The 57671-nt window shown below is 66.9% G+C and carries 46 protein-coding genes, 1 tRNA gene and 2 pseudogenes (2 of these 49 running past the window's edge); 27 read left to right on the top strand and 22 right to left on the bottom strand.

Going from position 1 to position 57671, the window contains the following annotated elements; genetic code table 11:
• Positions 1 to 859: the 5' portion of a hypothetical protein gene (locus AB0N02_RS18155; RefSeq protein WP_363947462.1), read on the bottom strand. 563 nt of this gene lie to the left of the window's left edge; only the first 859 of its 1422 coding nucleotides appear in the window; it begins with the start codon at positions 857 to 859; its stop codon lies beyond the left edge, outside the window.
• Between the two features lie 607 nt (positions 860 to 1466).
• Here AB0N02_RS18155 and AB0N02_RS18150 point away from each other — a divergent pair.
• From AB0N02_RS18150 to AB0N02_RS18115, 8 genes are all read left to right on the top strand, one after another.
• Positions 1467 to 2420, top strand: coding sequence for an NAD(P)-dependent oxidoreductase (locus AB0N02_RS18150; RefSeq protein ID WP_363947459.1), 954 nt, complete (start codon positions 1467 to 1469; stop codon positions 2418 to 2420).
• A 614-nt stretch (positions 2421 to 3034) separates the two neighbouring features.
• Positions 3035 to 4207 carry a 5-aminolevulinate synthase gene (gene hemA / locus AB0N02_RS18145; RefSeq protein WP_363947456.1) on the top strand — a complete coding sequence of 391 codons (1173 nt, stop codon included), beginning with the start codon at positions 3035 to 3037 and terminating at the stop codon, positions 4205 to 4207.
• A gap of 70 nt (positions 4208 to 4277) precedes the next feature.
• The gene (locus AB0N02_RS18140; RefSeq protein WP_363947454.1) at positions 4278 to 5120 is read left to right on the top strand and encodes a TauD/TfdA family dioxygenase; all 843 of its coding nucleotides are present in this window, start codon (positions 4278 to 4280) and stop codon (positions 5118 to 5120) included.
• Positions 5120 to 6082, top strand: a complete 963-nt coding sequence (locus tag AB0N02_RS18135; protein ID WP_363947451.1) for a 3-oxoacyl-[acyl-carrier-protein] synthase III C-terminal domain-containing protein — start codon at positions 5120 to 5122, stop codon at positions 6080 to 6082. Before AB0N02_RS18140 ends, AB0N02_RS18135 begins: the two co-directional genes overlap by 1 nt.
• The gene (locus AB0N02_RS18130; RefSeq protein WP_363947448.1) at positions 6079 to 7380 is read left to right on the top strand and encodes an ATP-grasp domain-containing protein; all 1302 of its coding nucleotides are present in this window, start codon (positions 6079 to 6081) and stop codon (positions 7378 to 7380) included. The genes AB0N02_RS18135 and AB0N02_RS18130 overlap by 4 nt, the downstream gene beginning before the upstream one ends.
• Entirely contained in the window at positions 7377 to 9224 is a 1848-nt protein-coding gene (locus tag AB0N02_RS18125; protein WP_363947446.1) for a hypothetical protein, read from the top strand. The genes AB0N02_RS18130 and AB0N02_RS18125 overlap by 4 nt, the downstream gene beginning before the upstream one ends.
• 72 nt (positions 9225 to 9296) lie before the next feature.
• A complete protein-coding gene (locus AB0N02_RS18120; RefSeq protein ID WP_363947443.1) occupies positions 9297 to 10904 on the top strand; it encodes a hypothetical protein in 1608 nt (535 codons plus the stop codon).
• Positions 10898 to 12316 carry an MFS transporter gene (locus tag AB0N02_RS18115; RefSeq protein ID WP_363947441.1) on the top strand — a complete coding sequence of 473 codons (1419 nt, stop codon included), beginning with the start codon at positions 10898 to 10900 and terminating at the stop codon, positions 12314 to 12316. Before AB0N02_RS18120 ends, AB0N02_RS18115 begins: the two co-directional genes overlap by 7 nt.
• Positions 12317 to 12543: 227 nt before the next feature.
• Here the strand turns inward: AB0N02_RS18115 and AB0N02_RS18110 are convergent, their stop codons facing one another.
• Entirely contained in the window at positions 12544 to 13152 is a 609-nt protein-coding gene (locus tag AB0N02_RS18110) for an anthrone oxygenase family protein (protein ID WP_363947438.1), read from the bottom strand.
• A gap of 283 nt (positions 13153 to 13435) precedes the next feature.
• Here AB0N02_RS18110 and AB0N02_RS18105 point away from each other — a divergent pair, with 283 nt between their 5' ends.
• Complete coding sequence (locus AB0N02_RS18105; protein ID WP_363947435.1) at positions 13436 to 14425, top strand: LysR substrate-binding domain-containing protein; 990 nt, start codon at positions 13436 to 13438, stop codon at positions 14423 to 14425.
• A 68-nt stretch (positions 14426 to 14493) separates the two neighbouring features.
• Here the strand turns inward: AB0N02_RS18105 and AB0N02_RS18100 are convergent, their stop codons facing one another.
• On the bottom strand, positions 14494 to 14754 hold the full coding sequence (locus AB0N02_RS18100; protein ID WP_363947432.1) for a hypothetical protein: 261 nt from the start codon (positions 14752 to 14754) through the stop codon (positions 14494 to 14496).
• A 672-nt stretch (positions 14755 to 15426) separates the two neighbouring features.
• On the opposite strand from AB0N02_RS18100, the gene AB0N02_RS18095 reads away from it, so the two are divergent.
• Together AB0N02_RS18095 and AB0N02_RS18090 are read left to right on the top strand one after the other, a co-directional pair.
• Positions 15427 to 17034, top strand: coding sequence for an RICIN domain-containing protein (locus AB0N02_RS18095; protein WP_363947429.1), 1608 nt, complete (start codon positions 15427 to 15429; stop codon positions 17032 to 17034).
• 658 nt (positions 17035 to 17692) lie between these two features.
• Positions 17693 to 19900 carry a protein kinase gene (locus AB0N02_RS18090; protein ID WP_363947426.1) on the top strand — a complete coding sequence of 736 codons (2208 nt, stop codon included), beginning with the start codon at positions 17693 to 17695 and terminating at the stop codon, positions 19898 to 19900.
• Positions 19901 to 19992: 92 nt separating this feature from the next.
• On the opposite strand, the gene AB0N02_RS18085 is transcribed toward AB0N02_RS18090, so the two are convergent.
• A complete protein-coding gene (locus AB0N02_RS18085; RefSeq protein WP_363947424.1) occupies positions 19993 to 20808 on the bottom strand; it encodes an SAM-dependent methyltransferase in 816 nt (271 codons plus the stop codon).
• A gap of 847 nt (positions 20809 to 21655) precedes the next feature.
• On the opposite strand from AB0N02_RS18085, the gene AB0N02_RS18080 reads away from it, so the two are divergent.
• The 8 genes from AB0N02_RS18080 (at position 21656) to AB0N02_RS18045 (ending at position 29435) form a co-directional block, all read left to right on the top strand.
• Positions 21656 to 22828: a hypothetical protein gene (locus tag AB0N02_RS18080; RefSeq protein ID WP_363947421.1), complete on the top strand. Its 1173-nt coding sequence runs from the start codon at positions 21656 to 21658 to the stop codon at positions 22826 to 22828.
• Positions 22825 to 23748, top strand: a complete 924-nt coding sequence (locus AB0N02_RS18075) for a hypothetical protein (protein ID WP_363947418.1) — start codon at positions 22825 to 22827, stop codon at positions 23746 to 23748. The genes AB0N02_RS18080 and AB0N02_RS18075 overlap by 4 nt, the downstream gene beginning before the upstream one ends.
• A complete protein-coding gene (locus AB0N02_RS18070) occupies positions 23745 to 24563 on the top strand; it encodes a class I SAM-dependent methyltransferase (protein ID WP_363947415.1) in 819 nt (272 codons plus the stop codon). The genes AB0N02_RS18075 and AB0N02_RS18070 overlap by 4 nt, the downstream gene beginning before the upstream one ends.
• 63 nt (positions 24564 to 24626) lie before the next feature.
• Entirely contained in the window at positions 24627 to 25535 is a 909-nt protein-coding gene (locus tag AB0N02_RS18065) for a hypothetical protein (protein ID WP_363947412.1), read from the top strand.
• Between the two features lie 72 nt (positions 25536 to 25607).
• Complete coding sequence (locus AB0N02_RS18060; protein WP_363947410.1) at positions 25608 to 26615, top strand: DMT family transporter; 1008 nt, start codon at positions 25608 to 25610, stop codon at positions 26613 to 26615.
• Positions 26612 to 27391, top strand: a complete 780-nt coding sequence (locus AB0N02_RS18055) for a YggS family pyridoxal phosphate-dependent enzyme (RefSeq protein ID WP_363947407.1) — start codon at positions 26612 to 26614, stop codon at positions 27389 to 27391. The genes AB0N02_RS18060 and AB0N02_RS18055 overlap by 4 nt, the downstream gene beginning before the upstream one ends.
• A 362-nt stretch (positions 27392 to 27753) precedes the next feature.
• Positions 27754 to 28665 (top strand): DNA-processing protein DprA, encoded by a 912-nt coding sequence (locus tag AB0N02_RS18050; RefSeq protein ID WP_363947404.1) that lies wholly within the window; start codon positions 27754 to 27756, stop codon positions 28663 to 28665.
• Positions 28666 to 28811: 146 nt separating this feature from the next.
• Positions 28812 to 29435, top strand: coding sequence for a hypothetical protein (locus AB0N02_RS18045; RefSeq protein WP_363947401.1), 624 nt, complete (start codon positions 28812 to 28814; stop codon positions 29433 to 29435).
• Positions 29436 to 29551: 116 nt separating this feature from the next.
• Here the strand turns inward: AB0N02_RS18045 and mgtA are convergent, their stop codons facing one another.
• Positions 29552 to 32263: a magnesium-translocating P-type ATPase gene (gene mgtA / locus AB0N02_RS18040; protein ID WP_363947399.1), complete on the bottom strand. Its 2712-nt coding sequence runs from the start codon at positions 32261 to 32263 to the stop codon at positions 29552 to 29554.
• A gap of 30 nt (positions 32264 to 32293) precedes the next feature.
• A complete protein-coding gene (locus tag AB0N02_RS18035) occupies positions 32294 to 32443 on the bottom strand; it encodes a hypothetical protein (protein WP_363947396.1) in 150 nt (49 codons plus the stop codon).
• 353 nt (positions 32444 to 32796) lie between these two features.
• Between AB0N02_RS18035 and AB0N02_RS18030 the strand changes: the two genes are divergently transcribed.
• The 4 genes from AB0N02_RS18030 to AB0N02_RS18015 are packed head-to-tail and all read left to right on the top strand — an operon-like array spanning position 32797 to position 36502.
• Positions 32797 to 34554, top strand: a complete 1758-nt coding sequence (locus AB0N02_RS18030) for an ABC transporter permease subunit (protein WP_363947393.1) — start codon at positions 32797 to 32799, stop codon at positions 34552 to 34554.
• 12 nt (positions 34555 to 34566) lie between these two features.
• Complete coding sequence (locus tag AB0N02_RS18025; protein WP_363947390.1) at positions 34567 to 35865, top strand: nitrate/sulfonate/bicarbonate ABC transporter ATP-binding protein; 1299 nt, start codon at positions 34567 to 34569, stop codon at positions 35863 to 35865.
• A gap of 10 nt (positions 35866 to 35875) precedes the next feature.
• Positions 35876 to 36079 (top strand): hypothetical protein, encoded by a 204-nt coding sequence (locus AB0N02_RS18020; protein ID WP_363947387.1) that lies wholly within the window; start codon positions 35876 to 35878, stop codon positions 36077 to 36079.
• Positions 36080 to 36088: 9 nt separating this feature from the next.
• Positions 36089 to 36502: a metalloregulator ArsR/SmtB family transcription factor gene (locus AB0N02_RS18015; protein ID WP_363947384.1), complete on the top strand. Its 414-nt coding sequence runs from the start codon at positions 36089 to 36091 to the stop codon at positions 36500 to 36502.
• A gap of 214 nt (positions 36503 to 36716) precedes the next feature.
• On the opposite strand, the pseudogene AB0N02_RS18010 reads toward AB0N02_RS18015, so the two are convergent.
• From AB0N02_RS18010 to AB0N02_RS17940, 15 genes and pseudogenes are all read right to left on the bottom strand, one after another.
• A pseudogene (locus AB0N02_RS18010) lies at positions 36717 to 36854 on the bottom strand (transposase); the annotation flags it as partial.
• Positions 36855 to 37167: 313 nt separating this feature from the next.
• A pseudogene (locus tag AB0N02_RS18005) lies at positions 37168 to 37305 on the bottom strand (IS5/IS1182 family transposase); the annotation flags it as partial.
• An 84-nt stretch (positions 37306 to 37389) separates the two neighbouring features.
• Positions 37390 to 38502, bottom strand: coding sequence for a DMT family transporter (locus AB0N02_RS18000; RefSeq protein ID WP_363947381.1), 1113 nt, complete (start codon positions 38500 to 38502; stop codon positions 37390 to 37392).
• A 616-nt stretch (positions 38503 to 39118) separates the two neighbouring features.
• Positions 39119 to 39877 (bottom strand): TSUP family transporter, encoded by a 759-nt coding sequence (locus AB0N02_RS17995; protein ID WP_363947378.1) that lies wholly within the window; start codon positions 39875 to 39877, stop codon positions 39119 to 39121.
• 137 nt (positions 39878 to 40014) lie between these two features.
• Entirely contained in the window at positions 40015 to 40716 is a 702-nt protein-coding gene (locus AB0N02_RS17990; RefSeq protein WP_363947375.1) for an amino acid racemase, read from the bottom strand.
• The gene (locus AB0N02_RS17985) at positions 40713 to 41441 is read right to left on the bottom strand and encodes a TauD/TfdA family dioxygenase (RefSeq protein ID WP_363947372.1); all 729 of its coding nucleotides are present in this window, start codon (positions 41439 to 41441) and stop codon (positions 40713 to 40715) included. Before AB0N02_RS17985 ends, AB0N02_RS17990 begins: the two co-directional genes overlap by 4 nt.
• Before the next feature lie 1946 nt (positions 41442 to 43387).
• Positions 43388 to 44287 carry a hypothetical protein gene (locus AB0N02_RS17980; RefSeq protein ID WP_363947369.1) on the bottom strand — a complete coding sequence of 300 codons (900 nt, stop codon included), beginning with the start codon at positions 44285 to 44287 and terminating at the stop codon, positions 43388 to 43390.
• Between the two features lie 167 nt (positions 44288 to 44454).
• Entirely contained in the window at positions 44455 to 45195 is a 741-nt protein-coding gene (locus AB0N02_RS17975) for an SDR family oxidoreductase (RefSeq protein ID WP_363947366.1), read from the bottom strand.
• A 56-nt stretch (positions 45196 to 45251) separates the two neighbouring features.
• Complete coding sequence (locus AB0N02_RS17970; RefSeq protein ID WP_363947364.1) at positions 45252 to 46370, bottom strand: homoserine O-acetyltransferase; 1119 nt, start codon at positions 46368 to 46370, stop codon at positions 45252 to 45254.
• A gap of 91 nt (positions 46371 to 46461) precedes the next feature.
• Positions 46462 to 47439 (bottom strand): cysteine synthase A, encoded by a 978-nt coding sequence (gene cysK, locus AB0N02_RS17965; RefSeq protein ID WP_363947361.1) that lies wholly within the window; start codon positions 47437 to 47439, stop codon positions 46462 to 46464.
• A complete protein-coding gene (gene dapF / locus AB0N02_RS17960; RefSeq protein WP_363947358.1) occupies positions 47423 to 48247 on the bottom strand; it encodes a diaminopimelate epimerase in 825 nt (274 codons plus the stop codon). Before dapF ends, cysK begins: the two co-directional genes overlap by 17 nt.
• Positions 48248 to 48333: 86 nt before the next feature.
• Positions 48334 to 49152, bottom strand: coding sequence for an arginase family protein (locus AB0N02_RS17955; protein ID WP_363947355.1), 819 nt, complete (start codon positions 49150 to 49152; stop codon positions 48334 to 48336).
• Positions 49153 to 49239: 87 nt separating this feature from the next.
• Positions 49240 to 49998 (bottom strand): YqcI/YcgG family protein, encoded by a 759-nt coding sequence (locus AB0N02_RS17950; protein WP_363947352.1) that lies wholly within the window; start codon positions 49996 to 49998, stop codon positions 49240 to 49242.
• A gap of 1498 nt (positions 49999 to 51496) precedes the next feature.
• Entirely contained in the window at positions 51497 to 51856 is a 360-nt protein-coding gene (locus AB0N02_RS17945) for a hypothetical protein (protein ID WP_363947349.1), read from the bottom strand.
• A gap of 326 nt (positions 51857 to 52182) precedes the next feature.
• Positions 52183 to 52890: an oxidoreductase gene (locus AB0N02_RS17940; protein WP_363947346.1), complete on the bottom strand. Its 708-nt coding sequence runs from the start codon at positions 52888 to 52890 to the stop codon at positions 52183 to 52185.
• A gap of 317 nt (positions 52891 to 53207) precedes the next feature.
• On the opposite strand from AB0N02_RS17940, the gene AB0N02_RS17935 reads away from it, so the two are divergent.
• Positions 53208 to 53780 carry a zinc ribbon domain-containing protein gene (locus AB0N02_RS17935; RefSeq protein ID WP_363947343.1) on the top strand — a complete coding sequence of 191 codons (573 nt, stop codon included), beginning with the start codon at positions 53208 to 53210 and terminating at the stop codon, positions 53778 to 53780.
• A 604-nt stretch (positions 53781 to 54384) separates the two neighbouring features.
• A complete protein-coding gene (locus tag AB0N02_RS17930; protein WP_363947340.1) occupies positions 54385 to 54696 on the top strand; it encodes a hypothetical protein in 312 nt (103 codons plus the stop codon).
• 751 nt (positions 54697 to 55447) lie between these two features.
• Here the strand turns inward: AB0N02_RS17930 and AB0N02_RS17925 are convergent.
• A tRNA-Leu gene (locus tag AB0N02_RS17925) sits at positions 55448 to 55533 on the bottom strand.
• Positions 55534 to 55697: 164 nt separating this feature from the next.
• Here AB0N02_RS17925 and AB0N02_RS17920 point away from each other — a divergent pair.
• Together AB0N02_RS17920 and AB0N02_RS17915 are read left to right on the top strand one after the other, a co-directional pair.
• Positions 55698 to 57005: a M20/M25/M40 family metallo-hydrolase gene (locus tag AB0N02_RS17920; RefSeq protein ID WP_363947337.1), complete on the top strand. Its 1308-nt coding sequence runs from the start codon at positions 55698 to 55700 to the stop codon at positions 57003 to 57005.
• A 113-nt stretch (positions 57006 to 57118) separates the two neighbouring features.
• Positions 57119 to 57671 carry the 5' portion of a hypothetical protein gene (locus AB0N02_RS17915; protein ID WP_363947334.1) on the top strand. Its footprint extends 86 nt past the window's final position, so the window shows 553 of its 639 coding nt (coding positions 1-553); its start codon is at positions 57119 to 57121; its stop codon lies off the right edge, out of view.

Raw genomic sequence — 57671 nt, 5'->3', positions numbered from 1 at the left:
CGGGGGTCGAGCTCATCAGGTCCATGACCCGGGCGATCCCCGGCTCGTAGGAGACCGCCACGAACCAGTCGGGGGTGCCCTCGACGTGCCGGGGCACCCACACCTGCGGGTTGGGCCAGATGCCCGACGACACCTGCTCGCCCTCCATCCGGGCGGTCTTGAAGCTCGCCCGCGTCATCTCCACCGCCAGCCCGCCCTCCAGCTTGCCCATCGCGGCCTGGTCCAGCGCCGCCTGGGCCGCCGACAGGCTTCTCTGGTAGTGGCCGTGGATGCGGTACGCCTGCCGGATGGTGAGCTGGGACGCACCGGGCGCCGAGGGATCGGCGGACGGCTGGGAGGTGGTCTCGACACGCGTCTTCTGCGTGGGGACCGGCTCGGGAGGGGGCGGGGGCGCGGTCTTCCCCTTGTCGTCCGACGCGCGGCCCGGGGCCTTCGAGACCGAGGGGATCGGGGCCTCCGAGACCGGGGCCTTCGAGACCGGGGGGACCGGGGCCTTCGAGACCGGGGCCTCCGAGATCGCCGGGGACGGCTTCTCGTCGTCAGGGACGGCGGAGGCGGAGTTCGCGGTGGCGAAGGGGAACGGCGGCGCGCCCGTGCTCCAGGTCGGCCCGGACAGCTGGGGAGACGGGTCGGCGACCAAGGTCTGCGATTCGAGACCGTTCTCCCTGATCAGCCAGATCGCCGCCGCGCCGATGATCGTCGAGAACGCCCCGAACAGAATGACCTTTCGCCAGTTGAATGTGGGGAGTCGTTCGGGATGCCAGTCGGAGTCGTGATCAGATTCGTCCCCCGAGGAGGCGCCGCCACGGCCGGGAGGCCAGGCTTGCTCGTCTGGGAAATCTGATGCACGCCGTGACATAGGTCCAAATATTAGACTGACGGTGATCTATTGGGAAGGTAAAGCGGTCCCGTAATCGGCACTTATGGTTATTAGGTTATAAATAACACATAATTGCCAATACGGTCTGTCCGAAACCTGCCCCCCGGTGACCTGCGGCGGGACCCGCGGAGGGGTGCGCCAGGCCTTCTTCGGGAGTCGTGTCTCCGATGGTTTGGGCTGGTCTGTGCTGTTTACTGTTGATCTGCTATTTCCCTGGGGCGGGGTTCCCGTTCGCTTCGCGTTGTATTTCGGGTTCGCGTGGGATGTCGCACTCCGTGATCGGCGGACTGGAAATCGTTTCCAGGATGGATTGCCGTGATCCCTCGCTGGGGGGCTCGATACGAATGGTCTTCATGTATTCCGGACGGTCCGCTCGGGCGTCCTCCCGGCAATAAGGTCCGATCTTTCCGGGGTACGGTCCCGGCCGCCGGGCGCCTTCGCGTGGCCTCAGCCCAGGCTCTCCCGGCGGGCCCGCCGCCCGGGTTCGCGCGAGGCGGGGCTCCATGGGAAGTGCTCATGATTTAACCCCTAAAAAGGGTCATCGACTCATAGTGAGTCACTTATCACTATTTGTGCTTCCGGCTCCGTGGATCCGGGAAGTTTCGGGGAAGGGGAAAAGGGGGGGCGAGAGCGAAGAGGCCGGCGGAAGGGGGGACGGCACATGCGGGTGGCGGTGCTCGGGATGGGCAGGATGGGCGGCGCGCTGGCCCGGCGGCTGCTCGCGCGCGGTCACACGGTGCGGGTCTGGAACCGTACGCCGGGAAAGGCGGGGGAGCTGGTCGAGGCGGGCGCCGTCGAGGCCGCTTCGCCGCTGGAGGCCGCGCGTGACGCCGACGGCGTGCTGATGTCGCTCGCCGACGACCGGGCGAGCCGTGAGGTCATGGCGCAGCTGGCCGGTCTTGGGGAGGTGGGGGCGGCGGCGCCGGTCGTCGCCGACGCCAGCACCGTCTCCCCGGCCACCTCCCGAGGGCTGCGGGAGACGGCCCCCGGGCACAGGTTCGTCGCCGCGCCGATCCTCGGGGGGCCGGAGGCCGTCGTCGGGGGACATGCCATGGGGCTCCTGGGCGGCGAACGCGAATACGTGCGCAGGCTGGACCCCGTCTGGCGGGACTTGTTCGGGGTCCAGCGGTACTGCGGGGATGACCCGGGCGCCGCGCTGACGTACAAGCTCCTGAACAACTACCTGCTTATGTCCGGCCTCGCCGTCGTCGCCGAGGCGGTGGCCACCGGGCAGGCGGCGGGACTCGACGATTCGATGCTGCACGACTTCCTGTTCCGGTGGCCGACCGTGGCGCCCGCGCTGCACAACCGGCTCGAGGACGTCCTCCACGGCGACCATCGGGGCTGGTTCACCACGCGGCTCGGCGCCAAGGACGTACGGCTCGTCGCCGAGCTCGCGGAGTCGGCCGGCCTCGACCTGCCGATCGCCCGGCTGGTCCAGCGGCTCTACGAGAAGGCGGCCGAGCACGGCTGGGGCGACGCCGACATAGCCGCGATCGTGGAGCTGCTCCGCGAGCGGCCGGGCGACGGGGCGTCCTGAGGGATCCGGTCCACGCGGCGGGGCGGGGAAACGCCCGGGAACGGGACGGTGAAAAGGGCCTCGTGGCCTCGGCGGGAGTTCCGGCAGAGGGGCCGGAGGCGGCGCCGATCGGGCGAGATGGCATGAAATCTCGTTCTTGACAGGATTTCTCTACTTACCTACTGTTCGTGTAGGTAATAGGGGTAATGGTGTGCATGTACGCCGCACTTCGGCATCGCACACGGAACGGCACTCCCCGTGGCCAGACTCTCGATACTCGATAGGGGCGACGAGATTGATGGCAAGAACGAGGGCTGACCGGTCCCGCGCCGGGAACGGCCCCATGACGACATAGCCGGGGTTCGGCGGGGAATCCGGAACTCGCCGGATCCGCACCGCCGGAAATCGGCGAGGCGGCCACGCGCCGTGCCCGGAATTCACCACGAACGCCGGAAACACCGGTCACCGCATCTGATTTCCATTCCGTTTTTCTTGCTGCGCGCCCCAGGGGCCGGGGCCGCTGGATCTTCGCGTTCGTTCTCCGAACGCCGTCACCGCCGGCCGCCGGCTGCGCGGAATTTTCCAGGAACCGGGGTCGATTCATCATGCGAACGCTGACGGAACAATCGAACACGTTGTTGGGGATATTCCCGAAGAAGGTCGAGGAGCTCAAGCGGAACGGGCTGTACCGCAGCTTCCTGCCCTGCTCCCATCTGGCCGCGGACCACGGGTGCGCGACGCACGAGGGAGAGCACATCCAGGTCTGGTGCAGCAACGACTATCTCGGGCTCAGCCTGCACCCCGAGGTCGTGCGGGCGCAGATCGACTCGGCCGTCGAACACGGGACCGGGAGCGGCGGGTCGCGCAACATCGCCGGAACGAGCGAGGCGCACGTCGAACTGGAGGCCAGGCTCGCGGCCTGGCACGGCAAGGAACGCGCGCTGGTCTTCTCAAGCGGTTACGTCGCGAACTTCGAGACGCTGAGCACCCTCATCTCCGCGGTCCCCGACATCGTGGTCTTCTCCGACGCGAGCAATCACAGATCACTTATCGAGGGAATCCTCCGCACCGGGTGCAGGAAACACGTCTTTCCGCACAACGATCTCGAAGAACTGGAGAAGGCGCTCTCCCTGTACGGGGAGGACCACCCGAAACTGATCGTCTTCGAGTCGGTGTACTCGATGGGCGGGGACGTGTCACCGGTGCGTGAGATCTGCGACCTCGCGGAGCGGTACAACGCGCTGACGTTCATCGACGAGACACACGCCGTCGGCACGAGGGGGCCGACGGGCGCGGGCCTCTGCGAGGAACTCGGCGAACACCGTCTCACCTTCGTGCAGGGCGTTTTCAGCAAGGCGGTCGGCACGGTCGGCGGATATGTGACCGGCCCGGACAGCGTGCTCGACTATGTCCGTTCCCACGCGCCGGGATTCATTTTCACCACCTCCCTTCCGCAGTCCAGCATGGACGCGACGCTCAAATCCCTGGACCTCGTCCAGCGCGGCGACGCCCTGCGGCGGGGGCTGATGGAGAACGTGCGCCACCTGAAAGGCGCGCTGCGCGGCGCGGGGGTCGACTTCATCGACGCGGAGAGCCACCTGGTGCCGGTGCTGGTCCCCGGCGCCGAGCGCGTACGACACGTGTCGCGGCGCCTGCTGGAGGAGCACGGAATCTACGTGACCCCGATCAACTTTCCCTCCGTTCCCAGGGGGACGGAACGCTTCCGGATCACGGTCAGCCCCCTCAGGACGCACGAGCAGATCGACGGCTTCGTGGCCGCGCTGCGCAAGAGCCTCGCCTCCGAGTAGGCGCCCCCGTCCGGCCGCCGACAGGCCGGAGCGGGCGGGACCGCCGTCCGCGAACAGACGAGAGGACATCATGAAGATCAGCGAGATAACCCCGTTCATCGGCGCGGAGATCTCCGGCGTCACCTACGACGACCTCGAGCGGCAGGAGGTCTTCGACCGGCTCGCCGAGAGCCTGCGGCAGCGTGAGCTGGTGGTCGTGCGAGGCCTGGAGCTGACGCCGCGGCAGCAGATCACCCTGGCGGCGCGCATCGGCAGGCCGGTGCCCTTCCTGCTCCAGCAGTACCGCCACCCGGAGTTCGAGGAGATCATGATCTCCTCCAACGAGGTCAGGAACAACAGGCCCATCGGCGTGGCGAGGGTCGGCAACTTCTGGCACCAGGACTCGTCCTACATCACCGACCCGGCGCCCTACACCATGCTGCACGGCGTGAACGTGCCCTCCACCAGCGGGCACACCCTGTACGCGAACGCCGTCGACGTCTACGAGCGCCTGCCGGAGGAGTGGAAGCGGAGGATCGCGGGCAGGAACGCCCTGGCCACCGTCAACAAGCGCCTGCGGATCGGCCCCGAGCACGTCGGCCTGTCGGTCGCGGAGTTCCGTGCGCTGATCGACATCGAGCATCCGAAGGTCGAGCACCCCCTGGTGCGGGAGGACCCCTTCACCGGGCGCCCCTACCTGTACGGCGCGCCCGAGTACCTCGACTCGGTGGTCGGCTTCGACGCCAACGAGAACGCGGCGTTCTTCGCGATCGTCGACGAGCTCATCCAGGACCCCGACCACGTCTACACCCACCGCTGGACGCCCAACGACCTGGTCATCTGGAAGACCGCGACGACCTACCACTGCGCCACCGAGGTCGAGCCGGGCGTCGGGCGGACGGTGCACCGCATCAGCATCAAGTCCGGTGACTGATGGGCGGCATCGTCGACTTCGAGATCCGTCTTCCCCGGTCCCGGGTCGGCGTGCACCGGATGCACCGGGCGTCCGGGCTGCCGGTCGAGGCCATCAGGGAGATCACGCACAGCGAGGAGATCCCCGTCCTCGGTGCGGAGGAGCGGTCGTGGGAGCTCGCCCTGGAGGCGGCCGGGGCACTGCTCGGCCGTACGGCGGTGCGGCCCGGGGACGTCCAGCAGGTGATCTTCGCGGGCTCCGGCGAGTGGGACGTCCCGTTCTGGTCGCCGGCGGCGAAGGTGGCCGCCGAACTCGGCATCGACCAGGCGCACTGCTTCGAGGTGACGAACTTCTGCAACGCGGGCACCACGGCGATCCAGATCGCCCTCGACAGGCTGACGATCTCGGGAGGGAAGGGGTACGCGCTGGTGCTCGTCGCCGACCGGCTGAGCCGGATGGTCGACTACGACGACCCCTCGGCCAAGGAGCTGTTCAACTTCGGCGACGCGGCGGCGGCCGTACTGCTGGCCCGTGACGACGTCTCCTACGAGGTGCTCCACTCGGCGATGCGCACCGACCCGAGCTGGTCGGACTACTACTTCGGCGAACACCGGGGGGAACGCCTGACCATCCGCCGGGGCGCGCACCGCCCCGGGCTCGCCGACGCCTACGTGGACAACTTCACCCGGCTGGTCGACGAGACCCTGGCCGCGGTCGGCGGCAAGAAGGACGACGTCTCGTACTTCCTGATCAACCAGGGTGACCGGAGGATGCACGAGCGGCTGCTGGGGGCCCTGGGGATACCGGAGTCCAGGAGCGTCTTCAACTACCGGAGGCTCGGCCACATGGGGGGCGCTGACACCCTGATCGCGCTGCGCGATCTCCGGGCGCGAGAGGCACTGCGCCCCGGCGACCTGCTCCTTCTCGCCACGAGCGCCATGGGTTTCAGCTGGGGCGTCACCGCATTGGAGTACGCGAGATGAAGATTCTGGTCATCCATCAGGTCCCGTACCGAAAGATCGACTATCACCTCGGCATCGACCACGAGGCGCACGACGTCACCTACGTCGGCCGCGCGGAGCGGATCGCCGAGCTACCGGCGGGACTGCGCTGCCGGCGCCTCGAGGTCGGCCCGCACGACGACCTGGCCGGATGGATCATCGAGAACGTCTCCCCCTCGGACGGCTTCGAGCAGGTCCTGTCGCTGTCGGAGGACGGCATCCTGCTGGCCTGGCGGGTGCGGCGGCACCTCGGGATCGAGGGGCCCTCCCTCGAACGGCTGCAGCGGGTGCGTGACAAGGTCAGCATGAAGAGGGCGCTCGCCGGTTCCGGGGTGCGTTATCCGCGCTTCGTGTCGGGCGCGCCCGCGGCGGGCGACGTGGCGGGCGACGCGGTGGGCGGTGTGCCAGGCGACGCGTCAGGCGACGGGAACGCCTCGGGGGACGCCTCGGAGGGCGCCTCGGAGGGCGGGGACTCGCCGTGGGACGGCACGCTGCCCTGGACCGGCAGGACCGTCCTCAAGCCCCGGCAGGGCGCCTCCAGCAAGGAGGTCGTCATCCACGAGACGGCCGAGGAGGCGCTCGCCGCCTATCGGCTGCTCGACGCCCCCGGGGAGTTCGAGCTGGAGGAGTACGTCGACGGCGACGTCCTGCACGCCGACGGGCTGGTCCACGACGGCGAGCTGGTGAACGTCGTGTTCAGCAGATGCGTGCGGACGCCGCTGGACTTCGCGCAGGGCACGCCGATCGCCTCCCACCAGATCCAGCACGACGAGCGCCACCGCGTCTTCGTCGAACAGGTGCTCAGGGCCCTGGAGATCGACACCGGATGCGTCCACCTTGAGTTCTTCGAGACCAAGGAGCAGGAGCTCGTCTTCCTGGAGGTCGCCAACCGGCTCGGCGGCGCGGGCATCGTGACCTCCCACCTGCGGCACACGGGAGTGCACCTGCCCTCGCACGAGATCGCCATCCGCCTCGGCTGGCCCAGGCCGGAGCCGCTGCCCGTCAGCGGGCGCTACCACGGCTTCGCCCTGTTCCCCGGGCACCACCTGAAGGCGGAGGACGGCTACGAGATCGACGTGCCGGACCACATCCGCGACCACCCCTGGGTCGACAGGGTGCACGCCCTGGACGGGATCCAGCCGCTGCCCGACCACATCACCTACCAGGAGTGGGAGATCCCGGTCTTCATCGAGGCCTCGCACCCCGACCCCGGCGTGCTCCGGCAGTTCCTCGGGGAGTTCGTCCTGGCCCCGCTCGTCAGGACCGGGGGCGCGCGATGAGGCACTGCCCGACCGACCTGCTGCTGGCGGTCGAGCACGTCGAACGGCTGGTCGCGGCGGAGCCCGGTTCCGCCGCCGCGCGGCTGCTGGCGACGCACGACCTGACCGGACTGCTCGACGGCACGACGCTCACCGAGGGGCTGGAGGAGCTCTTCGGCGGCCTCGGCCAGTATCCGTGGCGGTCGCTGACGGGGGGTGACGACGTCGAGGAGTTCTCCCCGGCCGGCACGGTCGTGCTGGACGACGACGCGCCGGAACGGACCCTGCGCGGCCTGCTGTTCGGCTGGGCGACCGGCAACGAGGTCGTCATCCGTACCGGACGCGGGGAGTTCTGGCGGGCGGTGACCGGTCTCTTCCAGGAGGCCGCCCTCCCCCTGCCGGGCGTCGTGGTGACGGGAGCGGACGACGCGACGGCGGACGGCCTGGTCGTCGAGGTTCCCGAACCGCGCGTCCGGTCCGGCTCGCCCCTGGCGGGACCCGCGCGGCAGGCGGCCGTCCTGGCCGCCGACAGCAGGGCGGAGTGGGTCCGGCGGCTGTTCCACCGCGACTACCTGGTGGGCACCCGCCTCGCGGTCGTCCGCGGCCGCGACGCCGAGGGGGAGGAGGAACGCGTCGGCGCCAAGCTGCGCTACCTGGTCGGGCGGGCCCGCCGTACCCCCTACTACCGGGACCTGCCCGCCGTCACCGGCCGGGCGGACCTGACCCGCCTGCCCGTCCTGGACAAGGCCGCCCTCGACGCCCACACGCCGCCCGTCAGCGGGGACATGTCCAGCGGCGCGCCGCCCAGCGGCGAGGTACTGCGCAGCGGGGCGACGACCGGGGGCCCGCGCTACATCGTCTACTCCCTCACCGACTGGTCGAACATGGTGCGGGAGGCCATCCCGGTCCTGTACGGCGTCGGCCTGGAGAAGGGCGACCGGCTGATCAACGCCCTGTTCGGCGGCAGCCTCTACGGCGGCCTGATCACCAGCAGCTGCGAGTTCTCCCAGATGCCGGTCGAGTGCTACACCACCGGCCAGCACATCACGGTCGACGACCTGCTGACGCTGGTGCGGAGCTTCTCCGCCAACGCCGTCGTCGGCCAGCCCGCCCTCCTGCTGCCCCTGCTGCGCGAGGCCAGGGCGCGCGACGCGGGCCTGCGCCTGGAGAAGGTCGTCTACGGCGGCACCGCGATGACCGAGACCGACAAGGCCTGGCTGCGCGAGCACCTGGGGGTCCGGGTGATCTCCAGCATCGTCGCGGCCAACGACGGCGCCCAGCTCGGCTACCAGTGCCGTGAGCTGGACGGGACGCTGCACCACCTCTGCGACGAGTACAACCTGATCGAGGTGGTCGACGAGGAGGGCCGGCCGCTGCCGGACGGCGAGCCCGGCCACCTGCTCGTCACCGGCCTGCAGAAGTTCGAGGGCCCGCTGATCCGCTACCGGATCGGCGACGTCGGCAGGATCCTCCCCCGCCGCGACTGCGGCTGCGGGGTCTCGGGCAGGGTCCTGGAGTATCTCGGCCGCTCCGACGGCCTGATCAAGGTCAAGGCCCGCACGGTGCTGTACAACGAGATCCTCGCCGCGCTCTCGGTCTTCCAGGTCTCGCAGCTGCAGGTCGAGATCACCTCGAGCGACGGCACGGACACCGTGATCGTCCGCACAGAGTCGCCGCTCGACCTCGATCCGGAGAAGGTCCGTCACCTGCTGAACGACGAGTTCGAGGCGCTGAGCGACCGCCACGCGTTCGGTCAGGGCCTCGATGTGTTCCGGCTGGTCGTCGAGTGTTCCGGCGAGGGCGCGCTGCCGAGGAACGCGGTGAGCGGCAAGATCAAACCGGTGGTCGACCGGCGTCTGGAGTAGCGCCCCGGCCCGCGGGGGCGCCCCGCGGGACCTGATCATTCCGACGGACCGGTGGAGAACGGGAACGGACCCATGACCAATCGCATCACGGAGCTGTACAACAAGGAGCTGCTCAGCGGGGTCAGCCCCCTGGCGGAGATCGACCTGCACGACGAGCGGCGGTTCCCGTACCTGGCGACCCTCGCCCGCAGATATCTGACACGCCCGATCTTCATCGGGGAGAGCGAGCTGAGGCGGTTCGCCGACGACACGGTCCGTACCGTCGACATCCTCACCTCGCTTCCCGACCGGCTCTTCGACGGCGACCTCGGCCGCTTCTGCGACGCCCTGGGGATCAGCCCGGAGCGGGCCGGGATCATGCGCCGCCTCGGCGGAGTCAGGCCGCCCCGCTTCGGCCGCATCGACGCCTACCACGACGGCGAGACGTTCAAGATCCTGGAGTTCAACGCCACCAGCGAGACCGGTGGCCTGGAATGGGTCGGCCCCGCGACGAAGGCCATGCTCGACCACGACGCGCTCCGCTCCTTCGCCGAGCAGCACGGGCTCCGCCACACCGACGCCCCGCAGATGGTCGCCGAGGCCCTGCGGCAGGCGGGCTCGGCCGTCACCGGGGGCCGGGACCCGGTGGTCGCGGTGATCGAGGGGGAGGGCGGCCTGGCCCGGTACGGCGAGGCCTGGCGGCCCCTGCAGAAGCTCCTGCGGGGCTTCGGCCTCGAATGCCATCTCGGCGAGATCACCGACCTGCGCGTCAGGAACGGCAGGGTGCTGTTCGGCGACACCCCGGTCGACCTGGTCTACCGCGTCTTCGAGGTCGACCAGATCATCGGCCACCCGGAGGGTCTCCGGCTCACCGAGCAGCTCTTCACCGCGCACGAGGAGGGACGCGTGGTGATCTGGACCCCGCTCGAAACGGAGATCTACCGCCACAAGGGGTGCATGACGTTCCTGTCCGACCCCCGGCTGCGGGCCCGGCTCTCCGAGGACGAACGGCTGCTCATCGACCGCGTGCTGCCCTGGACGCGCTCCCTGAACGGCGAGTCGGCGCTGAGGGACAAGGACCTGGTCGAGTACTGCGTGGAGCACAGGGAGCGCCTCATCCTCAAACCGAACGCGCTCTACAGCGGGCAGGGGATCACCCCCGGCTGGGAGGCGGACGAGGACGAATGGTCGCGGGCCCTGCGGTACGTGGCCGAGATCGGCGGTGTCGTGCAGGAGAGGGTGGTGCCGCGCACGGAACCGGTGGTCGACCCGGCGACCGGCCGTACCGAGGAGTGGGAGGCCTGCTGGGGGCTGTACTACACGCCCGCGGGCGGTTACGGGGGCGGTGGCTGCAGGCTCCAGCGGGTCGGCCAGGTCGATGTCAGGGCGCTGGGGCCGGGCTCGAAGACCCGGGTGGCGGGCATCTTCCTCTACCCCGACACGGTGGACCACCCCGACACGGTGGACCACCCCGACACGGTGGACCACCCCGAGGCGGGGGAGTCGGGCACGGGCCGTTCCGGCGTCGCCGTCGGCGCGGCCGTACCGGGTGACGGCTCCGTCCGGGACGGCGGCGGGTTTCGGGAGAACGACGTGATCCGGGAGGGCGGTGCGATCCGGGAAGGCGGTCCGGTTCGGGAGGACGGTGCGATCCGGGAGGGCGGTCTGGCCTGGGAGGGCGACGGTGCCCGCCGATGGTGACCGAAGGCGCCACCGTACCCCGCAGCCGTTCCAGGGGCCCCGGCCTCGGCCGCAACTACCGCTACCTCCTGTCGGCCTACTCGATCCAGACGCTCGGCGAGGGCGTCGTGATCGCCGCACTGCCGCTGCTGGCGAGCAAGCTGACCAGTGATCCGAGGCTGATCTCCTGGGTGCCGCTGGCCACCGAGCTGCCCTGGCTGCTGCTCGCCCTGGTCGGCGGGGTGATCGTCGACCGCTACGACCGGCGCCGGCTGATGATCGGGGCCCAGGCCGCGCAGACGTTCCTGCTCGTCACCGTCGCGCTGGTCGTGACCCTGGGCGGTACCCAGATCTGGATGATCTACGTCCTGGCGTTCGGGCTCTGCGTGGGCGACATCATCTTCATGGGGTCGAGCAGGGCGCTGATCCCCACGATCGTCCGGAGCGCCGACCTGGAGGCCGCGAACGGGCGGAACGTGACGGCCGAGACGCTGGGCCGGATGTTCATCGGCCCCGCCCTGGGCTCGGCGCTGTTCGTGCTCCTGGTCCCGCTGCCACTGTGGGTGAACGCCGCGACCTACCTCGTCTCACTCCTGCTGCTCTCCCGGATCCGCAACAGCGCGGGCCACTTCAGGGCGGTTCCCACCGGTACCGATCGGAGGGCGCGGGCAGGTGAGGAGCCGTCGTCGGACGCCGCTACGGACGCCGCCACGGACACTGTCACGGACACTGTCACGGGTGCTGTCACGGACGGGTCGCGGACGCGGGAGCGGCGCGGGGTGCCGGCCGAGATGATGGAGGGCGTGCGCTGGCTGGCCGGGCACCGGGTGCTCCGCGTCACCGTCATCCTGGCCGCGACCAGCAACTTCAGCGTCTTCATGGCACAGTCGGTCACCGTGCTCTTCGCCAAGGACGTCCTGGGCGTCGGGGACGCGGGGTACGGGATCCTGGTGGCCGCGATGGCGATAGGCGGGGTCGTCGGCGGCCTGGTCAGCCGCCGCGTCGTCGGCCACTTCGGCACCCGCTCCGTCGTCATCGGGGTCTCGGTGGCGAGCGCGCTCAGCCTGGTGGCCATCGGCCTGTTCGGCAGGCAGCCCGTCGTCGTGGTCGCGCTGTTCGGCATCTGGTCGGCCGGCCTTTCCATCTGGAACGTGATGGCCCAGTCGCTCAGTCAGCGGCTGATCCCCAACGAGCTGATGGGCAGGGTCGGCAGCGCCACCAGGATGATCGCCTTCGGCGCGCTCCCGCTGGGCGCCCTCGCCGGCGGTCTCGTGGCCGCCGCGTACGGCCTGACGGCGCCGTGGGTGGCCGGTGGCGTGGTCCACCTGGTCGTGACCCTGCTCACGCTGCCCGCCCTGCTGCGCTGGCCCGCCGTGATCGAGGCCCCGGCGACCTCCGTTCCCATGATGGAGGACGCGCGGGAAACGAACTGAGCGGGGCCCGGCCATCGGTGCCGAGAAGCCGTTTTCCCCCAACCGGGGTTCCGGCCTCTCGGCGCCGTCACGGTCTCCCCCGAGTTTTCGGCGGGGTCCGCGCTCTCGGGGAGACCGCCTGTCCCCGAGATCGGCGGTGCGGGTGACGGCGCCGGCCGGGGGTCACGGCGCGGGTTGCGTGCTTTGCGCACACCCGGGCCGGTGAAGAAGACGATCCGGTCGCCCCGCTAGCGGCCGGGCCTCTCGCCGTACGGGGAGGTGGCCGGGAGGAAGTGCGGGGCGGCGGCGGCTGACGCGCCCCGGCCGGGGACGGCGCCGGGGTCTGCCGTGGCCGCGCTCGCGGTGGTACGGCCGTGCAGGACGAGTGCCCAGGTGAGGACGGCGAAGGCGGTGACGTTCGCGACCGCCCTGACGACGTTCCAGGTGACCCAGCGCGACTCGAAGAGCTGACGGACCGCGGCCAGGTCAGCGATGTCGCCGGGAGCGCCCGCCTTGGCGAGCTGGTCGTTGAGGGGCACGTTGACGGCGGCGGTGACGACGAACATCACCCCGTACAGAACGAGCGCGGCGATGATCCACGGCAGGACACCCCCGTCCGACCGCAGGTGCAGCACCAGCGCCGCGATGGTGAACACCAGTCCTCCCAGGAAGCAGAACATGAACCAGCCGTTGAGGATGGCCACGTTGATCCTCTGCATGGCCTCGACGAAGGTGCGGTCGTGCGAACGTCCGAGGCCGGGCATCACCGCGTAGGCGAAGGAGGCGAACAGCCCGGCCATGAGACCGGTGGTGACGGTCGCGGCGAGCAGGGAGACCGTCTGAAGGATCTTGATCATGGTGTGCCGTTCCTGGTCACGGACGCCGGGGCGTCGCGCGGGCGTGATCGGTGAGCGCGCTGGTGTTGGTCGGTGAGGCCGTGGGGCCCGTGGGGCCCGTGTCCCCGGTGCGGGCCGGGTCGTCCATGTTCGTCTCCCCGTCCCGTCCCCGCGAGGGGTTTTCCGCCCCCCTGTCGGTCTTTTCGGACCTCCGTCAGCCTTTCGGCCCTCCGGAATCCCCTGTCGGGCGGGTGCCTCACCCGACCGGGTTTCTCAATGGTCGTCCGGGCTGGACTCGGGAACAATGATCGATTACGTAACGTTCGTTAACCCAGAGGTTCACGAACGGGGGTCCGCGGTGGAGCGGCGCGATATCGAGATCTTCTTGGAGCTCGGCAGAGAATTGCATTTCGGGCGCACCGCCGAAAACCTGCATGTGTCCACGGCCAGGGTCAGTCAGACGATCAAGAAAATGGAGCGTCGCATCGGTGTCCCGCTGTTCGAGCGGACCAGTCGCAGGGTGGCGCTGACCCCGGTCGGCCGCCGCCTCCACGACGACCTCGATCCCGCCTACCGGCGGATCCTCGAAGGTATCGACAGGGCGATCGCCGCGGGCCGCGGCGTCGACGGTGTGCTGCGGGTCGGTTTCATCGGCACGGCGGTCGGCCGTTTCGTCGTCGAGGTCGCCGACGCCTTCCACACCCGCCATTCCACCTGCCGGGTCCGGATCCGGGAGAGCCCCTACAGCGACGGCACCGCGTTGCTCGGCGACGACGAGATCGACGTCCTGCTCGCCGTGCTCTCGCCGCCCGAGGGCTCGGAGTTCACCGCCGGCCCGGTCCTGTTCCGTGAGGCCCCCATGCTCGCGGTCCCGGCCCGGCACCCCTTCGCCCGCCGGGCCTCGGTCTCGCTCGACGACCTCGCCCGAGACAAGGTCCTGCGCCCCCGCCTGATCCCCGACTTCGTGGACGAGGCCGTGGTCCCGCGCCGGACGCCGAGCGGCGCCCTCATCGAGCGCGGACCGGCCTTCGACACCATCCAGGAGATGCTCGCACTCGTCGGCGTTGGCAAGGGCGTCTTCCCCGTCCCCACCCACGCGAGCCGATACGACGCGCGACCGGACGTCGCCTACGTCCCCCTCCTCGACGGCCCGCCCTTCGAGTGGAGGCTCGTCTGGCGGACCACGGCCGAGACCGCCCGGATCCAGGCCTTCGCCCAGACCGCCCACGACTACGCCGCCCTCAGACCGAACCCCCTGCTCGACACCGACACCGACCCCGACCCCGGTCGTTAGGGGCCGTCCCCGCGTGCGCGGGCTCACCGCGTCCACCGGGTTCACCGCGTCCACTGTGTCCACCGTGTTCACCGCGTCCACCGCCCGGCGATCTCGCGCCACGGAGCGGCCGTACCGGGTTCGCGGGTCTCGATCCGGTCAGCAGGCAACTCCGTCCAGCGGCCGGTCGTGACGGCGATGCCGGCGTCGTCTCCCGTCACTACGAGCCCGCCGCCCTCCCTGCCGCCCGGCGACGCGGCCTCCGCGGCCTGTTCGACGGGTGTCCGGAGAGGGAAACGGTCGGTCAGGACATTCGCGCGTCTGCCGGGAACGCCGGGCGCCGTGTTCACCGAATCCATAGATGATCACACCGCCTCCGTTGTCGAGGCCGAACTTCGCCCGTGAACAAGTCAGCGCCTTCCGGCAATGTGATTCCGGTGTGATTCCTGGTGTCACGGAGATGAAATGCAATTCGATGCTCGGATGCGGTCTTCGGTCGGCGGTCGGACTTTGTGGATGACACATATTCCGGGGGCCGTGCCGGCCTTCCCGGACATCTCGCCGGTGCGTCGCCGTCGTGGCGCCGCCGTACGGATCGACGGGTGAACGAGATCTCCCGGGGCGTCACCTCGATTCCAGCGGGGCGGTCGCACCGGAGACGCTCCGGGACGTCGGCGTCGGTGTGGCCGGCGGGTGTCCGGCCCGCTCGTCCGAAATCACTTGTATTGACAGTCCTGGAAAAACGTGAATCGGGATTGTTTTAACAGGCGTCACATCTTTCTCATCTATAAAGTTTCTTTTCTGTTACCGTTGGACGGTTTTCGAACGATCCGACGGCGGTTATCGTATGGAGTCGATCACGCCAACGGGGCGAAATCCACCATGAATCGCGACCGGTAACTCCGGCACGGCTGCCACGTCGACCGGGCATCGACTCATTTCATCATGGGTTTGCACGGGTTTATTCGGCATGCGCGAAAACCACCGGGCGTCGCGGGAGAGGTTAATGTCAGATGACGTCGATGGGTGTGAAACGAGGTTTCTGGGCGCGGGCGCTCGCCGTCCTGCTGCCCGCACTCGTCCTGGTCGGCGTGGCGCCCGCCACGCCTGCCGCCGCCACCGCTTCGCCGATCGTTCCGAAGGTGCACTGCGTCGGTAACGGCACCAGCGGCTACCGCGTCAAACTGATCTACGCGTACGAGTCGGGCTCCAATCGGTTCACCGAGAAGGCGCCGCTGATCCAGCAGTCCGCGTGGATCACGCAGGAGAACGTGAACGACAGCGCGCGCCGGGACGGCGCCGAGCGCTGGGTCCGCTTCGAGACCACCTCCACCGGCTGTGACCTGGCCATCGACTCCGTCCAGGTCCCCGCCGGCACGGCGAACGGCGACTGGACGGGGGCGTTGAAGACCCTCGGGTACACCGACACCCACCACATCTACATCGCCTACTTCGAGAACGGCACCGGCTGCGGCGGTACGATCGGCGACAGCCCCATCGCCGACCACGACGCCGCCGGGACCGGCAACCGGCACAACTCGTACGCGACCTGGATCTCCCTCTCACCGAACTGCGCGACCGGGCACGAGATGACCCATGAGCTCGCGCACGCGCTGGGCGGGATCCTGCCGGGCGCGCCCAACTACGTCTCCGGCGCCCACTGCAGCGACTCCAACGAGACGCTCTGCCAGGGTGGCGCCACCGTCGTCTGCTCCGACCCGCTGGCGGTCCGGCTGATGGACTGCGGCAAGAACGACTACTTCGGCGTCACCCCGGTCGGCACCTACCTGTCCACCCACTGGAACGCCGCCAACGACAGCCTCTACCTGGAGCCAGGCTCCTCGGTCCCCGCCATGACCACGATTCCGGTGCTGACACCCCAGCTGCTCTACGGCGTGGACGTGGAGGCTAACGAGATCGTCTTCACGTACGAACCGAGCACCAAGGTCGAGGGCTCCGGCGTCACCCATGAGGTGCAGCTGTTGCGCAACGGCACGGTCATCGCCACCGTCCCGACCTGGCAGCACTCGATCCGGGTGACGGGCCTGATGTCCAACACCAGCGCGAGCTACACGATCCGGGAGCGGGTCACCTCCGGCGGGGTCACCCGTACCTCGGCGGCGTCCGACTCGCTGATCGTCCTGACCGGGTCGGTCAGCAACACCGCCGGTACCGTGGCGGACGGGACCACCACGGTCTTCACCAACGACATCGTGGACTCCTCCGGGCCGAACATGGCCATCGACGTGTTCGACTTCAGCACCGCCGACAACGCCTCCGTCGTGCAGTGGCCGCAGAACAGCAAGAGGAACCAGCAGTGGCGGCTGGACGCGGCCGGCGGCGGCACCTACACGATCACCAGCGTGAACAGCGGGAAGTGCCTGAGCCCGCTGGGCGGCAGCGGTACCGCGGGGACGACCGTGGTCCAGGTCCCCTGCACCGGAGCCACCGCGCAGAAGTGGACGTTCCCCTCGATCTCCGGGGTCACCTACCAGATCAAGGCGGGCGTCGGCACCAACCAGTGCATCCGGGCGGACGGCGGCGGCACCGGTGCCGGCACCGCCCTGGTGCTCGGCACCTGCAACTCCTCGGACTCCACCCAGCGCTGGACCAACAACCAGATCGGCTGAACCGGGCGGTCTGATCGCGACCGATCCGGGTGACCCGGCCGCGACGGATCCGGGCGGTCTGACCGCGACGGATCCGGGCGGCCACCGGTCGTGACCGCGTCGCGGTGGGTCATCCGCGAGACGCCCGATCACCACCCGGGACCCCGGCGGACTCCGGGACCCGCTCCGACCGAGCGGGACCGGTCCGCCGGGGTCCTTCGCCGTCGGGGCCCGATCGCGTACACGGACGACTCCGGGTCGCGTACCACGAAATCGGATCCTGGGGCACGAACGAGCACTTCCCCGTACTCCTGCACTCCACAAGCCTGTGCACAACGGTTTCGAATCTGTGTACGAGTCTGTGGAAACTGTGGATAACTCCGTCCACCCCGGGCGGGACGTCCCCTGGACGGGATGCCCCTGACGGTCCGTCCGGGCCGACGTCCGGGCCGATGCCCGCGACCGCGGGGTGACACATGTGTCACCCGATCCGCCGAGGATGCCGGTGGGCGGTGAGACCCTGTCCGGCCCGGTGAACGGGAACCGCAACGGCGGGTGACCGGGTCACGAAGATTCGACAACGTGCCCGTGACGGACCGGGTCCGGTCGGTGAGCGCGGCGTACCATCAAGACGCTCCACACCACCACGCCCTGGCCCGGGCTGTCGAAGAGGTGACCAGTGCCGAGTCCCCACCCCCTTGGACCGGCGGATCCCGGGCAGATCGGCGAGTATCGGCTGACCGCCGTCCTCGGCCAGGGCGGACAGGGAACGGTGTACCTCGGGCGGACGGCCTCGGGGGACGAGGTGGCCGTCAAGGTGCTGCACGCGCACCTCGTCGAGGACCCGGAGGCGCGCAGGCGTTTCCTGCGGGAGACCGATCTCGCCCGCCGGGTCGCGCCGTTCTGCACCGCCAGGGTGCTGGACGCGGGAATGCACCAGGACAGGCCGTACATCGCCAGTGAGTACGTCCCCGGCCACTCACTTCAGCAGGTCATGCGCAACGACGGTCCCCGGACCGGCAGCGCCCTGGACCGGCTCGCGGTTACGACGGCGACCGCGCTGGCCGCGATCCACCGTGCCGGGATCGTGCACCGGGACTTCAAGCCGAGCAACGTCATCCTCGGTCCCGAGGGCCCCGTGGTGATCGACTTCGGTGTCGCGCGTACCCTTGACCACACCGCCACGCGATCGGGGTCGGTCGGAACCCCCGCCTACATCGCGCCCGAGCAGCTCACCCAGGACACGGTCGGTCAGGCCGCCGACATATTCAGCTGGGCCGGCACGATGGTCTACGCGGCCACCGGCCACCTCGCCTTCCCCGGCGACTCCGTCCCCGCGCTGCTGCACGCCATCCTCCACCGCGATCCCGACCTGTCCGGCGTCCCCGAAGGGCTTCGCCCGCTGCTGGCGAGATGCCTCGCCAAGGATCCGGCCGCCCGCCCGACGGCCGCCGACCTGGTCCGCATCCTCACGGGCGACGGCCCGGCCGCCACCCCCTCTCCGGCACCCACGGCACCCACGGCACCCACGGCGTCTGCGGCGTCTGCGGTGTCTGCGGCGGGACCTGCGTACCCAACGGCCCCGGCGTTCCCGGTATCCCCGGCGTCCCCGGCGGGACCGGCGGCCATGACTCCCCTGCCGGAGTCGACCGCCGTGGCTCCGGCGGGCCCGGTGCGGGCCCGGCTGATCCCCCGCCGCGCGCTGGTGACCGTCACGGTGGCGGTCGCCGCGGTGGCGGTCGTCCTGCTCGTGTGGGTCTGGCCCCAGAGCAAGGCCGGAGGGGGCGCCTCATCCCGGTCCAGCGCGGAGATCTCCCCGCCGGACCGTACCCCGTCACATCTTCGGACCTCGCCCCTCCTGACTTCGCCCCTTCCGGCTTCGCCCCTTCCGACCCCGTCTCTCCGGACCCCGGCGGAGAGTAGGACACCGCTCCCCTTCGGGGCCGTCGTAGGCGCCCCCATAACCGATCACGACAACGACGTCCGTTCCGTGGCGACCGGCCGGATCGACGGGGTACCCGTCATCGTCACCGGATCCGACGACGAGACCGTACGCGTGGTGGACCTGCGGACCCGGCGGCAGCGCGGTGAGGCCCTGCGGGGACACACCGAATGGGTCCGTTCGGTGGCGTTCGGGCAGCTCGACGGCACGCCCATCGCGGTCAGCGCCGCCGACGACGACACGCTGCGGGTGTGGGACCTGAACACCGGGACGCAACGCGGTACTCCCATGACCGGGCACGACGGCGACGTCAAGGCGGTGGCGTTCGGGCGGCTCGACGGCGCGCCCATCGCGGTCAGCGCCGGAACCGACGCGACGGTGCGCGTGTGGGATCTGCGAACGGGCGAACAGCGGGGCACACCCATCACCGGGCACACGGGCGGGGTGTGGGCGGTGGCGCTCGGGCAGCTCGACGGTGCGCCCGTGGTGGTCAGCACCGGCGACGACGGCACGATCCGGGTGTGGAACCTCCGCACCGGAGAGCGGATCGGCCCCGCCCTGCGCGGGCACAGGGGCTGGGTCCGCTCGGTCGCGCTCGGGCAACTCGACGGCGTCCCGATCGCGGTCACCGGCGGCGAGGACGGCACCGCACGGGTGTGGGACCTACGGGGGCGCAGGCAGCTCACCGTCCTGCGGGGACACACCGGGGAGATCTGGTCGGTGGCGCTGGGACGGATCGGCGACGTACCGATCGCGATCACCGGCGGCGAGGACCGCACCGCACGGGTGTGGAACCTACGGACCGGTAAGCAGATCGGCTCCCCCCTGACCGGGCACGGCGACCGCCTCTGGGCGGTGGCCTTCGACGATCTCGACGGACGGCCCGTCGCGATCACGGCGAGCAGGGACGAGACCGTGCGCGTGTGGAGTCTCGGCTCGCCTTGAGCCGGCGCGCCCGCCAGGACCGGACCTAACCACGTGACGGGTTCGCGCCGAGGTTCCTTCCGGCCGTCGTTCCGGTGCCGTCGTCGGCCTCCCTACGGTTTACGGCCCACCGCGGCGTACATGTTGGTGGCGGTGTCCGGGAGGGGCTCGTCGAAGTCGGGGGCGGGGTCGGGGCGCCAGCGGGGCATCGGGACGATCCCCGGGTCGAGCAGTTCCAGGCCGGTGAACAGGCGTTCCACCTCGGCGTGGCCGCGCAGGTACATGGGGATGCCCCGGTTGGTGTACTCGCGGGCGAGACGCTCCGACTCGGGGGCGAGCTCGTCGGTCGGGATGGTGATGGCGAGGTAGCTGCCCGAGGGGAGTGGTTCGAGGAGCGACTCCACCATTCCCTGGGCGTCCTCCACGAACTGGAGCATCGCTATCACGGTGAGTGCGACAGGCTGGGAGAAGTCGATCACCTGGTGGAGCGTGGAGTCGCCGAGGAGTGCCTTGGGGGTGCGCATGTCGGCCTGGATGTAGGCGATGTGCCCCTGGGGCGTGCCGGTCAGCAGGGCGCGCGCGTGCACCAGCACGATGGGGTCGTTGTCGACGTAGACGATGCGCGCGTCGGGCACGGTCTCCTGGATCACCTCGTGCAGGTTCGGCGACGAGGGAATGCCGGTGCCGACATCGATGAACTGTCGCACCCCCAGGCCGGTGAGGTGGCGGGCCATCCGGTGCATGCAGGCCCGGTTGGCCAGCATCGAGGTACGTAGCCCGGGCCAGTCGGTCAGCACCTTGGCCGCGGTGTCCCGGTCGGCGGCGAAGTTGTCCTTGCCGCCCATGATGTAGTCGTAGACCCGTGCCGAGTGCGGCCGGTTGGTCTGCAGGTCGACTGCGGCGATCCGATCCTGGGGGGCGTCTGACACCTTTGATCACTGCCTTCCGCTTGCTCCTGCCGTGATGCCACGGTCACGCACTCAAGATCACCTTAGTGTGCGAATCGAGCGTTATGCCGTTAGTTATTTCATAACGCGCCCTCGTGTCGATGCCAGAAGAACCAGGCGGTTCGGGTGGTTCGCTCGGTGGTTGTCCGGTGAGGAAGGTGGGGTTCGCCGGCGACCTGGGCTGATCCGTGTCCCGACGGACTCCTCCGCGCGCAGTGCGAGTGAGGCGCCCCGGGAGCCGCGGAGCCTCTGGTCGACCCGGGGCACACCGGGGTCTCCGGCGAACCTGGAGTGCCTCACTCATCCCACGGGCCCGAGGGCGGAGGCCGGGAGCGGCCCGCCCCGGAGGGGCCGTGTCCGAAAACAGGTAAATCCCCCGGTCCTTTTTTGAATTCCGGCGGCGACCGGTCCGGATCACGCCGCGAGCATTTCCCTACTTTCAAGTAGGAATTTATCCATTCATTGATCAGGGAGGGTGTCCGTGAAGGCCCCGGCGGGTGCGGCCCCATATGGAATGTGCGAACTTCACGGATAGGACGGGAAAACTTCACAGGCGAGATAGGGGGACTTCGCGGAACGCCTGGTCACGCCGGGGAACGCCGGTCGGCGGCGCGTGACCTGCGCCGACGCGGAGTTATATGAAATCTGAAAGAAGGCCCTTGACGCCCCCTTCTTGCTCGATTAGTAATAGTTACGGTCAAGTTACGCGAGCCGCCGAATAGTCACGGCAGGGTCGCGCCGTCCCCCGATCCGGCCGGAAAGTCACCGGCAAGTTACGGCTACTCCCCTTCGCCATCCCGGTATCCGTGTTTTCAGAGGGAGAACTCTCATGCGTGACCGCCTGCTCTCCGTTGCCTCCGAATTCGGCACACCGTGCTATGTGTACGACGAGAACCTGATCGACAGGAACGTCAGTCGATTCACCGGGCTGGCATACCGGGAGAAGGCGGTTCACTTCGCCTCCATGGCCAACAACAACCCCCGGCTCCTCGAGCTGGTCCGGCAGCGGGGCCTGGGCATCTTCGTCAACTCCCTGAAGCACATGAAGCTGGCTCTGAACTGTGGATTCAGCCCGAGCGAGATCATCTACACCTCGACGGGGGTGCGGCGCGAGGACCTGGAGTTCATCGTCGAGCAGGGGGTGGCCGTCAACCTGGACTCGATCGGCCAGCTGCGGCTTTTCGGCGAAGTGAACCCGGGAGGACGCTGCGGTATCCGGCTGAACATCGACGAGAACTCGCTCGACAACGTCTTTATCGGCGCCGAGAGCCGCATCGGCGTCCTCGAAAGCGAATTCGAGAAGGTCATGGCCACGGCCAAGGACCACGACATCACCATTGTCGGAACGCATGTCTACCTTGGTACGAACATTGTCTCGCTGTCGACCATGATGCAGGGGGTCAAGCGCACCCTCGAACTCTCGAACTGCTTCTCGGACCTCGAATACGTGGACCTGGGAGGCGGCTTCCCGGTCAGGGGCGACGAGGCCATCGATTTCGACTACGCCGCGTACGACCAGAGCATCAGCGAGATTTTCGACGCTTATTCGAAAGAGCGCGGCCGCCCGATAAAGCTCATTCTCGAGCCCGGACGCTCCCTCTTCGGGGACACCGCTGTTTTCTGCACCTCCGTGCTCGACGTGAAGGAAAGGCCGGACCGTTTCCTGGTCTGCTGCGACGCCAGCGCGACCCTGCTGCCGCGATCGATGTTCTACGACGAATTCCACACCGTGGACGTCCTGGGCAAGAACGGACCCGTGCTTGAGAAGCCGGTGGACGTCGTGGGATCGACGACGTACTCCCGCGACTTCCTGGCCAAGGGCATCCGCCTGCCCGCGCTGGAGCCCGGGGACGTCCTGGTCTTCGACCAGGCGGGAAGCTACTGCTACTCGATGATCACGCAGTTCCTCGGCCAGACCGAGCCGTGCGAGGTGCTGCTCGGCAAGGACGGCGAGCCCACGCTCATCCGGTCCCGCGAGCAGCTGATCGGGAACGACCGTTGACCGACGGACGCTGGACGTTCGAGGAGATCGCCCCGGGCGAGGCTCACCGCCACCGGATCGTCGCGGAGGTCTACTCCACCAGGAGCGCCTTCCAGCACATCCAGGTGCTTGAGACCGAGAGCTACGGCCGGGGCCTTTTCCTCGACGGACGGATCCAGCACGTCGCCGCGGACGAGTACGTCTACAGCGAGAGCATGGTCCACCCGGCCATGCTCCTGCTGGGGGGCTCCTGCGGGCGCGCGCTGTGCATCGGGGCGGGTCCCGGCGGCGTCGTGCGCGAGTTGCTGAGGTACCCCGGGGTCGGCGAGGTGGTCCAGGTGGAGATCGACACCTCGGTCATCGACGTGGCCCGCGACCACCTGCCCCACGTCGGCACCGAGCACTGGTCCGACCCGCGGGTCCGGCTCCGGATCGCGGACGTGCTGGAGTACCTCGCGGACGAGCCCGGCCGGTTCGATCTCATCGTCAACGACCTGAGCGAGCCGCTGCCCGGCAGCCCGGCCGCCGAGGTGTTCTCGGCGCGGAGCATCGGCCTGATGCGGTCCAGGCTCAGCGAACGCGGCCTCTACGTCTCGTGGTGCGGCTCGGTCGGCCCCCGCTCGTCGGAGATGGCCGCGCGGATCGGCGCAGTGGTCGAGCAGGTCTTCCCGCACGCCTACCGCTACGTCACGCATCCGCAGTCGTACGGAACGGTCTGGATGACGGTCATCGGCTCCAACCTGCCGCTCGACCCGCTGGGCATCGGGGCCGCCGAGATCGACCGTCATCTCGCGGAGCGGGTGACCGGTACGCTCCGCCTCTACGACGGGATCACCCACCACCACATGTTCCACGTGCCGAAAGACGTGCGCGAGGCCGTGGCCCACGCCGACCTCGAACAGCCGATCCAGCTTCTCGTCGACGGGGGTGCCCGGACATGAAGGCCGAAGATGAGGATTTCACCGCCGTCGCCCAGCTCTATGACGAGGAGATGCCGGGCAACAACCTCGTCCACGACCTCATCTACCCGGAGGTCTACGGGCAGGGCGAGTACGTCGGCCAGTTCAGCGACAACAGCGCGACCGAACTCCGGCTGATGGGCTCGGCCATGAAACTCCCGGCGGGCTCGGCGGTGCTCGACATCGGCTGCGGCACCGCCGCCGTCGCGAGCTTCCTCGCCCGGGAGTTCGGGTGGCGGATCACCGGCATCGACGTGGCGGGAAGCCCGCTGGAGAAGGCGAGAGACCGGATCACCGCGACGGGGCAGCGGGAGGCGATCCGGCTCGTGCACGGAAACGTCTACGAGCAGGAGTTCGACGGTCCCTTCGACGGAGCCTACGGGACCGGCGCGTTCTGCCACTTCGACGCCGCCAGGCTCTTCGCCCGCTGCGGTGAGCTCCTCCGGCCCGGCGGCACGCTCGCCTTCCTCGAACGGATCCGCATGGGAGAGCTGGACGAGGGGGAGTGGCACTCGCTGACCACGGCGTGGGCCTGCCCGAGCGTCTACTCGACCAGCGAATACAGCGAACTCCTCACCGAGGCGGGCTTCGCGGTGACGGAGTGTCTCGACCTGACCGAGACCTTCCGCGACTGGCAGGACAGGTCGGTCACCGTACGCCACCGGCTCCGCGACCAGATCGTCGCCCTGACCTCGGAGGAGTACTTCGAGACGAGCACGCGGCTGGCCGACTACGAGAACGCCGTCACCAAGGCGGGAAAGCTCGGCTACGCGCTCGTCGTCGCCGTCGCCCGCTGACTCCCGAACACCTTCAGCACACTTCAGCACACTTCAGCACACCTTCGGAACACAGGGGATCCCATGTCGGCCGGACAGGTTGTCGAACCCATCACCGCGTACGAGCGGCACGTCCACGACGTCGTGGCCGTTCACCGTGCCGGCCGTACCCGGGTTCAGGAGTTCGCGATCGTCGAGCTCGGGACCTACGGCCCCGCTCTCCTGCTCGACGGCCGGGTCCAGTCGACCGCGGCGGACGAGGCCCATTATCACGAGGCGCTGCTGTACCCCGCCTACGCGATGAGCGACCGGGTGGAGCGCGTGCTGGTCTTCGGAGGCGCGAACGGCGGCGTCCTCCACCGCCTGTGCGCCCTGCCCGGCCTCCGGCAGGTGGTCCAGCTCGACGTCGACGGCGAGCTGTACGAGATGACCAGGTCGATGCTTCCCCACATGCACCGGGAGGCCGACCGCGACCCCCGGTGCCGCGTGGTGTTCGGGGACCCCCGCGCCCTCGTCCGCGAGGTCGGCGACCACTTCGACCTGGTGATCGCCGACCTTCCCGACGCCACGGAGGGATCGGCCACCGAACGGCTCTTCACGACGGAGTTCTACGCCGAGGTAAAGCGTGTCCTGCGCCCCGGAGGACTCTTCGCGACGCAGGCGGGACCCGCGCACTTCCTCGCCCCGGACTTCTTCGCCGGCACCCTGCGGACCCTGAGATCGGTCTTCCGGTACGCGGCGCCGTACACGATCTCGGTGCCCTCCTACGGCGTGCCGTGGGGATTCGTGGTCGCCGGTGACACGATCGACCCCGCGGGCGTGACGGAGGACCGGGTGGAGGCGGCCATGGCGAAGGTGGACCCGAAGGTGCCCACCGTCTACGACGCCGTCACCCACCGCCACATGTTCGCGCTGGAGCGGCGTCTGCGCGAGGCGCTGGCCGACTCCGGCACGGTGGCCACGGACCAGAGGCCGATCAATGTAGTTTCGTGATCCCGTCCGTCTTCCCGGAAGTCCCGAACAGACAACCGCTGCCCACCTTCGGCGATGGAGAGATGAAACCCGATGGCAGTTCCCGGTAGGTCCCCGCTCGCCGGCACCACGGCCGCTGTCGCGACGGGGATCACCGCCAACCTCATCTGGGGCCTCGCGTTCCTGGTCCCCGTCCTCCTCAGCGCCTTCGACCCCGTGGTCATCACGCTCGGCAGATATGTCAGCTACGGCATCGTGTCGCTGCTGATCCTCGCGGTCACCAGGACCCGGCTCCGCGGTCTCGGAAGAGACGTCTGGCTCATGGCCGCCCTGTTCGCCTTCACCGGCAACGTCGGCTACTACTTCTTCCTCGTCCAGGGCGTCGCGCTCGTCGGAGCCCCCGTCGTCGCCGTGATCATCGGCACCCTGCCGGTCACCGTCGCCCTCTACGGCAACTGGCGTCAGAGGGAGTTCCCGTTCGGTCGCCTCGCCCTCCCCGTCGCCCTCATCGCCACCGGGCTCGTGATCGTCAACCTCACCGAGGCCGGCTGGTCGGGCACCGGAGACCGGCCACTGGCCGCCCAGCTCGCCGGCAGCGGCTGCGCGCTCCTCGCCCTGCTGATGTGGACCTGGTACGGCGTCGCCAACGCCGCCTTCCTCAAGACCCATCCCGACATGTCCTCGGGGCGGTGGTCGACCCTCATCGGCGTGGTGACCCTCGTCATGGCGCTGCTGGCCAGCCCCCTCCTGCTGCTCGGCTCCTCCGCCTCCCCCGCCCCGGGCGCCGGCGGAGCGGGGGACTCGGTGGCATGGCTGATAGCGGGCAGCCTCGTCCTGGGCGTCCTGGTCTCCTGGGGCGGCACCCTGCTGTGGAACAGGGCCTCCCACCAGCTGCCGGTCTCGGTCTCCGGACAGCTCATCGTCTTCGAGACGATCTCCGGGCTCTCCTACGTCTTCCTCGCCGAACGCCGTCTGCCGCCGCCCGTCGAGGTCGTGGGCATCGCCGTCGTCATCGTCGGCGTCCTGATCGGCATCCGGCGGTCGATGCGCCAGGCCGCCCGCGAGCCCGTCGGCCACCTCAACCATGGGAGCGACCGATGAACTCCGACGAACTGCTTGCCAGACTGGCCGCGATCCGGGACAGGGTGACCGTCGCGGCCGAGAAATCCGGCCGGAGCGGCGACGAGGTGACCGTCATCGCGGTCACCAAGACCCATCCGGCCGCCACCGTCGCCCGCCTGCACGGCACCGGCGTGACCGATCTCGGCGAGAACCGGATCCAGGAGGCCGCCGCCAAGATCGACGAACTCGGCCGTGCCCCCTGGCGCTGGCATCTCATCGGCTCTCTGCAGTCCAACAAGGCGGCCCAGGCGGTGCGGCTGTTCGACGTCGTTCACTCCGTCGACACCCTGAAACTCGCCCAGCGTCTCGACCGGGTCGTCGCCGACGACCCGGGGCGGGTCCCGATGCGGGTCCTGCTCCAGGTCAACGTCGCCGGCGAGGCGAGCAAGTCCGGTTTCGACCTTCGCGGCCCCGACGACGGGGAGAGGTGGGAACGGTTCCTCGACGCCGTCCGCGAGATCGCCGCGCTGCCCCACCTGGTGCCGTGCGGTCTCATGACGGTCGCCCCCCTGGTGGACGACCCCGAGCAGGCTCGCCCCTGCTTCCAGGCGCTCGCCCGCATCAGGGACGCGCTGCGCGAACACGTGCCGGACTGCGACTGGCGTGAGCTGTCGATGGGCATGTCCAACGACTTCGAGGCCGCCGTCGAGGAGGGGGCCACCATGGTGCGTGTCGGCAGGGCCATCCTGGGGGAGCGGACGGCGCCCGGACCGGGGGACCGGAACGCCGGGCCCGGGGCCACTCCTCACCCCTGACGGGGGAATCCGGGAGGCCGGCCCGAAATCCGGCCGGACATCTCATGGCATTCGCTCCACCGCGGACCTGTGAACGACGGTGGAGACCCGACGACGAACAGAGCCCGCCCACTCCGGGCTCCGGACTCCGGCCCCGGGCCCCAGGCCCCGGACCCCGGGCTCCGGGAAGGCGGTACGGCGAGCCGCCGATCTCGCGCCCGTCCGGAGAGCATGAGCCGATCGCGCGGGAGACCAACCGGCTTGGTCGAAACCGAGCGATGGATCAGCCTTTCCCGGCAGGCTCGTTCCCATGCCCGCGCTGGACGGCCACCGCCCGGCGGGCATATGTTCGCGTCGAATCCGTGTTCGAGAAGGTGGCGTAGATGTCCAAGGTCACAGAACAGGCCGCGGTTCTCGCGCTGACCAGGGTCACCGCCGGGCCGTGGCACCACACGGCCCGCGTCATCCAGACCGCTCGCGGCGCCCTGCGGCTGGTGGACGGAGACCTCACCGGCCTGAGCGGAGACGACCGGGCCCACGCCGCCGAGATCGTCTCCCGGCTCCGGCGTGACGACCTCGCGCACGCCGAGGACCTCATCGCCGCCACCCGGGCGGACGGCGCCCACCTGATCACCGTCCTGGACGAGGAGTATCCCGGCAACCTGGACTTCGTCCACAACCTCCCTCCCTTTCTCTGGATCCGGGGCCGGCTCACCGATGAGGACCACCGGTCCGTCGCGGTCATCGGCGACGACCGCTCCGGCGGGCCGGCCGCCGGCCTGCTCAAGCACGACATCACGGCCCTGGCGGAGGCGGGCTTCACGCCGGTGGCCGGTCTGTGCTCAGGCGTCGACTCGGCCGTTCACGGCGCGGCTCTGGCGGCGGGCGGCCGTACGATCGCGCCCCTGGCGCACGGCGTCACCGCGCCGATCACCCCCGGGGAGAACGCCACTGTGGCCGCGGAGATAGCCCGCGGCGGCGCACTGGTCTCGCCGTTCTGGCCGTCGGCTCCGGCGACGGAGGCGGCCGTCGCCCTCTCCCGGATCGTGATCAGCGGTCTGGCGGCGGCCGTCTACCTCGTGGGCGGGGAGGAGGGCAGCGGTCCCGCCTCTCAGGCGCGCCTCGCGCTGGCCCAGGGCAGGCACCTGTTCGTGACCCACCGGCTCCATCGGGAGCAGCCGTGGGTACGGCGCGCGGCCTATCGGGGAGGAGTCACTGTCGTGCGGGATATTGACGACCTGCTGGCCCAGATGGTGAATCTGGTAGACGTGACGCTAAACGTGAAGCTGTTCTGACCATGGGTGGTGATGCCGCCCGCGAGGTGACCGAGCGGTTCATCAATCTCTATCGGAATGTTCCAGCGGCGCGGCGCGGAGTCTGCCGGATCTGCCACTCGGGGCCGAACGGATCGTACGCCGACTGTGACAGTTGCCGTGCCACCATGAACAAGGTCCGCCGTCCCACCCGGCATGTCGTCCCCATCTCCCTGTGCGCGAAGCGGGACGATCAGTTGTACGACATCGTGTCCCGCTCCGGCAGCCGGTCTTCGCGGCCGGGCGTCCCGGATCGGACGGTGTTCCTGGCCGCCACGATCTCCCGGTTCCACGCCGCCCACGCCCCGTGCCTGAGACGGGTGGCCCGGGGAGAGTTCACCCTGGTGACCACGGTCCCCAGCACGCGCTCGGACGGGCCGCTCCCCGCCTTCCACCCCATGCCCGGAGTCGTCGGGATGATCGGCGCCCTGAGAGATCTCCACAGGCCTGTTCTGCGGACCGACGCGGGCGCGGCGGTGGTGGGCCCCCGGGAGTCGAACGAGTACGCCTTCACGGCGATGGGCCGCCTCGACGGCGAAACCGTTCTGCTGCTGGACGACATCTTCGTCACCGGTGCCCACGTGCAGAGCGCCGCCTCGGCCCTGTACCGCGCCGGTGCGGCCTCCGTGACCGCCCTCGTGGTCGCCCGGCTCGTCAACCCCGGTCACAACGACGCCAGCGGCGCCATCTGGGCCCGGGCCTCGGCGGAACCGTTCAGCTTCGACCACTGCTGCCTCTGCCGCCCGGCGTGACCGTGTCCGGGCCGGGCCGGGCCGGTGCCCGGCCCGCCCGCTGCGTTGTCGATCATTCCTGTACTCACAGATCACGCGGAACTTGAAACGCCTCTTGCGGGGCCGAAGGTCCCCGGTCACAACCAGGCGCCGAAGCGGCGGATGTAGCGGGTCTTGATGAACTGGGTGAGCACGCAGTACGTCAGCAGGGTGACGATGAGGACTGGGAAGTAGGCCGGCGGGAGCGGCTGCATCTGCAGGGTTCCGGCGAGCGGCGAGAACGGCAGGTAGACGCCGATCGCCATGATCAGGCCGGTGAGCAGGAGCACGGGGGTGGCCGCCCGCGACTGGATGAAGGGGATCTTGCGGGTGCGGATCATGTGCACGATGAGGGTCTGCGAGAGCAGTCCCTCGATGAACCAGCCGGACTGGAACAGGGTCTGCTCTCCCACGGTGTTGGCGGAGAACACCCACCACATCACCCCGAAGGTGGTGATGTCGAAGATGGAGCTGATCGGTCCGATGCACAGCATGAAGCGGCTCAGGTCCCCGGCTGCCCACTTGCGCGGCTTGCGGAGGTACTCCTTGTCCATCCGGTCCCACGGGATGGACAGCTGGGAGAAGTCGTAGCAGAGGTTCTGCACGAGCAGGTGTACGGCGAGCATCGGCAGGAACGGCAGGAAGGCCGAGGCGACCAGCACGGAGAAGACGTTGCCGAAGTTGGAGCTGGCGGTCATCTTGATGTACTTCATGATGTTGCCGAAGGTCCGCCGCCCCTCGATGACACCCTGCTCCAGGACGGTGAGGTCCTTCTCCAGCAGGATGATGTCGGCCGACTCCTTGGCGATGTCCACCGCGGTGTCGACGGAGATGCCGACGTCGGCGTCGCGCAGGGCGGCGGCGTCGTTGATGCCGTCGCCGAGGAAGCCGACGGTGTGGTCAGCGGTCTGCAGGGCGCGGATGATGCGCGCCTTCTGCATGGGGTTGACCTTGGCGAACACGGTGGTGTGCTCGGCCAGCTCGCGCAGTTGGGGCTCGTCGAGCCCGTCGACGCTCTCGCCGAGCACGATCCGGCCCGCGTCCAGCCCGACCTCGCGGCAGACCTTGGCGGCCACCAGGTCGTTGTCGCCGGTGAGCACCTTGACGGCGACTCCGTTGGCCGCCAGCGCGGAGACGGCCTCGGCCGCGCCGGCCTTGGGCGGGTCGAGGAAGGCGACGAACCCGATGAGGGTCAGCTCGCTCTCGTCGGCCACGCCGTACGCGTGCTCGCCGGGCGGCACGTGCTTGGCGGCGACGGCGAGCACGCGCAGCCCCTCGCGGTTCTGCTCCTCCACCGTATCGAGCACCTGTTCGCGCAGCTGGGCGGTCAGCGGGACGTCGAGGCCGTTCTCGCGTACGGCGGAGCAGATCCCCAGCACCTCCTCAACCGCCCCCTTGGTGATGACGAGGTGCCTGTCAGACTCGCGTCGCAGGATGACGGACATGCGGCGGCGGGTGAAGTCGAACGGGATCTCATCGATCTTGACGAACCTGGCCGAGGCCAGGAGCCGGTCGCCTTCCTCGACGTGGTCGATGATCGCCCTGTCGAGGAGGTTCTTGAGCCCGGTCTGGAAGGAGCTGTTGAGGTAGGCGTGCTCCAGCACCTCGGGGTCGTCCTGGCCGAGGGGGCCGAGGTGGCGTTCGAGCACGATGCGGTCGACCGTGAGCGTGCCGGTCTTGTCGGTGCAGAGCACGTCCATGGCGCCGAGGTTCTGGATGGCGTTGAGCCGTTTGACGATCACCTTGCGCTTGGACATGGCGACCGCGCCGCGGGCCAGGTTGGCAGTGACGATCACCGGCAGCATCTCCGGGGTGAGGCCGACCGCGACCGAGATCGCGAACAGGAACGCCTCGAACCAGTCGCCTTTGGTCAGCCCGTTGACAACCAGCACGATCGGCACCATGACCAGCATGAAACGGATCAGCACCCAGCTGACCGAGCGGACCCCGCGGTCGAAGCCGGTCTCCGGACGGGTCCCTGCCAGGCCCTTGGCCATCGAGCCGAAGTAGGTGCCCGCGCCGGTGGCCAGTACCACCGCGGTCGCGGCGCCGGAGACCACCGAGGTGCCCATCAGACACAGCTGTCCGGCCTCCAGCGGGTTGGGGGTGGCGGCCCGGGTACGGGCGTCCTTCTCCGCGACCGTTCCGAGGAGGTCGTACTTCTCCACGGGCAGTGATTCGCCTGACAGCACCGCCTGGGACACGTAGAGGTCCTTGGAGGTGAGAAGGCGGCAGTCCGCCGGGATCATGTCGCCCGCGGCCAGCCGCACCACGTCGCCGGGGACGAGTCGCTCGATCGGCAGCTCGCGCTCGACCGGGCCGCCGCCGGTGCTGGGGCGGCGCAGTACGGTGGCGGTGGTGGTGACGAGTGCCTTGAGCGCCTCGGCGGCCCTGGTGGAGCGGTATTCCTGCCAGAACCTCAGGAACGCGCTGACCAGCACCATCGTGGTCAGCGTGATGACGCCCTTGACGTCGTCGGTCAGGAAGAACACCAGGTCCAGGCAGGCCAGGACGATGATGAACGGGTTCTTGAAGGTCGCGGCCAGCTGGACGGCCCAGTGGGGCGGCCTGTCGTGGTCGACGACGTTGGGGCCGTGGCGCTCCAGCCGTGCCGTGGCCTCGCGTTCGGTCAGCCCGTCGCGGTGCGAGCCGATCAGGTGCAGCACCTGCTTGGGCCGCTCGGCCGCCAGCTCGACCAGCTCGGCGCCGATGCGGGCGGTGGCCTGGCCTAGAGCGTTCATCCTCCGGTAGTGGCGGCCGCGGAGCGGCCCCGGACGGGGCCGCTCCAGTTCACGCGTGCTTTCGGTCATGATGTTTCCTTCTGTTCGCGGAGGTGCGGCTCAGCCGAAGATCCGGCGCCACAGGGACGGGCGGCGCGGTGCGTCCACCGGCCTGGTGAGGCTGCGGTCGAGCTGCCAGGTGGTCGGCTCGTCGCGCAGGACGCGCAGCGACAGAGCGTGCTCGGGACGGGGAAAACGTGGAATGAACATGGCGAAACCCCTTAACGGAAAGGTGATCTCGCCAGACCCGGTCGGGTGCTAGGACCTGGCCGCGGGAGGCGAGATCGGCTGACTGAGGCCCGGACTACTGCCGCCGTCCATGACTCGCCTCCTCTCCTGTGGGCGCTTGGGTGCCACGGAGGACGGTAACTCTATTTGCGTATTCGCGCAATAAGTAAACAAGCCGTACATCTATTTGCGGATTTGCGCAACTATGTGCGAAGCTCGGGCGGGAACAGCGAAAGGAGGCAGCCGTGGATACCGGACCGCATAGTCCCCGGCTGCCTCGCCGTGACGAGGCAGCGATCTAGCCGATCCTCACCTCGCACGGAAGGGGCCGTGGCATGGGCGGCGTCCCACGTCCTCCGGCCGGCCGGGCGTCGCTGCCCGCCCGGATGGCCGGCCGACCGGCCGGGTTCTCCTGGGTGGACGCCGTCGTGGCCGCCGCCCTGCTGGCGGTGCTGTACGTGGTGATCAGAGTCGGACGCGGTACCACGGTGTCGTTCACCCCGGCCGAGGTCTCCACGATCGGCACCGATCCGGCCAAGCTGCCCTACTACGCGGTGCGGTCGCTGTTGCGGATGTATGCGGCGCTCGCCCTATCGCTGGTGTTCACGCTGGTGTGGGCGTACGCGGCCGCGCACTCGCGCCGGGCCGAACGGGTGCTGATCCCGGCGCTGGACATCCTGCAGTCGGTACCGGTGCCGGCCTTTCTCGCGGTGGCCGTCACCGGGTTCGTCGGGCTGTTCCCGGGGTCGCTCTTCGGCCTGGAGTGCGCGGCGGTCTTCGCGATCTTCACCTCTCAGGCGTGGAACATGACGTTCGCGTTCTACCACTCGCTGATCACCACGCCACGCGAGCTGGTCGAGCTTTCCCGCAGCGTGGGCTTCACCCGGTGGATGCGGTTCTGGAAGGTGGAGCTGCCGTCGGGAGCGATCCCGCTGGTGTGGAACGGGATGATGAGCTTCGGCGGTGGCTGGTTCTTCCTCGTGGCCTCCGAGCTGATCAGCGTCTCCAACCGCGAGTACACCCTGCCGGGTGTCGGTTCCTACGCCGGGGCCGCGATCGCCGCGGGCAATCTGGGCGACATGGCATGGGCCGTCCTCACCATGGCGATCATGGTGATCGGGGTCAACTTTCTCTTCTGGCGCCCGCTGGTGGCCTGGGCCGAGCGCTTCAAGGTGGAGCAGTCCGAGGCGGCCCAGACCCAGCACTCGCTGGTACTGGACTTCCTGCGCCGGTCCCGATGGCCTCGCCTGCTCGGCCGGACGCTGGTCCCGGTACGGGATCTGGCAGGACGCCTCGGCCGCGTCTTCGGCATGGACGACCGGCCGCTGCAGATCGACACGCGGCGGCGGCGCACGGGAGATGTGGTGTTCGCGCTGGTCGTCATCGCTCTGATCGCCTGGGGGCTGGTCAGCCTGGCCGGTTACCTGGCCGGACGGCAAGCAGGACTTTCGGTGTTCGTCGAGCCGATCCTGCTCGGCCTGGCGACCCTGGCAAGGGTGGTGGTGCTGGTCGTGCTGGCCACGCTGGTGTGGGTGCCGATCGGGGTGAAGATCGGACTTTCGCCGCGGCTGACTCGCATCGCCCAGCCGACGGTGCAGGTGCTGGCCGGCTTCCCGGCCAACTTCCTGTTTCCGCTGGCGACCTGGCTGTTTTTGAAGACCGGCGTGTCGATCGACCTCGGTGGCATCCTGCTGATGGCGCTGGGCGCGCAGTGGTACATCCTGTTCAACGCGATCGCCGGGGCGATGGCCATCCCCACCGACCTGCGCGAGGCGATGGACAACCTGGGCGTGTACGGCCGGCAACGCTGGAAGCACCTCATCATCCCCGGCATCTTCCCCGCCTACATCACGGGCGGCATCACCGCCTCGGGCGGCGCCTGGAACGCCTCGATCGTGTCCGAGGTGGTCACCTTCGGCGGCACCACGCTGACCGCCACCGGGCTGGGCGCCTACATCGCGCAGGCCACCCAGACCGGCGACTATCCGCACCTGATCGCCGGGGTGACGGTGATGAGCCTGTACGTGGTGGGGCTCAACCGCCTGTTCTGGCGCCGCCTGTACAAGCTCGCCGAGACCCGCTACGCGCTGTGAGAGGGGAGATCCATGACGACCGAACTGCTGACGGTCACCGGACTGACCAAGAGCTACGCCGGCGCGGACGGTGAGCTGCCGGTCCTGGCCGGGATCGACCTCTCGGTGCACGAGGGGGAGATCGTCGCTCTCCTCGGCAAGAGCGGTTCGGGCAAGTCGACGCTGCTGCGCTGCCTGGCCGGACTCATCCCGCCCAGCTCGGGCACGGTCAGCTACCGGGGCGCCCCGCTCAGAGGCGCCAACCCCGGCACCGCGATGGTGTTCCAGACGTTCGCCCTGCTGCCCTGGCTGACGGTCCAGCAGAACGTGGAGGTCGGACTGGAGGCGCGCGGCGTCGCACCGGCGGCACGCAGGGAGGCGGCGCTCACGGCCATCGACCTGATCGGCCTGGACGGGTTCGAGTCCGCCTACCCCAAGGAGCTGTCGGGCGGCATGCGGCAACGTGTCGGCTTCGCCCGCGCGCTGGTGGTCGAGCCGGACGTGCTGCTGATGGACGAGCCGTTCTCCGCGCTGGACGTGCTGACCGCCGAGAACCTCCGCGGTGAGCTGCTGGAGCTGTGGGAGTCCGGTGAGTTCCCCACCAAGGCGATCGTGGTGGTCACGCACAACATCGAGGAGGCCGTCCTGCTGGCCGACCGCGTCATCGTGCTCGGCGCCCGGCCGTACGGCACCATCCGCGCCACCTACGACATCCCGCTGCCCAGACCCCGGGACCGCGACGCCGCCGACTTCACCAAGCTGATCGACGCCGTCTACCGCACGATGACCGGCCGTGAGCAAGGCGCCCCGCTCCCTCCCCACGGCCTGCGATCACCCGCCAGACGCACCCCCGCCAACACGCCGCTCCCCGCGGCTTCGGTGGACGGGCTGTCAGGGCTCGCGGAAATCCTCCGGCGGCACGACGGCCATCTGGACCTGGCCGACCTCAGTGACGAACTCGGACTGGAGGTCGACGACCTGCTGCCCCTGGTGGACGCCCTGGAACTGCTCGGCTTCGCCACGGTCGACGGAGGGAAGGTCACGCTCACCGACACCGGGTTGACCTTCTCCGCGGCCGATGTGCGGGAATCCAAGCAGATATTCGCCACGGCTGTACGGGACCTCCCGCTGATCCATCTGATCGTCACCAGTCTGAGGAACAGTGTCGACGGGGGGTTGCAGGCCGGGTTCTTCCGCGACGTTCTGGCCCACCACTACACCGGCGAACAGGTCGCGCGGCAACTGGAGACCGCCACCGGCTGGGGGCGCTACGCCGAGCTGTACTCCTACGATGCGGTGCACGAGGAGTACCGTCTCGACCCCGCCGTGTAGAGCCGTCCACGTGAACACCACCGAAGCCGAGGCGTCGGACGCGCATGTCACTCGGCCGCGTCGTCGTACCGGCGCCGAGGCGCACAGGCCCTACCGTGCCCGCCCGGGCGACTTCGTCCTCATCCGCCCCGACGGCCACATCGCCCTGCGTGCCCACGACGCGCAGGAGACGAACGACCACCTGGCGGTGGTGAAGGCGGTGGCTGCCGTCTAGAATTTTTGCATGATTGCGCAAGTTCCTTCGAATTCGTCGATCGTGTCGGTGGACGCGATCGTGGACGTGTTGAAGGCGATCGCCGATCCCACCAGGTTCCAGATCCTCAACGCCGTCTCCAGCCGCGAACACGGAGTCAGCGAGCTGGCCGAGAAGGTCGGCGCCCATGTCGCCGCGGTGTCCCAGCACCTGGCCAGGCTACGGGCGGCCGGGCTGGTCAGCACGCGCCGCGATGGCACCAGGATCTACTACCGGGCGGCCAACTCGCATGTCGCGGGCCTGCTGGCCGAGGCCGGCCTGCTCACCGGCTACGTCACAGGAGTCATCGACCCGCCCGACGACGGCACGCCCGGCGGTGCCGTACAGCAGGCCGCCAAACCCGCATGGGTGCTCAACCTCGGAAGGCTGCAAACCGCGGACTAGCGTCCAGAGTCGTTAACGCGACAGCGAGGAAATCTTCACCGCCCACGGTGAGACCGTGCTCGCCGCGCACGTCCTCCTGCTCGACCTTCCTCCCGGGGCCGAGGCCACCGTCCACCCAGCTCGCCGAAGAGCGGCTCTGCCTGGCGCACGCCGCCCGCCCCGACGGTAGTGGGTTGTGCTGCGGTATGTCGCCGACGAGGACGCGCATCCGGTACTTGGCCAGGATATCCAGCCCCATGTAGCGGCGGGCCTCGGTCCACTCGTCGGTCTGCTCGGCCAGAACCGCACCGACAAGCCGGACGATCGCCGCTCGATCCGGGAAGATCCCGACCACGTCGGTGCGGCGGCGGACAGCGGCACATTTGTGATGGATCACGTGCCCTCGGCAGGCACGGACAGGCTTCTGACCAGGCCAGACAGTGACACAGGCCGATGCCGGTGTCCGAGACGACAGGTCCTTCGCATAGCACGCCACAGCGGCCAGATCACGTGTGAGTCAATCCCGGGCACCTGCACCGATCCTGTCGCTCCCCTCTAGAAGAGCCGCTCTCATACTCACAGATCACGCGATGGCCGTCCTCGTTTCCGGACGCCACGCCATCTAGCTGGGGAAACTCATACACCACGTCCGTGGACGCAACCGAGGGGCGGCGATGGCGACGAAGGATGAAGTGCTCCGCCCGGTGTTCGTAGCGGCGGTGTATGTGGCGGCAGCCGGACAGTCGGCAGACGGTTCGTTCGACGACTCAGCGATGACGGCCGAGTCTGCGGCCGGACTTGACGCCCCGGCGGGTGATGCCGTGACCGCACTGCATGGGAAGGATCGCGAGTGGGCGTGGCCTTCGAAGCTTGAGGGCCTCGAGGCCTTCCCCCCGGAGCATCTATGATCATGGAAGTCTGGCCCGCTGTGTGACGACGATGCATGCGAGCACGACGACGGTGGTGAAAGGAACGGCGGGACTGAACCGCTCGCCGAGCAGGAGCACGGCCCACACAAGCGTGAACAGCGGCTGAGCGAGCTGCAGCTGGCTCGCTTTCGCCACACCGATGAGGCCCATACCCTGATACCAGAGGACGAACGCCCCGAACTGCGAGATAGCAGCGATGTATGTCAATCCGACGAGGGCCTTCGCCGTAAAGTGCACCGGCTCCTGTGGCAGTGCCAGTACGGACACAATGAGATTGACTGGTGCGGCGAGCACAACGCCCCAGGCGATGACACGCCAGCCGGGCATGTGCGCCGAGAGCCGTCCGCCTTCGGCATAACCGGCTGCGCAGACGAGTAGGGCACCGAAGAGGTAGAGGTCCGCGACCGTCGGCTGTCCGTGGTTCTGTGAAAGAGTGAACACGATGACGGTAACCGCACCGGTCCCGGCCGCGGCCCAGAACATCTTTGAGAAATGGCGCCGTGTGAGAATCGCAGAGATCGTCGCCGTGGCCATCGGCAGTGCTCCGATGACGACCGCCGAATGCGCCGTGGATGATGTCTGCAAGGCGAGCGTCGTGAGCAGTGGAAATCCGATGGCGCATCCGGCCGCGACAATGGCGAGCGCAGGCAGGTCGGCGCGGGTCGGGAGCGGCGTCTGTTTTACGAGCAGTACTGAAAGCGCAATAAGGGCGGCCAGGACGCCGCGGAATCCGGTGGCGCTCCAGGGGCCGAATCCGTCGAGCGCCCACATGGTTCCCGGGAAACTGAAGGAGAAGCTCAAGACGCCGAGTGCGGCCAAAAAGGTGCCGTTCGACAGTAACGGTACTCGCAGTGAGGCGATAGCGCTACGATCTGTACTCATAACATATGGTAGCAGTTCATATGATTTTGTAGGGTTTTGGTGCGGTAAATCGAGAAGATACGCGCCGGCACTCGCATCGTGGTGTACCGTGAGCTCGTTTATCGCTTCGGAGTGAGTGGTACCGCTGTTTTGCGGATGCCCGTCCTCCGGAGATGCTTTCGGCGTCAGGGCTAAAGGATTGTCGAAGACGTCGAGGACCGACTGCGCCATGGGTGACGGCGGAACCGGTGGGTCGGGCGGCCCAGATACGTGGACCGCCCGATGGGAATCGATTCCGGGCCGATGGTGTTCTCATGACCTCATTTGAGTGTTACGAGGTGTTGTTCTCGGCGGCGATATTCGTCGACATGTCCCCTCGCCGGCCCTTCGCCCCACGGGCCCCGAGCATGTCACCGCAGTGTTGTTGCAGAGGGCTCGGTCTGTATGAGAAAGCCGATCCTCACCCTGTCGTCGGCGATCGCTCCAGCCACCTGACAAGGCACTGTCAGAGCCGTCTTTTTGATTCTCCTTGCGGCGGGGACCGGCCGGACGGTGCACCTCAAGGCGAAGGAGAAGCTCATGACGAGGTTATGTGCGAAGAGATCTCCCCAGGCCCGCGGTAAACGTGGAGCCTGCGGAGTTCTTTCACGGGCGGGACGGCGACACGGCGCTGCCCGAGGGGGCGCAGCGGGCGAAAAATTTTACAAACATATCGCAGTCCTGCGAACGAGCCGGGAAACGACATGGGGGAGACGGGCGCCGCCCGGTCACAGCAACGGCCGAGCGAGGAGGACGCCTGCCGCCGATCCCACATCCGTGTCCCAGAGTCGCAAGAAGTGTCGGGACGCTATTCGAACGCAAGGCGTATCGCCAGTCCGAGAACTATGCAGAAAAGAACCATGCGAGCGAATTTCGCACCCCGCTTCAGAGTCATGCCTGCGCCGACCCACGCGCCGGCTATGTTCATGACCGCCATTCCGGCCCCCAGCAACCACATGATGTGGTCGTTCAGTGCAAATATGGTTATAGCGCTGATGTTCGTCCCCGTGTTGACGAGCTTCGCGAGGGCCGAGCTTCGCACGAGGTCTAAACCCAGAAGCGCTACGAAGGAAAGTATGAGGAAGGTGCCCGTACCGGGCCCGATGAAACCGTCATAGAAGCCGATCCCGCCGCTGACGACGAATATGGCGACCAGATAGTGGCGCCTTTGTAGAACATATTCATGATGTTCCATGCCGAACGTCGGGCGCACCATCAGGAAGATTGCGACGCCGACCAGGATGGCGATGATGACAGGACGAAAGAGCTGTGACGGCATGATGCCGGCCAAGTAAGCCCCTAATCCGGCCGCCACACAGGCGAAGCAGGCCGCAGGTATTCCCAGTCTGTAGTTGATCGGCGTTCTGCGCGCATAGGTGATCGCCGCCGTCGAGGTCCCGGCAATGGCCGCCAGTTTGCTGGTCCCGAGCGCCGTCGCGACCGGCATCCCCGGCATCATCAGAAGCAGAACGGGCACCTGCAGGAGCCCCCCACCACCTACAACCGCATCGATCCAGCCGGCTATCGCTGCCACACTCAGAAGTAAAGCAATTTTTTCAGGGCTCATCTGTCTTCCAGGGTCATGCCTCTCGGAAACACCTGACGGTATGGTCTGCGGCTGGTTTTAACTGGAACTCGTCAGCGGGACCGAGCAGTGGACACCGGACCCGCCGACGGGCCGTTCTCCATGGTGCTGACCGTAGGCTAGCTATTCATTTCCGCAGCGCCGAGGACCGCTGTCGCCAACACCTGTGCGACATCTTTGATGCGGGCGTTTCCCAGATAGGGAGCCAGCGGAGAGATGTCCGTGCATCCTATGAGGACCGTGTCGGCCGATTCTGTCCATCCCGCCGAGATGACCTGGGAAAGTCTTTCGGCGAGATGTTCAACTCCTTGTCCTTTCTTGATCCCATTGACAATGGCCTGGACTTCGTCCTGTTCGGAATCTTCGGGAAGGAGAACCTGAATGCCTGAATCGTTTAGATACCTGCTCAGAAGCCCAGTGTTTCGTGCAGGGGATGTCAGGGCGATAGCAACTCTTTTGACTTCCTCCTTTTTGCAGGAAGTGGTGATCGCCTCGAGGAGGTTCACGACGGGAACCGGGACACTCTCGACGATTTCTTCGTAGAAGGCGTGAGTGGTCACCGACGGCAGGACGATCAAGTCTGCCCCGTTTTCGACCAGTTGCTTAGCCACGTTACGCAACGCTGGAACGGGAGAATCACCGCGTCCTTCAAGGAAGTCCAGGCGACTCGGGATGGCAGGATCCGAGATGAAGACGACGCGCGGATGTTCCTGGTCTTTTCCTGCCCGTGTCTCCTCCACCAGGCAGCGATAAAAGTTCGCGCTTGCGAGGGGTCCGAGCCCGCCGATGATCCCGATTGTCTTGTGGTATCGGCTGGTCATGAGCTGATCAGCACTCGTCTGAGGTGGCGTCCGCGGTCCTTAAAGGAATTCCGCGAGTGGAGCATTCTCCAGTTATCCCACACAAGCAGCCCGTTGCGCTCGATGCTGATCGCCTCGTGATTTTCCTCGAAGAACGACATCCCTCGCTCCAAGAATGAGGGAAGAAAGCCGTCCTCCACTCTGATTACATTGTTGTATGAATAGCGCAGTATCTCCTTTCCTCCCTGACTCTCCAGGATCGGGTGAGTGGTCCTTACATGGATGTCGTGGCGAGCCAGGCCCTCGCTCGACTTCCATTCATACTGCCGAGTCCGCATAATGGTCAGTTCCTCGTCCGTGAAGGAACGGAGCCACTCGCGCGCGTCTGCCAGGGTTGTCTCCCCGCCCTCTCCCGAAGCCGGCTTGACGCACCAGAGTGCGAGGTAGCGGGGCGGGGCCCCCGGATACTCATAGGCCTCGGTGTGCGGCACCAGTGCCCTCGTGTTACGAGAGTGGTAGACGTCGTCCATGTCCGGTTCCGGGATAAGCTCCCATATCAGGGATCCGTCATAGGCGTGCGGAAGAAAGCTGCCGAACTCCTTGAGGAAGCTTATGTGGTCGAACTCCTCAGGAACATCCTTTAGATACGCATAGCCGTATTCATCGAGGTTTTCCTTGGCGGCGAACACTTCCGCATGCGCGAAGTTGGGGCCCTCAAGATGGTCAAGCGAGATTGATTGATGCATGGCTTCCCCTGCTTCTCTGCCTAATCATGGACTGAGTTGCTTCGGCTGCCTTCGATTTGACCGGCAACGGCGTTATCGCCGATGGTGACATGTTCACCGCCCGTGGTTAAGCGGGTTTCAAGCACATTCCTTGACGTGCTCTCAGCTCCCCGCTGGGCGGTCTGCTCGACAAGGCATTTATCAGTGAAATGCGCTTCGAGGTGACCTGCGATCAACCATAACACGAAACGGAGGGGATTTAGTAGATTCTCCCTTGGAGGCCATATTCAATAAATTGGGACACCCTAATCGTCTCGCCACTAACGGGGGTGCATTTTCGCAGGTGGGACACGTGTTTATTTAAATATTTACATAGCGCGGAAGATTGAATATGATCTCAAGTTAACTCAATGTTTCATCATAGTTATCACTGGGGTGTTTCCTCCGGTAGTGACATCGCCGAGTCCGCCTTTGACGGTGTAACCGCACACAGGCCAACGGCGAACACGCGACTCATCGAGCGATACCCGGGACAGCGATGCGAACAGGCGGTGAATTTCGCTGAAGGGACGACGATCGATCGGGCGGCAGCCTCCCCTGCCCGAGGCCTTGCCCGCCTGTCCCGGCCAACCATGTGCGTTCGTCCGGTAGCGCGGCCCGGGGGACGGCCAGAGAAACCGGTGCCGGTACAGCCGGCGTCAGGCACCGGAGCCAGGCCGGATGGAGCCAGACCTGGTAGTGATCGAAGACGGCTTCGTCCTCACACTGGTCCGGAAGCATTCCTTGATCGTCGAGCGGACGCCGGCCACGCTCACCGGGCGGCCCAGCTGTACCAAAGCCGGAGGCGACGGCGAGTCCTGCCCCTGAGGTGCGGACACCTTGCGCACCGGATGACGGAGGTCCGGAGATAAGGAGTTCCACGCGGTGACGAAGTCGTGCCCGCCGGAGTCCAAGCGGACGCCGTCGCGTTGTGCCTGTCCACCCCGGCCCGCACCTTGGAGTCGGCCGCCCAGGATCTGGGCATCAGCGTGAACCCTTGCGTGACCGGGGCCGTGAGGCTCCGGAGAGCGGCGCCGCTGAGCAGAGCGAACGGGCACGGCGAAGAAGCCGACGAGTGTCAGCCATCGTCCGGTCACGTGCTGAAAGAAAAGAGCGAGCAGTTCAAGGCACGGGTCCGGGAGTTGGAGGTTGAGCGCGATACCTCACACCGGCGGTGAAACGTTTCACGGATGAGACGGACCAGTGAGCCCGCTTTCGGTTCGTCGCCGGCCACCGGGAGTCTTCGAGGGGAAGCGGCTGCGCGGGATGCCGACGGTGTCGCGCTGGGGCTTCTACCGGTGGCCGAGGACGGCGCCGCGCGGGCGCAGCGGGCCGCAGCCGATACCGTGCTCGCTCTGGAGATCAAGTGGATCCACAGCGAGTCAGGCCGTTTCTACGCTGGCCCGCGTCACCACCGAGCCACGCGCTGCGGGGCGGACGCTTCGGCTGTCGATGACCGCCGCCGACGGCTCAGGGGCCCGCCCGGCTGGACGGTTCACGGTCGGTCTCTCGCACACGCTGCCGGAAATCACTGAGCAGGGATCGAGCATTGAGCACTTCTTCAGGGGCAGCATCGGAGGAGATGAACACACGCGCGTGCTCCACACGGGCAGGTCCCCGTTCCGCGAAAGAGCATGGGCTCCGCCCACGCCAAGCCCCACGGTCCCTGCGGCACCAATGTCCGGCTCAAGAGCCGGCCTGTCCTCCGTAGGCTCTGCCGCTCGTCTCACCACAGGTTGGCCGGTCACGACGATCCTCGCCCATGACTTCACGGCAGCCGATAAACCGGGTTTGGTGACACGGCACGTCGGCGATGAACCCGGCCGGCCTCGCGCACCCCGCCTCCACCATCACAAGCCGATCTCATGGGCGCCAGACCTCATCGGTAACCGGCGGATGCTGCGCCTGGAGGCTTCTGCCGCCTTCTTTCAAGACTTCAGCCGTTTGTCCAGGGCGTGTGCGAATCGCATCGCGCCACTCTCAGAAAAAGGCAGGTTCAGCGATGGTTCGCATATTTCCATCTCCAGCACCATTGGCCTGCCGTCGCTGTCGCGGATCAGGTCGACGCGCCCATAGAGCAGCGGTGGTTCGAGGCCTAGGTGTGACGCCGCGGCGGCGAGCGCAGCCGAAGCGACGGCGCGCTCGTCCTCGGCTGCGGTCCGTGCCTTGCGATGTTCGAGAGTCGGTACATTCACAGTGCCATCGGGCATGAGCATCGCGCTCTTGTGGATAGCATGACTGTAAACGCCGTCGAAATAGATCAGGTCGGTCTCACTGCCGTGGTCGACTGATTGTACGTAGGGTTGCAGTATTACGTGGGAGCCTTCTCCGAGCAGTCGGACGATGTGTTGATACGCCTCAGCCTCAAGTGGCAGGGTGAAGCGTCTCACATCCTTTGAGTAGGCGGCGGTCGTTGGCTTCACCACGATTTCTCCGGTCTGAGGATGCTCGGCGAGCAACTCCTGTAAGGCCGGAATCGGATTTGCGCCGGGCTCGATAAACTTGCTCGGCACGATCGGCACCCCGTGCGCGACGAGATCGGCCAGATAAAGCTTGTCGAGCCCCCATCGCGCCACCGACAAAGGATTAAGTAGACGCGTCGAGGCGGCGATGCGCTCGCACCAGGCCAAAAATACAGGCAACCGCCCGACCCAGGTCCAAGGAGAGCGTAACAGGGCGGCGTCGAAACGTGACCAGTCGATGGTCTCGTCCTCCCAGGAACACACCTTGGCCGTGAGGCCTACTGCTCGGCACGCGTCCAGCAGCAGTGGCATGTCGTAATCGATAGGGAGACTGGCCTCATCCGTGACCAGGGCAACGGTGCTCATAGGACGGATCCAATACTGGGACGGGAAGGTGGATTACTGCCGTTACGCCTGTTCGGTGTTCCAGTGCCAGGGAGAGAAAACGAACGGGTTCCCCGCAGCGTCTTTTGCCCGAGGTGCATCGAGCCAGAGCCGTACGTTTTCAGCGGCGCCGATCGCGGTGGGGTGGACTACCAGGGAATGATTTTCCCCATGTGCACATAGGTGCCGCTTTCGCCGTCGTTGTCGAGCAGAGCCATGCTGACGCTTGTCCTGGCGCCGCTCGATACGTCGATTTCGCCCGCGCCTTCATTCATGCCGGTTTTGGTGTAGCCTGGGTGAACGGCATTCACTTTAATTGGCGTTCCGTGCAGCTCGTAGGCCAAGTGCACGGTCCAGGAGTTTATCGCGCTCTTGGAGGCGCTGTAGGCCGGAAGTGATTTGAACATAGGACTGTGGATATAAGAGTCCGGGTCGCTGTGCGTGCCCAAGGAAGCAAGTAGGCTGGAGACGTTCACGATACGTCCTGCCGCGGACTTGTGGATCAGGGGCAGCAGGGCCAAGGTCACTTCGACAACGCCGAATAGATTGGTGTTGAAAGTCTCACGCCATTGCTGGAGAGACTGCTCGGATGGTTTTTTGCCGTACTCCTCGATTCGGATTCCTGCGTTGTTGACCAAGATGTCGAGGCGACCGTACCTGCTTTCGATCTCCGTGGCGACGGCGGCGATGCTCTCCGTCTTCGTCACGTCAAGCGCAAAGGCTTCGACGCTGAGGCCGGCACTCTGCAACTTCGCCGCCGCTTCGACCGTCGCCGCATGATTACGGCCGGTGAGTAGTACGTGAACGTTCTTTTCGGCGAGCTGGCGCGCGATTTCGAAACCGATACCACGGTTGGCGCCAGTGACAAGGGCTATTTTCAGTGAATCCATGGACAAATCAAAACCTCTGTCTCGAAGAGCGGCGAAAGAGTGCAGGCGCAGTTCTCTTACCAATCTACCGACAAAAACTTCGCCACTGGCGGTCCGAATCGATCAACGTCGACAAGAAAAGCGTCATGCCCCTTCTCCGATTCCAGCGACAGAAATTGGACGTCAGCACCGCTGGCGCTCAAGCCCGTAGCGATTTGCCGCTGTTGGTGCAGGGGAAACAGGATGTCCGTCTGCACGCCGATCACCAACGCCTTTTCGAGGCGCAGCCGAGACAGGGCCTCGTCCGCGGTGCCGCCGCAGGATTCGCCGAGATCGAACCGATCTATGCAACGGCTGAGGTAGAGATAGCTGTTTGGATCGAAACAGTGCAGGAAACGGTGGGCGTGGAACTCCACATAACCTTCCACCTCAAACTCCAGGCCGAACGGTTCCTCGCCCGTTCGGCGATCTGGGTCCAAGCGCGCTCGGCCAAACCGGCTGTCCCATTCCTGGGCCGAACGGTAGGTGATCATGCCCAGTTTACGTGCCATGATCATACCGCGTTGCGGATAGCTCTCTTCGTCGTATCGGCCCTGATTCCAGTGTGGGTCGAACCGGATCGCCTCGCGTTGCAAGGAGCGGATCACAATCGAAAACGGCAGTGAGTGCGTTGCTCCGGAGATATTAATGTGGCTGCGCGTCAGATCAGGATGCCGGGCCAGCAGGGCCAGTGCGCTCATCCCGCCCATGGAGACGCCTATCACGCAGGCCAGGCGTTCGAAGCCCAACGCGCGCACGGTGAAGGCGGCCGCGTCGGCGATGTCCTCCATGGACAGATCCGGGAACTCCAGCCGGTAGGGGCCGCCCTTGCCCGGATTGAGCGAGGTCGGCCCAGTGGATCCCTTGCAACTGCCCAGCGAGTTCACGCAGATCACGTACCAGCGATCTGTGTCGATGGGCTTGCCCGGTCCCAGCATGGCCTCCCACCAGCCAGGGGTGGGGTCGTCCGGGTGGGAAGCGGCGTGCGCGTCGGGCGAGAGGCCGGTGAGGATGAGGATGACGTTGTCGCGTGCCGCGTTCAGCCGTCCGAAGTCTTCGTAGGCGATGCGTGCGCCATGCAGAATGCCACCGCTTTTCATGACAAATTCGGTAGGCAAATCGACGAAGCGGGTGGCAGGGGGAATGAATTCCCTCATACACCTATTCCTGTTTTGTGTTGGTTTGCTTCCGAGTAGAACCCGTGCTTACCTGTGTAGTTGCTTGAAAACCGGCGGAGAAGGTTCCAGGTCAGGCACGTGAAGGGGGGGCGTCCAGCGACGCCAGCCATTCGTCGTCCGACCCCTCACTCATGCCTTCGAGCAGGAAAGTGGACAGGTAGCGCTCGCCGGTGTCCGGCAGCATCGCGAGTAGGACTGAACCTTCTGGCGCATCTTCCGCGACGCGCAGTGCCGTCGCCACGGTGGCGCCGGCCGAAACACCTGCGAATATCCCTTCTTCGGCGGCGAGACGGCGTGCGACGTCGCGCCCGGCTGTTTCGTCAACGGTTAGAAGCTCGTCGATAACGCTTTGATCGAGCAGGGGGGGCACGAAGTTGGGAGCCCAGCCTTGGATCTGATGCACATTCCATTCCTTACCGGACAGCACAGCGGCATTCTCCGGTTCGACGGCGACGATGCGCACCTCGGGCCGTGCGAGCTTCAGCATCTGTCCGACACCAGTGAGGGTCCCAGTGGTCCCGAAGCCTGTAACGAAGTAGTCCAGTCGCTTTCCGGCGAAATCACTGAGGATTTCCGCCGCTGTCGTTTCGCGATGATATGCAGGGTTTGCAAGGTTTTCGAACTGATGGGCCCGGAACCAGCCATGCTTTTTTGCCAGCTCGTCTGCTATCTGGTTCCCACCGCTGGTTCCTTTGACGCCAGGAAAGAGGATGACCTTTCCGCCATAGGCGCGAATCAGCTTTCGCCGCTCCACCGAGTAAGTGTCGGACATCACCGCCACGAACTTATAGCCGCGTGCCGCAGCCACCATCGCCAACGCGATGCCGACGTTGCCTGAAGTGCACTCAGCGATCGTGTCACCGGGCTTCAGTAGCCCTTTCGCTTCGGCGTCGAGGATGACGGAGAGCGCCAGGCGGTCCTTCACCGATCCGCCGGGATTGAAGGACTCCACCTTCACATAAAGCGTGACATGCTTGGGCGGGAGCCGATGTAGTTTGACAATGGGCGTGCGACCGATTGTGTCAAGGATGCTATTGTAGAGAGGCATGAGAAAACTGTCCTTCGTAAACGAATGCAGCAGGGCCGGCCAGGAGGATTTGTTCGGCGGCATCCAGCCAGCTGACCTGCAGCTCGCCTCCGGGCAGAGCAACCGAAACGTTCCGGTCGACGCGTTCCCGCCGCATCAGAACTGCCGCTGCGGCACAAGCACCGCTACCGCAGGCGAGAGTTTCACCCGCACCGTACTCGTAAACTCGTAAGCGGATACTGCCGCGTGATACCACTTCGGCGAAGCCGACATTGACGGTTGGCGGGAAGAAGTCCGAGCCCTGTAACGCCTGACCGATCCGGGCGACCGGGGCGGCGTCCACGTCGTCGACCTCGATCACTGCGTGCGGGTTGCCCATCGAGACAGCGGCGAAACGAAGGCGTGACCCACTGACCAGGTCGGCCTCGTACAGATGCTGTTCCTCGTCGAAGCCGAACAGGGGAATCCGCTCCGGCGTGAACTGTGGCATGCCCAGAGCGATACTGAAAGACTGCTCGTTCAGGACGTCCACCATGTGTGTGCCGACCGGGCTGTCAAGGGCGAATCGAGGTCCCTGCGTCAGGCCTGCGCGGACGACCCAGGCGGCGACGCAACGTGCGCCGTTACCGCACTGCTGCGAGGGAGAGCCGTCAGCGGTCCAGATCTCGAAGGACGCGGCGGCTTCCACACTGCGCGGAGCCCTGATGCCGAGAATCAGGTCGCAGCCGACACCGGTGTGGCGGTCCGCCAGGGCGCGGCACAATCCCGGTGAAGGCGATTTCGCGTCACGCAGATCGAGTATGACAAAGTCGTTTCCAGCGCCGTGCATTTTAGTGAAATGTAGCGTGGATGAAGTTTTAATCGGCCTTAACCTATCTAATAGGCGCTTTTCGTCGTGCCTCTTCTAGAGTCGGGCTATCTGGCTTGCGCGGCCTCGAACGCGGGAGCGACCATGTCGAGAATGATCGAAACTGCCTCTGCGGCACTTTTGTCATCCGCCGGGGCATTGAACTCCGCTAGCTCGACTCCAAGAAGCTGTTCCGACGGAATCGACTTGAATATTTCCCGGATCTGCTCTGGGAACATTCCGTCCGGGACCTTGTAGTCAGCAGGCACAGACCCTGGATCGAGTACGTCCCAATCAATGTGTACCCACACTCGAGATCCGTTGACGGCGTTCAGGATGTTCTCTGCTGTCGCTTCCCGTGGGGGGACAACCCGGACGCCGGACGTTTGCAGAAGTTTGCGCTCGGCCTCGTCTATGTCGCGCGCCCCGATTAGAATGACCTGCTCGGGCCGGAGACCGGCACCATGACCACTGTCCCAAAGCCCGCACGCGGCCGAGAGCACCATGCCTCCCAGATAGCCCGTATCGGTCGTCTCCGGCGTGTTGAAGTCGCCGTGCGCGTCGATGTAAAGCACCACGGCGTCCGGGTGTTCCCGCGCCACAATCGGCAGTGAGGCGAGGCTTGCCGAGCAGGTGTTGGCGATCATTACCGTGAGGTTGCCGCCCTCGACGCTCGCTGTGACCGCTTGCCTCAACCCGACAAGCGTCTCCCTGGCTTGGGGAAGACTGACGCTCCAATCGTCGTTGGCCGGCGGTTCGGCTTTCCCGATGTATCGACCTTTAATCCCGTAGCGGTGTTCCAATGCTTGCGCCGTGCGTGCCGCGCCCTCGATCATCCGCGGTTCCCTGTCGGCTACACGCCCCTGGGAGACAATGAGATCAATCATCTTCCTAAGCTCTCCTCTGGTTTTATGATCAGTACAGGTGGCCGCTCTGACGTTTACGCGAGAATGTGCGGCGCGGCGCGGTCCGATCTAGGACCCTCGAAACAGGAAAGGGCATTTATCTGTCCTTTCGATATTCTCTTCCATAAGGCCGTACTGAAACCACTCGAGTCCATCGGTGCCGTAAGACCCTAGCTGGAGGGAATGTGGTATTCCATCGTAGCGGGCGATTCGGTTGCGGATGTTTGAGCGAACCTTGCGGCCGCTCGGCGTATTGCCGGCGAAGACATCGAACCGTTCACGCGGATTGATGACGAGAATGAAGTGCTCTCCGAGGTTGCGGCTCCGGCGGGCCCGATGGGCAGGACCGCTCATGTTGCAGAACAGCGGCATGCCGTTGAAGCACATGGACCAGGAGCCGGAGTCGGGATCCTTGCCGACTTCCTCCGGCCAGGGCGCGGGATCGATCTCGTGTAATTTTTGAAGAACCTTCCATCCGAAGGCGTGATAATCATCTACGGATCGCGCGTCTACGGCGCTCGGCGAGAACGCCACTATCAGTGGATAGGCCGTATCCAGGCTGCCGTCCCACTCCATGGACAGCTCCACATATTCTTTGAGCCCATCTCTCAGATGTTGAATGCCGTCCTTCTGGCAGTTTTCCACGAAGATGAGCTTCAAAATTTTCTTTCGGAATGCATTCCTTGAGAAGATGCACGGAAAACTGGGATCGGTGAGCCGGGACTCGATGTCGTTGAGAACGGCACGGTGCCAGCTCTTTTCGTCATCATTGACTTGCGTTTGGGAGATCAGTGTCGCTCTCCCGCTCGGCATGCTCAACTGGGACACCCGTTTTCAATGGAGGATCCATCATTTCTTACAGTGACTCTTTCTTCTTCTTGAAGAAAAACGAGACCCCGGACTGAATGGTGGAGAAGCGCAAAACCCAGCGATCTCAAAGCGGGGTGTCGCCGGGTGGGTCGTTCGCCTGGTCGAGGCATGAATATGCGCGCAACACGTCTCGGCCGGCGGAGGTGACTACCGCAAATCCTCTGTTTCGTGATTCGGGTACCGCGTCAATGCGCAGGCTGATGAAAACCGCCGATCAATGTAACGGTGAGATATGAAAGTCTCGACTGGAAAGCCCTTCGAGCTCCAGGTGAAATGCAATCGGGGGCGATTCTGTTTTTGGCGTTTCCGGCCTCTGATCACTAACTACCTATTGGTGATCCTCTGGCGTAACAAGGTGATTTTGCCCGACCAGTCGGCAGCCGGTCAAGACTTGTCGGTGTATTCCCCGAAACATGAGGATGGATGCGGATAAGCAGGCCTGATTGTGGAGCGGAATCTTCTCCTCCACCGATTGAACCGCAGGGATCGTTTTCGCAGTTCAGGGGGCGAGGCGGGAGTGCCGCGTCAATGATCAAGCAAATCGGACATGGCATAATTCATGCTAGATTACAGGCGTACTCGCCGGGAATGCTGCTTTTTCCCCGGACGTCCGACTCCTGTGGGTCGTCCGAAATATCATGCGATTTCATGCGCCCGTTCAACCGGATGTCGAGAGCCCATGTTGACGAGCTCGAATTCGGTCGGTGGATTGGAGATATGGACACACATATTCGCTGTTCTGTTGCGCTAGTCGTCGAAATCGGTGGACGAGACAGACGCGTATCCGCAGAGGAGGCGGCGCTGCAACGGCGGCGGTGTTGATTCACGAGGTGACGGTCGTTGCGGTCCGGTCGGGGCCGAGCCGGACCGCTGTCCCGCTACCTGCGGACTGCTCGAAGCGGGCACGATCCGGTTCACCTCGATCGGCCTGCACGCCTCCCAACGTCCCGGCCAGTGGTTGCGGCCTGATCGGCTCGCGGCCGGTGTTCGATCCTCCTGCTCTCGGGCGGTATCCGGCGCGGCCGATGCCTTCCGGCCGTGACGATGAGGCCGGCCGCGTTCCGGCCATCACGCGCCGCCAAAACGGCGGGCGGCCACAGCGCCGACGGCGCTTTCGCCCCTGAGGCGAGCCTGAGCCCATCGCTGAGCCGGGTCGGCACCGATGCCGGTCGAGGCGGCCGGGTCGTCAACGGCCTCCAACCCGGTCTCCCTCGGTGGCTGGCGATATCCGGTCGGCTTCCGGTTCTCCGGGCGCGGCTGACCGTTCACCTCGACAGCGCGGTGCCGCACCTGACGAAGGGGCTACGCTGCCGCGTAGTCCGCCCAACCCGTTCATCAGTGACCCAGACAGCCCGCCTGTGGGATGTGGGTCCGCCGGACCGTGCCTCAACCGGCTGCGGACCTCATTCGGGTACGACGGCTGCAGCGGCCAGCTGATCAGTACCCGCACATCCGGCTATCGCGCCAGGACGTGTTTGTGGTAGCTGCCGATGTCTCGAACCTCAACGGTGACCTGGGTGTTCAGTCCTCTTCCAGGCTTGATGTGGTCACATAGCATCGCGAGGGTCAAGTCTCCCAGACGGGCTTTGACCTCAGGGCAGCGGCCAGGCAGGATCGCCAGGTCCACGTGGACCATCGCCTCGGTGGCCGCACCGTTACCGAGGACCGCTTCGGTGACGACACGGAAGCGCGTTTTGAAATCCGCCAGGGCACTGCCGATCAACTCGGCTGCGGCCGGGTGAAGTGCCAGCGCGAATCCGCGCCGATCGAACGCCTCGGCGAGGGATGCGGAGTACTCGATGATGATCTGCGGCATGCCACTCATTGTTGAGATCGCCCGCTCCATAACCAAGCAACTCGAACCAAGCAACTCGCCGTGTTCCAAGGCCACGGACCGGAGGACGAAGGCGAGTCGGCAACCTCGGCTACCACGCTTCAACCGGACGATGGCTGCGGTACGCCAAGTGGGCGTCCACTCCTGAGGGATCTGCCTGGCCCTGATTTTCAGATTACGCGCCGTTTTTCAGCTTCGCTTTTAGTACGGTCTGGTCGTCGAAGCTGCGGGAGGGATGAACGAGTGCCGGCTCATACAGGCTGACGGGAGCGGACCTGAACGCCGCGATCCATGTCTGGGTCATGTGTTCACTTCTCCTGATCGCGCAGCAGGTGGCGGGTGAGGTCGTCGAGGCGGGCGATGATCGGTCTGATGCCTTCTCCGACGGGGCGCCGTGCATCTGGAGCGCGGTGACGTGGGCGGCAGTGGCTGGATCGTAGTCGCCGGCAAAGCTGGTTGAGACGGGGCCGGGGTTGATCAGCACGTAGCGGGTTGGGGCCGGCGGAATGGCGGGCGGCGAAGGCGACCGCGAGCAGATTGTTGGCCCGTCCGGCCTGCATCCGGGCTGCCACCCCGTCATAGCGACGTTCGAGCATCAGGTCGTCCCAATGGATGCGGCCGGTGGGGATGCCGGGCGCGGGCCCGGAGACGTTGACGATGACGCGCGGCCGGTCCAGGCCGTGGCTGAGCAGGAATCGGCTGTGGTACTCCAGGCCGAAGACGCCCTCGACGCCCTCGGCGGTGACGAACCGGCTTGACCGGAAGTAGCGGGCGCACAGCGCCAGCGCATCCACGCTGGGGTGGCGGGCGTTTATTTCCCTGAGATCTCTTCTGTTCTCGCTGACCAGGCTCAGGTTCGCGGGAGTGAAGTGGGCTCTGGGCAGCATGGCCGCTTTGGCCGCATCGCGGCCGATGATCACCACGGTATCGCCTCGACCCAGGTAGGTAGAGGCCAGGGCCCGGCCCATGCCGTCGGTGCCGCCGCTGATCACGATGGTCTTCGCGGTGCTGGTCATCAGGACGCCTTTGCTGGGGTGGTGGCAGGTTCGGAGTGGGTGGCTGGCGTGTGGGGGCGGCAGGGTAGTGGCGCCGCCGCGGTGATCGCGTCACTCTCGGCCAGTACGGCGGTTGCCGCGAAGGCAACGAGGAGGGTCACGGTCGTCGGCCACATGACCAAGCAGCGCTGGAACGACGCCGACCAGTGGATCTGGTCCGAGCAGATCACCCATGAACCCTTGGTCTCGCTTGAGGAGTTCCAGCAGACTCAGGAAATCCTCGCCGGTCGGGGAAGGGGCCGACCACCCACACGCCGCACCGGACCCGAAGGCCCTGCGTGCTGCGCGGAGTGCTCTTCTGCGGTTACTGCGACCGCAGGATGCAGGGCAACTGGAATCACCGGCACCCCTACTACCGGTGTCGTTATCTGGCCGAGTACGCCCTGGCCAACGATCTCGATCATCCCAAGACCGTCTATCTGCGGGAGGACGAGGTCCTGCCCGCGCTGGATGCCTGGCTGGCGGTGGAGTTCGGTCAGCGTCGTCGGGAGGAGACCGTCAGGTTCCTCGCCGAGTACGGGCAGGTCAACCATGGTCCGGGGACGGAGGCCGCGAGCCAGAGGATCTCGGAGTGCGATCGTAAGCTCGCCCAGCACCGGGCGGCGCTTGAGGTGGGTGCGGACCCTGTTCTTGTCACCCAATGGATGGCCGAGACCCAGGCTCAGCGCGCGGCGGCCCAGGCCCAGCTGCGACAGACCGGCGCCCGACGGTGCATGACACGAGAGGAGATCAACACGGTGATGAACGCTCTTGGCAACCTGGTGCAGGTCATGCAGGAGGCTGACCCGGTGGACAAGGCCGAGATCTACGCCCAGATCGGGCTGCGGCTGACCTACCGGCCCCAGAAATGACTCGTGGAGGCCCGGATTACTCCCGACCCCACATGTGCAAAAGGTTTGTGTCCGAGGGGGGACTTGAACCGTTCTCCCATCTTTTGGGCTCTCTTGACAAGCCTTGGCTAGACCTCTCTTGACCTCGGCTGGCTCTTACCTTCCTGGCACCTGTCGTGCTGTCTGTGGTGGGCTCCTCAAGAGTTGCGTTGGGCACCGTTGGTTGTAGTTCATCAAGGCTGGTCGGGCTGCTCTCTTGAGCTCCTCAGCACTGAGGCTCATCGATCCAGCGAAGATGACCTGGTTCCGTCGGCTTCTCACCTGGGATTCCTTCGGAACGAGAACCCCGCGGCCGCGTGGTCACCCCGGTGACCACGCGGCCGCCGTTTTCGCATGCCCCCTGGGCAACCGGGGCCGCGCTGGGGCTGAAACCCCGGCCGGACGGGCGCGCGGGTGTGCGGAGGCCTTTTCGCCGTGACGGTTGTCCGGAACTTGACACCTGAACCACCGCGGGCATATTGACGCCCCCCCTACGCCCACATTTACTTCTTTTAAGAAAGTTTCCTAACTGTAAATGCGCTGGTCTGCCGCGAAGGCATTCCGGCCACCCCCCAAGGAGCACCATATGAACGTGAGAAGATGGGCCGCGACCGCATTCGTCAGCGTCCTGGCGACGGCCGGACTGGTGACCGCCACGGCCTCAGGCGCGAACGCCTGGCCCGCCGAATGCAGCTACCAGCTCGACCCCATCCCCGGCGAGCACGGGATCAGCAGCTACTGCCCTAGCGGCGCGTACCAGCACCGGGTCGTCGTCATGGAGAGTCACTACTACGCTGGGGTCCTCGCCATCGACAGCCCGTGGGTGCCCGCCGGGCAGACCTCCTACACCAGGATCGCCCATCACCCGATCCTCAGCATCCGGATCGAAACGCGCTGACACCGTCCCGGACCCCATACGCGCGGCCCGGCCGGAGCAGGGCCGCGCCGCACACATGCGCGCGTCCTGGTCAGGACGGCTTCGAGCGCTTGGGCTTCCCTGGGATTCTGGGCGTTCTCCAGGTTCTGGGCGTCTTCGAGGCCCCCGGCGCTTCCGAGGGTCCCAGCGCCTTCGAGTTCGAGATTCCGGGGCGGGCTGTGCCGGTGCTCCAGTGCGCCGGGCGGGTGAATGCGCGCGGCAGCCTCGTGGCGGCGTCTTGGATGAAAAAGAGTCTGATCAGGGCAGCGTCGTCAAGCTCCTGGTGGCCTGTTCGCCCTGGGCAACCTGGAGCGCACGCTGCGGACCTTGGCGGGAGCACGAGACGTCCCGTCGTCCCGCGACCAGGGGGCCGCCTTGACGCGGCAGATAGCCGATTCCGATCGGAAACTGTCGCTGCATCAGGCCGCGTTGGAGGCCGGGGCCGACCCTGCGGCGGTGGCGGGGTGGATCAGGGAGGAACAGGCCCGGAAAGCAGAGGCGGAGAACAAGCTGCGGAGGATGTCGCCGGTTCGGGTCGTTCGGTTCGACCATGAGCGCCTGGCGGTCATGTTAGGGGAGTTGGGTGATGCTGTCCGGGTGCTGAACGAGGCCGATCCCGAGCGGAAGGCCAGGATCTACGCCGCTTTGGGGATGCGGTTGACCTACCACCCCGGAAAGCGAAAAGTCCTGGTCAGTGCGAGCACTGACCAGGACGATATCGTCCAAGGGTTTGTGTCCGAGGGGGGACTTGAACCCCCATGCCCCGCAAAGGGCACTAGCACCTCAAGCTAGCGCGTCTGCCTATTCCGCCACCCGGACTTGGTGCCTGCACGCGGGACCGTCATCCCGCGTCGGCGGACTCAGGTTAGCAAACTCTTGGGCTTGCGTCATATCGGTATGCGAGCCGGTCGGCCGGGGATGCCGAGACGGCCTCGGCGGCGGCAGGATGGAGGCGCAAGCCGTATCAATCCTAAGGAGTCGCCATGACCGCGCTCAACGGTGAGGACGAGGTCGCGGGGCTGTGCCGTGACCTGATCCGGATCGATTCGACCAACGCGGGTGACAACGCCGGGCCCGGGGAGCGGGCCGCGGCCGAGTACGTGGCGGCGAAGCTGGCCGAGGTCGGGCTGGAGCCGCAGATCCTGGAGTCGGACAGCCGGCGGGCGAACGTGGTCGCCCGCATCGAGGGGGAGGACCCCTCCCGGGACGCGCTGCTCCTGCACGGGCACCTCGACGTCGTCCCGTTCGACGCGGGCGACTGGACCCTGCACCCGCTCAGCGGGGAGATCGCCGACGACTGCATCTGGGGCCGGGGCGCCGTCGACATGAAGAACATGGACGCGATGATCCTCGCCGTCGTCCGCCAGCGGCTCAGCGAGGGCCGCCGCCCGCCGCGGGACGTGGTACTGGCGTTCACCGCGGACGAGGAGGCCGGCGGCACGTACGGCGCGCACTGGCTGGCCGCCGAGCACAAGGACCTCTTCGACGGCTGCACCGAGGCCATCGGCGAGGTCGGCGGGTTCAGCGTCTCCATCGACGAGGCACGCAGGCTCTATCTCATCGAGGCGGCGGAGAAGGGCATCGCCTGGATGCGGCTCACCGCGACCGGCAGGGCCGGGCACGGTTCCATGCTCAACGGCGACAACGCCGTCACCGAGCTGGCCGAGGCGGTCGGGCGCATCGGGCGTTATGAGTGGCCGGTACGGCTGACGCAGACGGTCAGCACCTTCCTCACCGAGACCGCCGGGGCCCTGGGGCTCGAACTCGACCTGGACAACCCCGAGGCGACCGTGGCCAAGCTCGGCCCGCTGGCCCGGATGATCGGCGCCACGCTGCGCAACACCACCAACCCCACCATGCTGGAGGCGGGATACAAGGCCAACGTGATCCCGCAGACCGCGACCGCGCACGTGGACGGCCGGTTCCTGCCGGGATACGAGGAGGAGTTCTTCCAGACCCTCGACGAGCTGCTCGGGCCCAACGTGACCAGGGAGTTCGTCTATCACGACATCGCCATCGAGACCGGGTTCGACGGGCCCCTGGTGCGGGCCATGGCCGACGCGCTGCTGGCGGAGGACCCGGGGGCGCTCGCCGTGCCGTACACCCTCTCCGGGGGCACGGACCTGAAGGCGTTCAGCACGCTGGGCATGCGCGGGTTCGGGTTCGCGCCGCTCAAGCTTCCCGCGGACTTGGACTTCTCCGGGATGTTCCATGGGGTGGACGAGCGGGTGCCGGTGGATTCGCTCCGGTTCGGGGTCCGGGTGCTTGACCGCTTCCTGGACGGGTGCTGAGCCGTTCTTGCGGAAACCCATCGCGCTGACTCGGCGTGGTGGTAGCGTAACTCTCCGTTGAGGGGCCGGGCCTGCCTCATGGGCGGCCCGGCCGGGAGCTTCGGGGAGGTCACGTGGCACGCACGCCGCACGGGCAGTGGAGGGCGTCCTCGCCCGCCGCCCCGCGCGTGCCCGTGACCGTTCTCACTGACGACGCCGAAGGCGCTGACGATGCCGTCTTCGCCCGGGCTGGCCGGATGGCGCGGTTCGCGGCCGGTGCCCGGCCGATCGTCAGGCGGGCCTTCGCAGTCGGCGGCCTGTTCGCCGCCGGATGGCTGCTCGCGGTCGTCTTCGGGCTCCTCGGTGCCGCTCCGGCGGCCGCGGACACCACCGCGGCGACAGGAGCGGCCGGCTCCGGCGTCCCGGGCTCAGCCGCTGCCGGATCGGCCTTCCAGGCCGATGTCTTCCCCCCGGACAGCGGCGGACTCCTGGCCACGGGCAACGCCGAGGCCATGGCCGGGCGGCATGTGGACGGGCTCACCAGCCAGTCCAAGCCGGGCCTCCCGGCACCCGCCACCGTTGACCACAGTTCTGGCGCCAATGGATTCGTGCCCCAGACCAGCGGTGGATCCGGTCTTTCGGGGCCGGGCGTGGGGGATGTCACGCGGTTCGTCTACGACCCGCGGC

Origin of the sequence: Streptosporangium sp. NPDC051022 (assembly GCF_040683035.1) — a bacterium.
Lineage (GTDB): Bacteria > Actinomycetota > Actinomycetes > Streptosporangiales > Streptosporangiaceae > Streptosporangium.
This window is presented reverse-complemented; position numbering and strand designations above follow the sequence as displayed.

Excerpts from the sequence above, each read along its gene's own strand:
- AB0N02_RS18140 (WP_363947454.1), top strand. The coding sequence starts at position 4,278 with ATGAAGATCAGCGAGATAACCCCGTTCATCGGCGCGGAGATCTCCGGC.
- AB0N02_RS18135 (WP_363947451.1), top strand. The coding sequence starts at position 5,120 with ATGGGCGGCATCGTCGACTTCGAGATCCGTCTTCCCCGGTCCCGGGTC.
- AB0N02_RS18130 (WP_363947448.1), top strand. The coding sequence starts at position 6,079 with ATGAAGATTCTGGTCATCCATCAGGTCCCGTACCGAAAGATCGACTAT.
- AB0N02_RS18125 (WP_363947446.1), top strand. The coding sequence starts at position 7,377 with ATGAGGCACTGCCCGACCGACCTGCTGCTGGCGGTCGAGCACGTCGAA.
- AB0N02_RS18120 (WP_363947443.1), top strand. The coding sequence starts at position 9,297 with ATGACCAATCGCATCACGGAGCTGTACAACAAGGAGCTGCTCAGCGGG.
- AB0N02_RS18115 (WP_363947441.1), top strand. The coding sequence starts at position 10,898 with ATGGTGACCGAAGGCGCCACCGTACCCCGCAGCCGTTCCAGGGGCCCC.
- AB0N02_RS18110 (WP_363947438.1), bottom strand. The coding sequence starts at position 13,152 with ATGATCAAGATCCTTCAGACGGTCTCCCTGCTCGCCGCGACCGTCACC.
- AB0N02_RS18105 (WP_363947435.1), top strand. The coding sequence starts at position 13,436 with ATGATCGATTACGTAACGTTCGTTAACCCAGAGGTTCACGAACGGGGG.
- AB0N02_RS18095 (WP_363947429.1), top strand. The coding sequence starts at position 15,427 with ATGGGTGTGAAACGAGGTTTCTGGGCGCGGGCGCTCGCCGTCCTGCTG.
- AB0N02_RS18080 (WP_363947421.1), top strand. The coding sequence starts at position 21,656 with ATGCGTGACCGCCTGCTCTCCGTTGCCTCCGAATTCGGCACACCGTGC.
- AB0N02_RS18070 (WP_363947415.1), top strand. The coding sequence starts at position 23,745 with ATGAAGGCCGAAGATGAGGATTTCACCGCCGTCGCCCAGCTCTATGAC.
- AB0N02_RS18065 (WP_363947412.1), top strand. The coding sequence starts at position 24,627 with ATGTCGGCCGGACAGGTTGTCGAACCCATCACCGCGTACGAGCGGCAC.
- AB0N02_RS18060 (WP_363947410.1), top strand. The coding sequence starts at position 25,608 with ATGGCAGTTCCCGGTAGGTCCCCGCTCGCCGGCACCACGGCCGCTGTC.
- AB0N02_RS18055 (WP_363947407.1), top strand. The coding sequence starts at position 26,612 with ATGAACTCCGACGAACTGCTTGCCAGACTGGCCGCGATCCGGGACAGG.
- AB0N02_RS18050 (WP_363947404.1), top strand. The coding sequence starts at position 27,754 with ATGTCCAAGGTCACAGAACAGGCCGCGGTTCTCGCGCTGACCAGGGTC.
- AB0N02_RS18045 (WP_363947401.1), top strand. The coding sequence starts at position 28,812 with ATGAACAAGGTCCGCCGTCCCACCCGGCATGTCGTCCCCATCTCCCTG.
- mgtA (WP_363947399.1), bottom strand. The coding sequence starts at position 32,263 with ATGACCGAAAGCACGCGTGAACTGGAGCGGCCCCGTCCGGGGCCGCTC.
- AB0N02_RS18035 (WP_363947396.1), bottom strand. The coding sequence starts at position 32,443 with ATGTTCATTCCACGTTTTCCCCGTCCCGAGCACGCTCTGTCGCTGCGC.
- AB0N02_RS18030 (WP_363947393.1), top strand. The coding sequence starts at position 32,797 with ATGGGCGGCGTCCCACGTCCTCCGGCCGGCCGGGCGTCGCTGCCCGCC.
- AB0N02_RS18025 (WP_363947390.1), top strand. The coding sequence starts at position 34,567 with ATGACGACCGAACTGCTGACGGTCACCGGACTGACCAAGAGCTACGCC.
- AB0N02_RS18015 (WP_363947384.1), top strand. The coding sequence starts at position 36,089 with ATGATTGCGCAAGTTCCTTCGAATTCGTCGATCGTGTCGGTGGACGCG.
- AB0N02_RS18000 (WP_363947381.1), bottom strand. The coding sequence starts at position 38,502 with ATGGCGCAGTCGGTCCTCGACGTCTTCGACAATCCTTTAGCCCTGACG.
- AB0N02_RS17995 (WP_363947378.1), bottom strand. The coding sequence starts at position 39,877 with ATGAGCCCTGAAAAAATTGCTTTACTTCTGAGTGTGGCAGCGATAGCC.
- AB0N02_RS17990 (WP_363947375.1), bottom strand. The coding sequence starts at position 40,716 with ATGACCAGCCGATACCACAAGACAATCGGGATCATCGGCGGGCTCGGA.
- AB0N02_RS17985 (WP_363947372.1), bottom strand. The coding sequence starts at position 41,441 with ATGCATCAATCAATCTCGCTTGACCATCTTGAGGGCCCCAACTTCGCG.
- AB0N02_RS17980 (WP_363947369.1), bottom strand. The coding sequence starts at position 44,287 with ATGAGCACCGTTGCCCTGGTCACGGATGAGGCCAGTCTCCCTATCGAT.
- AB0N02_RS17975 (WP_363947366.1), bottom strand. The coding sequence starts at position 45,195 with ATGGATTCACTGAAAATAGCCCTTGTCACTGGCGCCAACCGTGGTATC.
- AB0N02_RS17970 (WP_363947364.1), bottom strand. The coding sequence starts at position 46,370 with ATGAGGGAATTCATTCCCCCTGCCACCCGCTTCGTCGATTTGCCTACC.
- cysK (WP_363947361.1), bottom strand. The coding sequence starts at position 47,439 with ATGCCTCTCTACAATAGCATCCTTGACACAATCGGTCGCACGCCCATT.
- dapF (WP_363947358.1), bottom strand. The coding sequence starts at position 48,247 with ATGCACGGCGCTGGAAACGACTTTGTCATACTCGATCTGCGTGACGCG.
- AB0N02_RS17955 (WP_363947355.1), bottom strand. The coding sequence starts at position 49,152 with ATGATTGATCTCATTGTCTCCCAGGGGCGTGTAGCCGACAGGGAACCG.
- AB0N02_RS17945 (WP_363947349.1), bottom strand. The coding sequence starts at position 51,856 with ATGCCGCAGATCATCATCGAGTACTCCGCATCCCTCGCCGAGGCGTTC.
- AB0N02_RS17940 (WP_363947346.1), bottom strand. The coding sequence starts at position 52,890 with ATGACCAGCACCGCGAAGACCATCGTGATCAGCGGCGGCACCGACGGC.
- AB0N02_RS17930 (WP_363947340.1), top strand. The coding sequence starts at position 54,385 with ATGAACGTGAGAAGATGGGCCGCGACCGCATTCGTCAGCGTCCTGGCG.
- AB0N02_RS17920 (WP_363947337.1), top strand. The coding sequence starts at position 55,698 with ATGACCGCGCTCAACGGTGAGGACGAGGTCGCGGGGCTGTGCCGTGAC.